The following is a 57,671-nucleotide window of genomic DNA, read 5'->3' as shown; positions in this document are numbered from 1 at the left end:
GTTTGAACCCATTCCTTGGATCAATATTCATGTTCCTGACCTTAATCATTGCGGTGCCTTCGGCAGTAAAGGTGTTCAACTATCTTACCACGCTTTGGAAAGGTAACATTGTCTTTACTCCGGCCATGTTGTTCTCTATTGGTTTGGTGTCGGTATTTATATCAGGTGGTATTACCGGTATTTTCCTTGGAAACTCGGCTATCGATATTCAGTTGCACGATACTTACTTTGTGGTGGCTCACTTCCACCTGGTAATGGGTGCGGCATCATCGTTCGGTCTGTTGGCAGGTGTTTACCACTGGTTCCCTAAAATGTTTGGTAGAATGATGGACGCCAGACTTGGTTATATTCACTTCTGGTTAACCTTCATTGGTATTTATTCGGTATTCTTCCCAATGCACTACATTGGTATTGCCGGATTCCCAAGAAGATACTATTCATTTACCAACTTCGATGCCTTTAGCGGATTCACCGATTTGAACATGTTCATTTCGATTGCGGCTATTGCTACCTTCATTGGCCAGTTTATTTTCCTTTTCAACTTCTTCTATAGCATTTTTAGAGGAAGAAAGGCTCCGGCCAACCCTTGGAAGTCGACCACGCTGGAGTGGACTACTCCCCGAGTACCTGGGCACGGCAACTGGCCTGGTGAAATTCCGAAAGTGTATCGTTGGGCTTACGATTATTCTAAGCCGGGTGCTGAAGATGACTTTATACCACAAACTGTTCCTTTCTCTCAAACCATGGAATCTAACCTTCCTCATGAGAACGATATGATTGCTTTGGAGAAGGAAATGGATGCAGAGGAGATTGTGGTTCATGAAGCCAAGCACTAACAAAGGAAGGTCATTTAGGCGGTTTTCGGCCGTCACTATCATAGCCGTTTATTTGCTGATAGCGGTAGGCGGTATTGTAAGAACTACAGGGTCGGGAATGGGATGTCCTGACTGGCCCAAATGTTTCGGGAGCTGGGTTCCACCAACCGATGAAAGCCAGCTCCCGGCTAATTATAAGGAAGTATACGTTCAGCAGAGGGTTGATAAAAACGTGAAGTTTGCCAGATACTTATCGGCTTTAGGGTTCGGTGAGTTGGCCAATCAAGTGGAAAATGACCCTTCAATACTAGAGGAGGAAGATTTCAACCCGGTTAAAACCTGGACAGAATATGTGAATCGCCTGATTGGTGCGATTATAGGACTCCTGATATTTGGTACTGCGGTGCTTTCAGTGAGGTTCTGGAAAGAAGATAAACTAATCACTGTTCTTTCATTTCTTGCATTTGTACTCGTAGGTTTCCAGGGATGGATCGGGTCGATTGTGGTGAGTACGAACCTGCTGCATTGGATGATTACCATACACATGCTCATTGCTTTGGTGATTGTTTGCCTGCTCATATATGTATATCACAGATCTAAACCGGTTCAGTCTGATTATAGCTCCAGCCGTCTTGGTACGCTAAAAAGACTTACCCTCCTTTGCCTTAGTTTAAGCCTCATTCAAGTGGTGTTAGGCACGCAGGTAAGAGAGTCTATAGACATGCTGGCCAAATCGTTGGAAAGGTCTGAGTGGGTAGCCAATCTTGGGCTTACTTTCTATATCCATAGGTCATATTCACTCTTACTATTGGGGCTGCATGCTTTTCTGCTTTGGAAATTGTGGAAAGAAGATATACGGCATACGCAGTTGGTGAAACCTACCAGATGGTTGATGGCCATAGTGGTTATTGAAATAGTAAGTGGGGTCATAATGGCCTACTTTGCCGTGCCTGCTGCTATACAACCAGTGCATTTGCTTTTAGGATCGGTGATGATTGGAGTGCAGTATTATCTGTGGCTCATGTTGAGAGAAAAAGAATTGGAGTTGGCCTGAAATGGTTAATAACACAGCAAATATCAATGTAGAACTCACAGTTTCTCAAAAGGTGAAAGCCTTTGTGGAACTAATGAAAATGAGGCTGTCGCTTTTGGTAGCGTTCTCCTCTGCCTTTGGCTATGCGTTGGCTATGGGTGGCAGAGTAGACTGGATGCAACTGGCTGCTTTATTTGTGGGTGGCTGGTTGGTGAGTGGAGCCTCGTGTACTGTGAATCAGGTGTTGGAAAAAGACTATGACCGGGTAATGAAACGTACTCAGAACCGTCCATTGCCCACCGAACGATTATCTAACTCTGAATCGCTGTGGTTTGCTCTGGTAGTGGCCTGTTTAGGAATTGGCCTCTTGTGGGTATCTACCAACTTGCTTACCGTTGGTCTTTCATTGCTCTCTATGGTGCTATATAGTTTTGTATATACACCTTTAAAGCGAGTAGGGCCAATTGCCGTTTTCGTGGGAGCTTTTCCAGGAGCCTTGCCTCCATTGTTGGGTTGGACTGCGGCAACGGGGTCTATTTCCCATGAAGCGCTTATTATTTTCGGAATTCAATTCATCTGGCAGTTTCCACACTTTTGGGCGATAGCCTGGGTGGCCGATGATGATTATAAAAAAGCAGGTTTTAAGCTACTTCCGGTAAAAGGGGAGAAGGATATGAAAACGGCTTTTCAGATTATGACTTATACCCTGTTCCTGATTCCATTGGGCCTGTTGCCCACGTATTTTGGTCTTACAGGTATAAACTCGGCAGTTGTTGCCACGGTTTGTGGAGTGCTGTTCTTAGCCTCAACCATTAAGTTAATGAGAGATCAGTCGCGTAAGTCGGCATTGAGGATCATGTTTGGTTCCTTTTTGTACTTACCGATTGTGCAGATTGCGTATTTGTTGGATATGGTAAAATGATGATGGCTGAAGATTACAAACTTGTAGATACACCGGTGGAACAACCCCTTTCAATGCATCCTAAAAAATTTGCACTGTGGTTGTTCATCGTGACGGTGGTTATGATTTTTGCCGCCTTCACCAGTGCCCACATTGTGCGCCAGGCCGATGGCGATTGGTTGATATACGACTTGCCCACTATGCTATGGTATACTTCGGCCATTATTCTGTTGAGCAGTGTGTTTATGCAATGGGCCTACATGGCGGCTAAAAAAGACAAACTGGAGCAGGTAAAACTGGCCTTGGCTATTACAACAGTACTGGGAATTCTATTTCTGGTAGGACAGGTTAAAGCCTGGGGGCAGTTGGTAGATAATAACATTTACTTTAACGGTAACCCCGCAGGAAGCTTCCTGTACGTGTTTACCTTTGTTCATGCCCTGCACTTAGTCAGCGGTGTGATATATCTGATATATATGCTAATTTCGTCTTACAAATATAAGGTGCACGCCAAGAACATGCTCAACATGGAAATGTGTTCTACCTGGTGGCACTTCTTAGGCGGACTTTGGATTTATTTGTTCATATTTTTATTGCTGAATCATTAAATAACTAACCAAATCTATGGCAACTACTGCTACAATAAGTAAAAAGAACCTCTGGGGTGGAGGGGTAGAGCCTCTGAAGGCCAGCTATGGTAAGCTGATGATGTGGTTCTTTCTACTGTCAGATGCGTTTACCTTTTCTGGTTTGCTCATTACCTATGCATTCCTGCGTTGGAGTGCTCCGGCCTATAAGGGAGATCCAGATGCATTCACCTTCTCAACTGAGTACTGGCCAATTCCGGAAAAGGTATATGAGGCCTTCCCTGGTTTTCATGGTGTTGAGCTTCCTTTGGTTTTTGTTGGTTTAATGACCTTCATCCTCATTTTGAGCTCTGTAACCATGGTATTGGCAGTAGAGGCAGGACACAGAATGGATAAAAAGGGTGTGGTAAAATGGATGCTATGGACCATTATCGGTGGTTTTGCTTTCTTGTCTTGCCAGGCTTGGGAGTGGAGTCACTTTATTGCCGGAACTGATACAGCAACCATAGGTGATGTAGTGATCAACGGAGTTTGGAAAGAAAACTATGAAATATTTGGAGCCAACCTCACATACAATCAATATGGACCTCCGGCCTTTGCCGCACTATTCTTCTTTATTACCGGATTCCACGGATTCCACGTGTTCTCCGGGGTAGTGCTTAATGTAATTATCTTCTTTAATGCAGCCAATGGCCTGTATGAAAGAAGAGGGCACTATGAAATGGTTGAAAAAGTTGGCCTCTACTGGCACTTTGTAGACCTCGTTTGGGTATTTGTGTTTACTTTCTTCTACTTGATTTAAAAGACTTTTTATAATGGAACAAGCAACAACTAACGTAGTGGCTCAACCGGCCGACAGATCGAAAATACTGGGTATTTGGAAGATAGCCGGTATACTGGCTTTCGTTACGGCAATAGAGTATGTATTTGCCTTTACTATGGATGCCGGAACTCTACGCTCAGCAATATTTATTGGTTTAACCATTGTTAAAGCTTTCTACATTGTCTCTGAGTTTATGCACCTGGGGCATGAAGTGAAAGGTTTGATTTACTCAATCATTTTACCCATGATCTTTATTGTGTGGCTTATTGTGGCCCTGGTAAACCTGGAAGGTGCAGCCATAAAAGAATCTAAGGGTGTGCAGGACTATGAACCTGCAGGAACAGAGCGCGTGGAGGAATCGCATTAGATGAAGCAAGATTTTAATTAAGTACAGAATCAGGTCAAATCCATTGGCCTGATTTTTTAGTTTATAAAGCATGGGAAAGAAGGCCGTATTTCTGTTTTTATTAATCGCTCTGCCGGTAATGATTTTTCTATTCCTGAAATTCTTTGGGAGAAACGAATTCACTATACCGGTATACTACGAGCAAGGACTTGGCGACTCGCTTTCAACTCCCTGTTTAGACAAGGCCAATAAGCAATACCTTGTTAACTCAGATTTGCTTCCAAAAGGAGGTATTAATATTGTCCATTTTGAACAAGCCGATGGCCCCGTTCTAAAGTCTCGCTTAGAAGAATTGGAGCGGGTGCAAGATGTCTTCTATGAAGACGATCATATCCGGTTAAACACGTTTCTTAACAGTCAGACCATTGCACTGGATGATATAACAGATTATAACAGGCGTATTCAGTTTCTTGATCAGTTTTGGAATATGGAGGCGCTGGATAGCGCATCTTGGGCAGAACTTAAATACTGCACCATGGCCATGACCCCTCTGGACAACCGTGTGGTGCTGGTAGATGCCGCAGGGAGAATACGGGGTTATTACAATATTTTGGAGCGGAAAGAAACAGACCGCCTTATCCTTGAGTTAAGAATTTTAAAAACCGAAGAATAGTATGGCACAAACGCTGGAAAAGAAAAAGTCGATGGTGTGGATTCGTATCCTTTCAGTAGCAATACCCCTCGCAGTGGCTGTATTGCTTGGTTTACCTACCAAACTCAACCTGGGTGAGTGGGTGTACAACCTTCCGCATGCCATAGGGGCTATAAATACCCTTACTTCGGTTTGTCTTATTGCGGCCTTTATAGCGGTAAAGCAAAAGAAGATCAAGCTTCACCAACAAATGAATACGGCCGCTTTTATTTTAGGCGCTATATTTCTTGTACTCTACGTCTTGTACCATGCCAGTGCTCAATCTACTCCTTACGGAGGCGAAGGAGCTTCAAGGTACATCTACTATTTCTTTCTTATTTCTCATATTCTGTTGTCCATTGGGGTTGTGCCGCTTGTGTTACTGGCTTTCTATTATGCCCTCAACAACATGATCGATAAGCATAAAAAGATTGTGAAGTATACTTTTCCAATCTGGCTATATGTATCTGTTACGGGTGTTATTGTTTACTTGATGATTTCTCCCTATTACATGCATTAATGGGAATTATGAGCATTAAGAATTATCTTTGCAGCATGAGTAAGCTCTGGAGAAAATCGGTATGGATTGGGTTATTTCTGATGGTTTCAGGAACTCAATTACTAGCGCAATGTGCCATGTGCCGTGGTTCCGTTGAGTCTACCGTAAGTGCCGGAGATACCTCCATGGCAGCCAATCTCAACCTTGGTATACTTTATCTGTTCTTTACACCATACGTGTTGGTAGCAGCTATCGCTATTATTTGGTACAAAACCAGTAGAAAAAATGTCAGAAAAGCCAAAGGTGCTGGCAGTATTGCAGGGTAGGTGCCCTCAATGCAGAAAGGGAAAACTTTTCCAACACACGGCCTACAATCTGAGCAAGTTCACGCAAATTAATACGCATTGCAGCCATTGCGGGGTGAAGTTTGAGAGAGAACCACGATTTTTCGATGGCGCTATGTACATCAGCTATGGGCTCTCTGTGGGGCTCTTTCTGGTGTCTGCCTTTATCATTTACCTCTTCTTTCATCCGGTTTCCGAAAACGTTTATATGATCGCAATCATATCGGAGGTTGTGCTGCTCTATCCCCTCATGTTTCGTTATTCCCGTATTTTCTACCTCTATCTCTTTGGGGGGCTAAAGTTTGGCGGTTCTATGAAGTAATTCTTTCACTACGCAAACTATTCACCGCCATTTAGGTAATATTTTTGCTTGGTGCTCCCTAATTCTTCCCATGCGGGAAATTATTGTTAGATTTCATCGTAGAAAAAAGGGTGATTAGATTGAGCCGCATTCGACAGTTATTATTCCAGCACAAAGCCTTTTTGTTGAGCGTATTATTGGTTGGGCTCACCCTGATAATTGACGAAGCTATTTTCTCTGATCAAAGGAGAAGGGTAAACCCTCAGGAAACTATAACGGAAAATCTGCACAAACAACTCAATGAGCTGGATGGGCTGTTGCAGCAATTGAGCGACATAGCCGTAGTGGATCTGAGTCGTCTTTTCAACCGTTTTGAGAGCAATGATGAAATGCCCTATTTCATCTATGAAAACGGAGAGGTAATCTATTGGAGTACCAACCGCTTTGTACCCAAATATGGCACACTGGATGGTACTTACATTTATCGGTTTCTGGAGCTTAAGAGTGGCAAGTACATAGTAAAGCGCAAAGTGATTAACAGCTCGCAAAACCGCGTAGTTGAGATTTACGCACTCCTTCCGCTTACATCGGACGTGGCTCTCAACGAAAGCTTTGAAGAACACGGGCTAAACGGAGAAATTTTTGGACGCTCATCTTTCACACTCAATGCTCAGGAACAGGAGAATGGCAAAAATATTTATGCTCCGGAGGGTATTTTCCTCTTTTCGTACGAAGGAACCCAACGCATGAAGATTGATTATCCGAAGTATGCGGTCTTTATATTGGTGCTCTACCTGGTAGCTATTTACTTTTTCCTGAAGTCGGGTTATGACTATGCCCAATACCTCACCAATAGAAACTATCTGACGCTGGGTGTGTTGGTTTTAGTCATTTTCATTGGTGTTACCCGCTACTTTATGTTGCGCTATGAGTATCCGCTAAGTGTGGTGGAGTGGTCACTTTTTGAACCTGATCAGTTTGCCGAAAGCTCATGGCAACCGTCATTGGGCGATTTTTTACTTAATCAGTTGGCCATAGTGGCCATAGTTACTTTCACCTTCCTTAGACTCAGAAAACGTCAAACCGATCGCCATAGGATTAAACCTCTGGCGGTGGTGGGAGGTACTCTTTTCTTGCTGGCCAGTCTGCTGTATTTTGTTCAGGAGATAAGCTCACTGTTTGTCAATTCGCAGTGGTCTTTCGATGTAGGAACAGACATCAACTTCTCGCCCTTCAAGCTCATGGCTTATTGGGGAATCTTTGTGCTTGGTATTATTCCCTTTATTTCTGCTCATTATCTGAGTATAGAGCTAAGCAAAACCGGCAAGAGAAAATGGGTACTAATGGTCTTGGGTGCAATTTGCTTGGTTCTGGTAATTGTATCGGTAGGTTGGCCTTCTCAATATGTAACTGTGGGCCTTGTAATGGCCATATACTTACTTGTAGTAGTGGGCTTTCATTTTGCGGAGCAGCTAAGTCAGGCCAACTATTCCACTTTCCTTTACCTCTTTACTACCGCTTTGTTGGTGGCCACCATTTGTAGTGTGGTGTTGGACAGTCACATAAAAGAAGAGCGGCTGTCCAATAAGCGCATGTTAGCCACCAGGCTTTTGTCTGAAAATGATTGGGAAGCCGAATACTTGTTGTCTCAGGCAAAAGAACGCATAGAGTCAGATGTGCTCATACAGGCTAACATTACCAATCCATTTTCTTCCAAAGAACTTATCCGTCAAAAAATACAAAGGGTGTTTCTGGGCGATTACTTCGATAAATATGAGATAAATATTCTCTTGTTTAATGGTCGGGGAGCTCCTGTTAGTTCGGCTACCACGGTGAATTACGATGGTTTTTTACAGAGCCACGCCAGGCCGGAAAAAGAAACCTCTGTTGAGGGACTCTATTTCAATAGAAGTAATTATCCGGTAGCACTCAATCAATACTATCTGTTCAATGAAATAAAGCGATACAATACCATAATTGGTTATGTAATAGTCATTCTCGATAGAAAGGAGGTGCTTAACAATAGCATATTGCCAAGGCTTTTATTAAGCGAGTCGGCTCCATCTCAAGGTCTGAGGCATTTAGACTATGCCGTGTTTGAAGGAGAGAAGCTGGTAAAGAGTGTTGGCGACTTTAACTACAGAAGAGATTTCGATGTGAGCATGCTCTCTAATCCGGCTATTTACGATGGAACAATGAGCCTGGCGGGTTATGACCATCTGGCAGTAAAAAATCAGGCCAACAACCAGGTGTATATAATCTCTAACCATCACTACCCCCTACAGTATGTAATTACCAACTTCAGCATCTTTTTCTTGTTTACTGTAGCCATGATTATTCTCATTTTCGGAATTTCCGCAGGCTACTTCAATTGGAGAAAGCAATCCGTAACGCTTTCAGCCAAAATTCAGATTCTACTCAATTTTGCCTTCTTCTTGCCACTTATTATTGTGAGTATTGTGGTACTCAGGCTGGTGAACAAAACGGTGGAGACCAATATTGAGAATCAGTACCTTTCTACTACTGAAAGTGCAGCACAAAATATAGCCAACCAGTTGCAGGCCTTTTTGGAAGGGCAGAATGAGAATAATGAGGCCCTGGAAAACCGAATTGCAGAAATAAGCCAATATGCCCGGGCCGACATGAACTTGTTCAATACCAATGGCCGACTGATCGCTACCAACCAACGGCTTATCTTCGATAATGAGTTACTAGCACCTTTCATTAACCCACAGGCCATGGCAGGAATTGTGGAATCCGGAGAGCGCGAAGAGCTGTATATTGAACGGGTGGGTAATCTCGACTTGAGTTATAAGGCTACTTATTATGGCATCCGGTCCAACGAAAATAATGCTTTATTGGGAGTATTGAGTATGCCGTTTTTCGATTCGGAAGAACAGTTGAAAGCCGAACAACGCGATATTCTCTCCAACATACTCAACTCATTCACCTTCATCTTTGTCATCTTTGTAGTGCTATCGTTTCTGGCTTCCAGAATACTCACATATCCATTTAAGTACCTCACAGAGAAGATTAAGACCACTACACTCTCTAACCTAAACGAGCCCATTTCCTGGCCAGCCGATGATGAAATTGGTCTGATGGTCAGGGAGTACAACAAAATGCTCAGCAATTTGGAGAAGAGTAAAAAGGCTCTGGCACTGAGCGAGAAGGAAAGTGCCTGGAGAGAGATGGCACAGCAGGTAGCTCATGAAATTAAGAATCCGCTTACTCCTATGAAGCTTAAGCTGCAACATCTGAAAAGAGTGCTTTCGGCAGCGCCAAATGTAGATATAGAGTTTAACAAGCCAATAGATAACCTGCTGAGTCAGGTAGAAACCCTAAGTGATATTGCCACTTCATTCTCTTCATTTGCCAAAATGCCTATGCCAAAGAGTGAAAGGCTTAATTTGGTAGAAGTGCTAAAAAAATCGGTAAGGCTCTTTAACGAAGATAAAATGGAAATACAGGCCAATATTCCAAGGCAGCCTGTGTGGATTATGGGCGATGATCAGTTGCTGGGACGAATATTCAATAACCTAATTCTCAATGCTTCGCAGGCAATTCCGAATGAAAGAGACGGAAAACTGGAGGTAGAACTGGTATTGACCCATAATAAGGCTCGAATTACCTTTTCCGATAATGGAGTGGGGATTCCGGAGGAGATCAGCGAGAAAATTTTTATCCCTAAATTCAGTACAAAGGCAGAAGGTTCCGGGATAGGCCTGGCCATAGCTAAGCGTGGGGTAGAGCATGCCGGAGGGAGTATATGGTTTGAGTCTGTTCCCGATGAGGGAACCACCTTCTTTTTGGAATTCCCATTAACCGATTGATCGTGCAACGTGGTATTTTCGGCATTCTCTTTTTATCGTTTACTGTAGCCGCCTGGGCTCAGTCGCCTTTCGAGCGGTGCCGATGGATAAAGACCCACAAGAACCCTCAGGTACTCGATTCACTAACCGTATTTCCAGAGTCTATACGAATAGTAGCCCCCGACAGCCTGCAGCAGTTTAGTTTTAATCTCTCTAGCAATTCAATAAGCTTTAAAAACGCTCTTCACGATTCTGTGCGGGTGTGTTATACCACTTTACCCTTCGACTTGCACAGCAAGCGAGCCAATAAAACCCTCGATATCTATGATTCTACGGCTCTTTTCAAAGACGCTATTTTATACAAGCAAGCGCTGGCCATTCCTAAACGCGAAGAAATTGTAAGTACAGAGAACATCTACAAAACCGGTAGTATTTCTCGCGGAATATCTTTCGGTAATCGGCAAGATGTATTTGTGAACTCTACACTCAACCTACAGATGGAAGGACAACTGACCAATGGAGTAAATCTGAGAGCCGTGATTACCGACCGGAACGTGCCCTTTCAACCCGAAGGGAACACCCAACAAATTCAGGATTTTGATAACGTATTTATAGAACTCTATTCCAATGACCAGTGGCGTTTGAAAGGTGGAGATGTAGTGTTACAGAATGGAGCTTCACACTTTTTGCGCTACTACAAAAACGTGCAAGGTGCGCAATTTTCTACCCGATACGACATGAAAGGAGGCTTTAAGGCACAAACTACTGTGGCCGGTTCTGTGGCCAAAGGTAGGTTTGCCTCGGTGAGTATAGAGCCCATAGAGGGTGTTTTGGGACCCTATCGCGTAAGAGGGCCGAACAACGAGCGGTTTGTTATTATTTTGGCCGGATCGGAGAAGGTGTTTATTGATGGAGAACAACTGACCAGGGGTTTTGACAATGACTACATTATAGACTACAACCTTGGTGAAATTACGTTTACCAACCGGGTACTCATTACTAAGTTTACCCGTATAAGGGTAGACTATGAGTTTTCCGATCAGAACTACAGTCGGTCTATTATACAGGCTAGTCATTACCAGCAGAATGAAAAGCTAAACTTTGCCTTCAACTACTACAGCGAAAAGGACAACCGAAATCAGCCATTGCTCTTTGACCTTAGCCAGGAAGAGAAGCTCATACTGGCCAATGCCGGAGACAACCTGAACCAAGCCGTGACCAGCCGCGTAGATAGCGTGGCCTATAATCCAGATCGTATTCTTTACCGCAAGACCACCGGTACTGACAATCTGGGTAATGATTATGATATATTTCAGTACTCCACCAATCCCGATAGTGCTTTTTTCGATGTCCGCTTTTCGGAAGTAGGCCAGGGTAATGGAAATTATCGGCTTAGAAATGCCACGGCCAACGGAAGAGTTTATGATTGGATTGCTCCTCTGAATGGTCAGCCGCAGGGAAACTATGAGCCGGTGGCCCTTCTCCATGCTCCCAACCAGAAATCGATGGCCACATTGGCTAGTGGCATTAAGTTAAACAAAACCGATGCTATTGAAGCAGAAATTGCTTTTTCAAAAAACGATGTAAATCTCTATTCGCAACGCGATAGCGATGATGATGACGGGTTGGCCTATAAGCTTATTCACACCTCCAAAGACCGTAAACTTAACTTCTTACCCAACTATGTGCTCAACTCCAGCCTCTCATACGAGTATAATAGCGAGTCTTTTACCTTTATTGACCGACTCAGGTACATAGAGTTCGATAGAGACTGGAGTTATAATCCCCAAGAATTTAGCACAAGCTTCACCGAAAACATTTTTCAACTCAACTTGAACCTGTCTCAAAATGTTAGCAACGCATTGGCCTATACAATGGTGAGAAGAAAGCGGGGCGAGGCTGTCGATGGTTTCCAACATAGCCTGTCGCTTAACAAGCGTTTGGGGCCATTTCAGTGGAAATCGAGCGCATACTGGATGCATAATGACCAAACTGTATTGCGTTCAGAGTGGAACCGGCTCAACCTCGATTTCTCCTACCAAAGCCAATGGTTTATTCCGGGCTATCGCTATAGACAAGACCAGAATGAGGTTCGCCAGCAAGCGACCGGTGAGGTGGTAAGAACAGCTATGCACTTTAAAGAGCATACCCTTTACCTTAAAAATGCAGATACACTTAAGACGAGCTACGGTATAGACTACCAGACTCGTGAAGACAGGCTACCGGTAAATGGTGAGTTGGTAGATAACAACCAGTCGTATACCTGGAATGCCTTTTTTCGCACTCAGTTCAACCCATCCAACAGGTTGTATTTGCTGTTTACTTACAGAGAACTTGAAAATTTGAATGCAGTGGCATCTGATAAGCTCGACCGCACCATTATGGGTAGAATGGACTGGGCTGCTTCTTTTTTTAAGGATATGGTGCAGTCAGATTTAAACTACAACCTGGCCAACAGCCGCGAACTCAGGAGGGAATTTATCTTTATTCAGGTGCCTACCGGTGAAGGAACCCATACCTGGCGAGACGACAATGGAGATGGGGTGCAAGACCTTAACGAATTTTACCTGGCAGTAAACCCCGATGAGAAGAATTATGTGAAGATATTTGTGCCCACCGATACATTTGAAGAGGCCTTTAACACCATAATCAGCTATCGGCTGAACATAAACTTTCCCAGAGAATGGCTCAGCCAAACCGGTTTACGAAAAATACTGGCCCGATTGTCTAACAGTACTGCATGGGGGCTCAATGCTAAAATTACAGAAGAAGAGCTTGCTAAAAGATTGTGGCCAACCAGTGTGGATGATGATCAAGTGCTAGGTTATAATGAAAACCTGCGATCTACCTTATTTTACAATAAGACCAACTCAAAGTTTGGAGCCGATGTTGGCTTAGCCAAACTCGAAAATAAACAGCTTTTGGCCAATGGCTTTGAGCAACGCCTCAACGAAGACCTTCGCTACCACATGAGATGGAATGTGAGTAAAGGACTGAATATAGATGTCAATTATGTAGATGGAATTCGCTTGAGCAGGTCTAACGTGCTCACACAACGAAACTACCGGGTAGAGTTCACCAGTATTAATCCATCGCTTACCATTCAGCCTTCGCGAAACTTTAGGCTCACAGGCAGCTACAACTATAAGTCTAAGCAAAATGTGCTCACAGAGGCATCAGCAGAAAGTGCCTTCCTAACAGAGTTTGGACTGAATACACGTTATTCTAAAGCTGTTAAAACCAGCATTACGGCTAGTTTTAAGTATATAGATATCGACTTTGAAGGCGTTGAAACCTCTCCCGTTGGTTATGAACTGCTGGAAGCATTAAGGCCCGGAAGCAACCTCACCTGGAACCTGAACTGGCAGCAAAGATTGAGCAATGGGTTGCAATTGTTGGTAAGGTATGATGGTCGAAAATCTGGTGATAACCAAACGGTACACTTAGGAAGAATTCAGGTAACAGCTTTGTTTTAAGACAAAGACCTGAATTTGCGCATCATTTTATTAGCAAATACAAAGTCATCGAGTTCCTGAACACCCGAATGCATAATATCATCTGAGTTACCTTCCCATAACTTTTTGGTATTGCCAATAAACACAATATACTCCCCAATTTCCATTACCGAGTTCATGTCGTGAGTCACAACCACCGTGGTTATCTGGTATTCATCGGTGATTTCGGCTAACAATTGATCTATTTTAATAGATGTTTGAGGGTCGAGGCCAGAGTTGGGCTCGTCACAGAAAAGGTATTTGGAGCTATTTACAATAGCCCGGGCAATGCCCACTCGTTTTTGCATACCTCCGCTAATTTCAGAGGGCATACGCTTGTTGGTGTTTTCCAGCTTCACCCGTTTTAGAACAGTATTTACACGGTCTAGCTTCTCATCTTCAGGCATAGTTGTAAGTACATCCAACGGGAACTTCACATTTTGCTCCACGTTCATGGAGTCAAAAAGAGCACCGCCTTGAAAAAGCATACCAATCTCGCGCCTGATTTCCGTTTTTAAATCGCGGTTAGCGTTAATAAAGTCGCGGCCATTGTAGAGAATCTCCCCCGAGTCAGGTTTGAATAGCCCCACAATGTTTTTAAGCATAACACTTTTTCCTGAGCCACTTGCACCAATAATTAGGTTGGTTTTGCCCTGCTCAAAAGTAGCGCTGATGTCGTTCAGCACCGTTTTATCTTCGAACGATTTGGTAAGGTTCTTTACTTCAATCATCGTACAAGCAGTAGTTGAGCCAAAACAAAATCACTAAGTAAAATAGCAATGCAGCTCACGGTTACCGCCCGTGTGCTCGATTGCCCTACTTCCAGCGCCCCACCTTTGGTATAATAGCCCATAAAGGCAGAGATTGATGATACCAGAAAACCAAAAACTACTGACTTTATAAGGGCAAAGGTTACACTAAACTCATTGAACTCCGTTTTTAACCCCGTAAAGTAGTTGGCCGGACTTAATACTTCAGTTAATTCGGCCACTAAATAGCCACCGGCAATGGCAAGAGAACCGGCAAGAATGACCAGAAACGGATACATGAATAGAGTAGCCACTATTTTGGGTAGAACCAGATAAGAAACTGAGTTGATACCCATCACTTCCAGAGCATCGATTTGTTCGGTAATGCGCATGGTGCCCAGGTTGCCGGCAATGCTTGAACCAACCTTGCCGGCAAATATAATGGCCGTAATAGTGGGGGCCAGCTCAAGAATGGTTAGGTCTCTCACTACCAAACCAATTACGCTGTCCGGAATAAGCGGATTGAGCAGATTATAGGCCGTTTGCAAGGTAGAAACAGCTCCCATAAAAATAGATACAATAGAAACCAGGACAATGCTGTTTATACCCACGTAAATGCACTCATCGAGAGTGAGCCTCACATAAGTGCCGAACGTTTCGCGGTTGGTGAAAAGCTTGCCAAGAAATAAAATATACCTTCCTAAGTTGCTCATAAAGCTCAAAAAACAAGGCCTGATGGTCTTGCCTTACAACGGCAAAATAACAAAACTTGTACGAATGCCTTATGGTTCATTCAATTTAAGTCTTCTTATTTCCAAGTACAAAGAAAGCATTTTGATGTGCCTCTATTCAAAAGTACCTTTAGGCCATGAGAAAACTTGCGGTAATTAGTAGTGGAACAAAAGGCATAGGTAGGGCCACAGCAGAGAAATTCTTCTTCAATGGATTCGATATAGTGACCTGCGCCAGAAGTGCAGACGATTTACTCCAGCTCAAAGAAGAACTTGAGGAAAAAGGAGAGGGAGAGGTTTTCTTTAGACCCACCGATATGGCCAGGAAAGAAGAAGTGCTCGCCTTTGCGGCCTATGTGAAGGGGCTGAACAGACCAGTTGAAGTATTGCTCAATAATACAGGCCTTTTCTTGCCCGGCTCAATTCACACAGAACCCGAGGGCAATCTGGAGAAAATGATAGAGACCAACCTCTACAGTGCCTATCACCTTACCAGAGCATTGGTAGATGATATGAAGGCCAGAAAACAAGGGCATATATTTACTACCGGGTCTATTGCCGGTATTACAGCTTACCCTAATGGAGGCAGCTACTCCATTTCCAAATATGCACTGCTCGGTTTCACCAAGTGTTTGAGAGAAGAACTTAAAGAACATGGTGTACGGGTTACCTCTATATTGCCCGGGGCTACTTACACCGCCAGTTGGGAAGGAGTAGATTTACCCAGAGAAAGATTTATGAAAGCCGAAGATATTGCCGAAGCTATATATGCAGCGCATAGCCTATCGCTACAAACGGTGGTAGAAGAGATTGTACTCAGGCCGCAGTTAGGCGATATATGAATTCATTAACAAATTCTCTCATTTCGGGTTACCTTTGCAGCAAGTAAAAAACTTATGGAGCCGACCATCTCGCTAGCTAAAAAATACTGCAACAGCCTTGTCAGCTACAGCCGGAGAAAAACTATTCCCGTTCGAGTAGGTGAGGTGATTATTGGGGGAGATAATCCCATTGTTATTCAGTCTATGACCACGGTCGATACCATGGATACGCAGGGTTCGGTAGAACAAGTGTTGAGAATGGTAGAGGCCGGTTGCGAGTTAGTAAGAATAACTGCTCCAAGCCTCAAAGAGGCGGAAAACCTGAGAAACATTAAAAACGAACTCAGAAAGAGGGGTTGCCATGTGCCTTTGGTAGCCGATATTCACTTTACCCCCAATGCTGCCGAGCTGGCGGCCCAAATAGTAGAGAAGGTTCGGATTAATCCGGGAAATTATGCCGATAAGAAGCGTTTCGAGAGTATTGAATATACCGATGAAACCTACCAGGCTGAGTTGGACCGGATCAGAGAACGCTTTACCCCACTGGTAGAACTATGTAAGAAGCACGGCACGGCCATGCGTATAGGCACCAACCATGGCTCATTGTCCGATCGTATTATGAGCCGATATGGCGATACGGCTCTGGGTATGGTTGAATCGGCTTTGGAGTTTCTTAGGATTTGCGAAGACCTGAACTTCGACCAGATTGTTCTTTCCATGAAGTCCAGCAATGCTCAGGTTATGGTAGAAGCCTATAGGCTGTTGGTTCAAAAACTGGATGAGGAAGGACTTAAGCCTTACCCGCTGCACCTTGGGGTTACTGAGGCCGGAGAAGCCGAAGACGGCCGGATTAAATCGGCTGTAGGAATTGGCACCTTGCTAGAAGATGGCCTTGGCGATACAGTGCGTGTATCCCTCACAGAAGAACCCGAGTTTGAAGCACCCGTAGCCCGAAAACTGGTAGACCGATACCGTGACAGAAAAGATCACCGGCCAATACCGGAAATAGATGAATCACCCATCGATCCCTTTCTCTACCACAAGAGATCTTCTCGAGAGGTACTGAACATAGGAGATGTAAATGTGCCAAGGGTAATTGCCGATATGAGTAGTCTAAATACCATTGAGGTAAAAGACCTTAAAAGTGTTGGTCATTTCTATTTGCCGGAGCCCGATAAATGGACCATGAACGATCAAGGTGCCGACTATATCTACTCAGGTAATAAAAGCATTCCGTTCATGCTTCCCAATGGCCTGAAAGAATTAGTAGATTACCCTGTATGGAAGCAGTTGACTGATAAAAAAGGACGTTTTCCGGTATATAATCTTCAGCAATTGGCTCAAGCTGAAGATTGTGACGACCAGTTAAATTTTATTCGCCTGAACGCCTCAGATATTGATGAGGACACCATGATGATTTTGGAAGCGGATAATCTGGTAGTGTTGTTGGAAACAGATAATACACATGCTATGCCCGCTCTGAGAAGGTTTTTCTTCGAGTTGGTAAGAAGAAAGCTCAATATTCCGGTGGTTGTGATCAGAAATTTTGAGGTAAGTGATGCCGAGGCCTTTCTTATTCATGCTTCTACCGACATTGGAGGTCTGTTGGTCGATGGTTTTGGGGATGGTGTAATGCTCACTTCAACACCCCAATCAAACAAAAAGGATCAACTTTCAGATATTAAACTAAAAAATACTACGGCTTTTGGTATCCTTCAGGCAGCCCGAACCCGTATGACAAAAACAGAGTACATTTCTTGCCCAAGCTGCGGACGAACCTTGTTTGATCTGCAAGAAACAACAGCCATGATACGCAAAAGGACGGATCATCTGAAAGGAGTTAAAATTGGGATTATGGGCTGTATAGTGAATGGCCCAGGAGAAATGGCCGATGCAGACTATGGTTATGTAGGATCGGGTAAGGGGAAAATAACCCTTTACAAAGGGCAGGAAGTAATGAAAAGAGGGGTGCCCTCCGAACAGGCTGTAGATGAGCTAATTGAGATTATCAGAGCCGATGGTAAATGGATTGAACCAAAGGCGGTGGAAGTGTAAATGTAAGACTATGTCAGTTGAAGAGCATAAAGAACAAAAACAGGAAAGGGTAAAACTCACCGCCAAAGAAGCGTTCGACTTTGGACCTGTACTAGGCTATTTCTTTCGAAAAAAAGATCCCAATCGTCCATCAAACTTTAACCTTAGAGTAATGCATGGAATTAATAAAATCTCCATCATTATGTTTTTAATTGCGCTCACAGTTATAATAGTGCGTTTTATTTCCCGTATGTAATGTATCTGGACGAATTTAGAGACTATTGCCTGAATAAACCCGGAGTGACCGAAGGGACCCCTTTTGGCCCCGATACGCTCGTGTTTAAGGTTATGGGCAAAATGTTTGCCGTAACGGGGCTCGATACCTTCGAATTTGTTAACCTAAAGTGTGATCCGGAAAGGTCCGTTGAGCTTCGTGAGCAATGGGCTGGCATTAAGCCCGGTTGGCACATGAATAAGCACCATTGGAACTCTGTGTATGTAGATGGTTCCGTACCCGATAACCTCATCAAAGAACTCACAGATCATTCGTATGAACTGGTAGCTGCCAGTCTGCCTAAAAAGGTCAGAGATGAGCTGAAGAGCCTATCGGGAGATCAGTAACTCAGGAACTGAAAAGCGGCTACGCGGCTCTTTAAATCGACCTTACCCGAACTCCAGAACCCTTAACCAATTAAGTCTGCCAATAAAGGGTTTGCTCTTTAATAGGGTTCTCAAAAGGAATTTTTTCTTCCTGGCACTTTTCATACCTGCTACGAATGGCATTATACCATTTGGCTTGCATATCGGGGTCGCCCATAAGCATAAGCGGAGGGTTGTTGTTAAGCCCCTCCTTCAGTTTTTTAAACACATCAACATCTTGTTGAATAAAGCTGTTGGCGAAGCGATAGAATATGGGCTTCAGAGGTTTGAACCACCCTATGTCCGTATAGACAAACTGTGTTAGTTCAGTTTCCTGATCATTCACTGGGGTGAGTGTGGTCATAATTACAATATCGTTTTCGCCCACTTTCAGGTGCTCAATGCGTATGCCTGGCAATTGAAAACTTATTTCCGTGGTCTGTTCCTTCTTTAGAATTTTGTAAGCAGCAGAGTTTTTAGATGGAGCATGCCTCACCATGGTAAATCCCAGATGAGAAGGAGCAAACTTTTTTTCTTTTAGTTTGAGATTGGTCTTTTTTCTAAAAAACCAAGACTGGTGCACAAAAGGCACATGAGCAGGATCTATTAACCCGATTACCGAATGATCCAGGCCACAATCCATTCTCTTGGCTGTTACCAGATCGAAGGACTTACTTTGATCTAACGGAAAATGTGGAAAGAGGCTTTTATCCATATCTTCCGGTTTGCGCATGTCTTTGGGCATATAGATAAATACAATGCCATGCAGCTCACGAACCGGATAGTAGGGGGCTCTTATTTTAGAAACATCCAGTGGTGAATGAGGTGGCAATGCCGGAATTTTAGAGCAAACTCCATCGGTGTTAAAGCGCCAACCGTGGTAGCAGCATTCAATTTCGCAACCGTCAAAGTGGCCATAGGTCAACGGAATGCCGCGGTGTGGGCACTGGTTTCTTAAAGCAAAAGGCTTGCCCTCATTGTCGCGGCCAAGGCAAATCTTTTCACCATCAATCTCTTTTTCAATTGTTTTTCCTTGTTTTAATACGCTGCCATGACAGGCGACATACCAGATGTTTCTTAGGTTTTTAGACTTTACCGCACTCATTTCCGTACAAACATACACATTCCTCAGGTACCCGAATGTACCTGAAAGGCAAACAAAATCGGAGTTTTAGTAGTGTAAAACTATATGTAAATTGTTTATCAGTCATTAGCAAGTCCTATGAAATACATTGTTTCTCTCTTAATATTTCTGAGTGCCTTTTCACTAAATGCACAAATAGAATTGAATCAGTTGAATTATGGGGGTGGCGGTAAGTACACCGACCTGATGGCCGTGATTAATCCCAGCAATATTAAGGGAAGCCCTTTGGGTTTTGATGAGTGGCGCAAAGGCCGCTTTGTAGTGGTTGGGGGCGATACTTCTACCTACTTTCTCATTAACTACCATACAGAAAAGGATCAACTCTATTTGAAAAAAATAGGTACTGAAGAAATTTTTGAAACCAATGAAGACTTGATAGAGGTGTTGTTACTGGAGAACTTTGAGGGTGAGGTAGAAACCTTTGTGAAGGTAGATTGGCATAGTTTTAAGCGTTTTCCCGATTACAGCAAGTATTGCCAGCAGCTTATAATGAAGGAAAATTTTCAGTTGATTAAATACCGCGATAAAGTATTGGAACGACCGGATATGAAGCAGGATAGCTACTCCGGGCCTAAAATTGAAGAATACGTTTTAAAGGAGCGCTACTTTTGGCGCAATAGCGACAAGCAGCCCTATGAAGAAATAAGTCTCTCGCGTAGTTCGCTAAAGCTTATTTTCTCAGAAACTCAGGAGGAGCGAATGAAGCAGTATCTCAAAAAGAACCGCGTAAAATGGAACCGCGAAACGGAAGTGCTGCAAATGTTAGAGGTTATACTCTAACGTTCGATTATACCTTTTAAAACCTCCAGTTGTCCATCTATTGCCGGTACTTTGGTAATGCCCAGGAGTTCTGCTATAAGCGGGTATACATGCACATTTTCAAATTCTTCGATCACCAAACCCTTTTTAATGTTGGGGCCATTGGCATAGAATATAGCCCCCATAGTTGGAGTGGTTTTAGGGTCGAACCCATGTTCGCCTCGGGTTATTTTATTTTCAATGTTGTGTTTAATTCTGCCTTCAGAACTTATGTAGTGGCCAGGTTTCATCACTAAAACGATATCTCCAATACGTGAATGCGTTCCGTAATGCATATGTGGTGGTAGGTTTTGCTTGTAATATACCTGATAAGCCCCTTCGTGTTGTTTTAGCCTTTTATAGGTTTGCTGCTTTATTTGTTCATCGTTTACATAAAAATGGGCGTGAGGGCCATTGTTTATCATTCGAACCTCCTCATTGTTCAGGCCTTCAAGCAGTTTACCGGCCTCGATGTATTTTTCCTTTTTGGGCTCAATAGGTTCCATGCCATGGTCAGAAACTACTATGATATTAATGGGTAGGTTGAGCGCATCGGTTTGCTTCTTAAGCATGCCCAAAAGGCGATCGGCTTCCAGTACCGCCTTCTTGGTTTCTTCATGATCAGGCCCATAGGCATGGCCGGCATTATCGACCAGCGAAAAGTAGAGCGATATAAAGTTGGGTCGTTCCGGGGCCGGCAGTTTCAGCCAGTTTACAACCTGCTCAATGCGAGGTTCGTTGGCCAGATTGTCGTCATATATCTTATAGTATGTAGGGAATTGCCCCTGAACAGGGGCTTCAGAGCCTACCCAAAAGAAGGAGGCCGATTTCATGCCATTTTGCTGGGTAAGCTGCCAAAGGGGGAGGCCACCGTAAAAGGCAGGATTTTGCACTCGTTCTCGGTTGCTTATTCGGTATATGAGGTCCAGGTCGCTATCGTAAAAAGTATTGTCCACCAGGCCATGGTTGTCTGGGTAAAGTCCTGTTACCAGGGTGTAATGATTGGGGAATGTTTTAGAAGGAAAGGAGGGAATCATGGCCTTTGCTGCCACACCATTTTTTATAAATGACTTAAAGTTGGGGGCATTATATTTTTCTACATAGTCATGCCTGAATCCATCGAACGATACCAGAATGACATAGGGCGTTTGTTCATTAAGCGATTGACCAAGGGCTGTAGAACCAATGACCACCAATAAAATGATTATCTCTAAGTACTTTTTCATAATACGGGTGCTAAACTAAAGGTAGCGCGTCTATTCGGCCAAAGCTAAAAGTTAAAATTGGGTTAAGAATTATAGAAGCGGTGCCAACAATCGGCATACCGACTCTTTAAGCTTTTGAAGAATACTTCGTTTTTTCCAGTTCTGGAGTCCTAGTTGCACACAGTCGGCCTTATCGGCTTCAAAGGCACTGGCTAGTTGCTGTACCACTTCGCCATTGTAGAAGTAGGCGTTCACTTCATGGTTTAAGTCAAAGCTTCTGTAGTCCATATTGGCACTGCCAACAGAAGCAAAATTGTCGTCTATAATTATCACCTTGGAATGTAAAAAGCCCTTTCTATAGTGGTAGACCTTCACATCGGCTTCCAGCAACTGTTTAATAAACGAACGAGAGGCTGCTTCCACAATCCACGAGTCGGACGATTCAGGAATCATCAGCTCAATAGTTATATCGCTGCGCGAAGCAGTTACTATGGCATCGAGAATGCTTTCGGTAGGAATAAAGTACGGAGTTGCAATGCGCACCCTATGGCGAGCGGAGTTAATGGCTAGAAAGAAAGAGTCCATTATGCTGGCCAACTCCCAGTCAGGGCCGCTGGCATTTATTTGAACCATATCGTGCCCGTGGGTAGTAAAGGTGGGGAAAAAGCTGCTGTCCGGCAGTAACTCTTCCTGTGTTACAAACTGCCAGCTTAGTATGAAGAGAAACTGAAGCGTTTTTACCGCTTCCCCCTCAATTTTTATGTGCGTATCTCTCCAGTAGCCATTGGAATGACCATTGTTAATATATCGGTCGCTAATGTTTATGCCTCCGGTGAAACCTATCATACCATCGATTACCAGAATTTTGCGGTGGTTTCTGTAGTTGATCTTACTGGTAAATGATGGGAAGAGTACCGGCATAAATTCTACAATTTGTACTCCGGCACTCATCAGGTCGGTAAAGAAGGGTTTGCGTAGTCCCAATGAGCCTACTCCATCTACAATTACTCTTACTTTCACCCCTTCCGAGGCTTTTTGCTTGAGTATTTGGGCTATTTCCTGACCAATGAGGCCGTCTTCATAGATGTAATACTCAAGGTGAATGTGGTGTCTTGCCTCCTTGAGTGCGGTTATTAGTTCAGGAAACTTCTGCTCTCCGTTTTGCAACACCGTCACTTTGTTGTTACGCGTAAGCGGAGAAAGGTCTTTGTTTAAAAAGCGAATTACTTTTTCGTATTGCTCCAGTCCTTCTGGAACCACATGATTTCTGGATTTTCGTTCTACGTGTTGCTTGAAATAATGGTCGCCAAAGGCCTGGTTAATGAGTTGTTTCTTGGCAAATATCTTACGCTTGCGAATGGTTTGCCCGAAAAACAGGTAAATAACTATACCCAGCAAGGGTAAAAGGAGCAATAGCAAGAGGTAAGAATGTGTTTTGAGCGGATTTCTGTTTTCCAACAGAATGTCGATCACCACAAAAAATATGGCCACATAATAAAGTGGTAAAACAAATGGTGAAATGCTCTGCCAAACCTCAAGCATAGGATCAAGATAAGGCCATTCGAATTATTTTCCAGTTTATTTTATGGAATCCACTTAATGTCTTTAAAGTTGGGCTTTCTTTTCTCTAAGAAGGCATTTCTTCCTTCTTTGGCTTCATCGGTCATATAAGCCAGTCGAGTAGCTTCTCCGGCAAAAACCTGCTGTCCAACCATGCCATCATCTGTTAAGTTAAAGGCAAATTTGAGCATCTTAATGGAGGTGGGGGACTTTTGTAAAATTTCTTGTGCCCACTCATAAGCGGTGTCTTCTAGTTCATCGTGAGGAATAACAGCGTTAACCATACCCATCTCGAAAGCTTCCTGAGCCGAATAATTTCTTCCCAGAAAGAAAATTTCACGGGCTTTCTTTTGTCCTACCATTTTGGCCAGATAGGCCGAGCCATAGCCTCCATCAAAACTGGTCACATCGGCATCGGTTTGTTTGAAAATAGCATGTTCCTTACTGGCCAGAGTGAGGTCGCAAACCACATGAAGGCTGTGGCCACCACCAACTGCCCAACCGGGCACTACGGCTATCACTACCTTGGGCATAAAGCGTATAAGCCGCTGTACTTCAAGAATATTGAGTCGTGGCATACCATCATCGTCCACATAACCCTGGTGCCCCCTGGCTCTTTGGTCGCCACCGCTGCAAAAGGCCCAGCCACCGTCTTTAGGCGATGGCCCTTCGCCAGAAAAAAGCACTACACCAATGGAGGTGTCTTCACGAGCATCTAAAAAGGCATCGAAAAGTTCTGCCACAGTTTTGGGTCTGAAGGCATTTCTTACTTCCGGACGATTGAAGGCTATTCTTGCCACGCCCGTGCCAGACTTCTGGTAGGTAATGTCTTCGTATTCTTTTACGGTTTGCCAGTTTGCTTTGCTCATGCTCGTCTTCATTTTGCCGTGAAATTAGCACTTCGTTTTTAAAGTGTGAACTATAATTCTTAGAGATGTAAGCTCTGAAGCAGGGGTAAAAGAAAAGCCTCGCTGATGGGCGAGGCTTTTCCGATAAGATTTTAATGATCCTAGTTTCTGATTGGGTCAGAAAAATCTTTGAAATAGTCTAGGTTAGTTCTGTCATAGACTGCCTTAAATTTCGGCCACTCGTTGCTAAAGAAATCATTAACAATCTGCATGGCTTCATTCATCATTTTCTGTGCGTTTTCTTTCAGACTTCTTTCGTTTGGCCCTGGGGCTGTAAGTCTGGAGCTGGCATATCTGCGAGCCTGACCCAGCCAGTTGTTGGCTGTAGTAAAGCTTTCTCTTGGCACGGCCTGTCCACGCTCTTGTCTTATGCCGGTAGTAAGCTTTTGCACAGGCTCAAATTTTTCTTTCAGAGCTTTTAGTGCTTCGCTCAACTCTTTGGTTGCGTCCTTATCGGCATTTTTCATTTCAGCTTCTACTTTTTCAATAATGTCATTGGCTTCTCTTACTCTGTTGGTAAGGTTAGCAAAGGTCTGAGACATTTTAAGTACTTCATCCATAAAGTCTTGCTTAGCTCTCAGGTCGGCCATGCTTACTGAAATCCTTGGGTCGTAGTGTACCTTTACAGGCTTGGTTACTTTGTTGTCGCCCAACTCAATTACTACCGTGTAATCGCCAGGAAGCACGTCTCCGGCTGTCTGCTCGCGGTTTTGGTTTCCTCCACCAAAGCCACCGAAACCACCAAATCCGCCACCTCTGCCTGAGAACTCAACAGGGTATGGGTTTCTTCTTTGCAGATCCCAGTAGATAGAAGTTACTTCTCCCTTTTTATAGGTGCTTGAAGCAGTTCTTACTGTATCGCCACTAGCATCCAATACACTCATTTTAATGCGTGTTGGGAGCTTTTTGGTTTCTTGTTTTTCAGCCTCTGGCTCAGCATTTCTATTTCTCCTGTTTCTTCTGTTGTTTTCTGCAGGTTCGGCCTGAGTTTTTTCGGCCTCATCGTTTTTCACATAGAAGTTGATGGCCGCACGACCGAAATATTTGTTTTGTCCTTCATAAGACCCTCCATCGGCAGGGAATCTCATGCCGGCAGGTTGTCTGTAAGTCATGTGATAGGCATCGGCTACGTCAAACACAATGAGTTCTTCGTTTTTGGCATTGTTTACACCTCTGGAAGCGAACTCTCGTAGAGGTCTGATGTCGTCCAGTATATAGAATGCCCGTCCAAAGGTGCCTATGGCCAAATCGTGCTCTCTTTCTTGTAAGGCAAGGTCCATAGTGGAGGCAGACGGATAGCCGTGGGTCCACTTGTTCCAGGTTTTGGCCTTATCGAAGCTCACGTATAAACCATTTTCTGTACCGAGGAAAACCAAGTTTGGCTCAACCGGGTCTTGCAAAATGGAAAGCGTATAACCAAACACCTTGCTGTCATCAGCTATTCGTGTCCAGGTTTGACCATAGTCTGTGGTATGGTAAGCATAGGCCGACCAATCGTTTCTTCGGTAATTGTTAGCAACCACCCAGGCCTCACCTGCATTGTAAGTAGAGGCTCTGATTTGCGGAATCCAGCTTCCGGCCGGTAAGCCTGGAAGTTTGGCAGCCACATTTTCCCAGTTTTCGCCTCTGTTGCGGGTTACTTGTACATTGCCATCGTCAGTACCTACCCATATTACATTTCTGTCTACAGGGCTTGGAGCAATAGAAAGTAGAGTCGTGTGGTTTTCGGCACCTGTGGCATCGATGGTCAGTCCGCCACTCTCATTTTGCTTTTGTTTTTCAGGGTCGTTGGTTGTAAGGTCTGGTGAAATAATAGTCCAGTCATCTCCACGATTGGAGCTATAATGCAGGAACTGAGACCCGTAATAAACACCATTAGGGTTGTGAGGATCTACAGCCACCGGAGCATTCCAGTTGAATCGCAGGTCTGTGGCGGTATCGGGTTCGGTAGGTCTTACTACCTTGGTATAACCACTTACCTTATCGTATCTCGAAACGTTTCCACCCTGAGACATGGTATATCCGTAGCGAGAGTCGCTCATAATTGGAGCCACATCAAAACCATCGCCAAAGCTTAGTTCTTGCCAGTCGCTGTTTCTAATGCCGGCATAGTTGAATACATAGGCAGGGCCTACCCACGAACCGTTGTCTTGCATACCTCCATAAAGGTTGTAAGGGAATTCGTTGTCTACATTAATGTGATAGAATTGGCCCACCGGTAGTTTTTCAGTAAACCTCCAGGTTTTCCCCATGTCTCTGGTAATGTTCAGACCTCCATCGTTTCCATCAACCATAAAAGAAGGGTCTTCCGGATGAATCCACCAGGCGTGGTGATCGGGGTGCACACCAGAGTATGGAATAATTACTTCAAACGACTTACCGCCATCCTCAGAGCGCGAAACCATTGAGTAAAGGCTATATACTCTGTTTTCATTTTTAGGGTCTACGTAAATGCTTGAGTAATAGAAGGGTCTGTTACCCATGTTGGGCTCTTTGTCAGCCGAAGCTCTCAATTCCCAGGTTTTACCTCCATCGGTCGAACGATAAAGACCATTGGCCTTTGACTCAATCATGGCATACACATATTCCGGCTTATTGCGGGCTATGGCCAAACCAATTCGACCATAAGGGCCTTCTTTGGGCAGGCCTTTTTCTCCGGTCAGGTTTTTCCAAGTATCTCCACCGTCAAGGGTCATGAACAGGCCGGAACCTTCTCCACCGGATTTGAATGTCCAGGGCCATCTTTTGTGCTCCCACATGGCCACAAATATTTTATTGGGGTTAACCGGATCGGCCACCATATCGGCTACACCGGTTAGGTTGTTGGTATAAAGAATTTTTTTCCAGGTTTTACCTCCGTCTGTGGTGCGGTAAACACCTCTTTCTTCGTGCTCTCCCCAGGGAGAACCGATGGCTCCTACATAAACAATGTTAGGATCGTCCGGGTGGATGTATATTCTGTGAATGTTTCTGGTTTTTTCCAGTCCCATAAGTTCCCAGGTATCACCACCGTCAATAGACCGGTACACACCATAGCCACTGCTCACTGAGTTTCTTGGGTTTCCTTCGCCAGTACCCACCCAAATAATGTCTGGGTTTTTCTGGTAGATGGCAATGGCGCCAATGCCTAGTATGGCTTCATCGTCAAACAGAGGTTCCCAGTTTAAACCACCACCGGTAGACCTCCAAAGTCCTCCTGAGGCTGCTCCTGCATAAATAATATCAGGGTTGCTTTCTACTACATCTATGGCAGTTATTCTACCACTCATAGCGGCAGGGCCCACACTGCGGGCTTTCATGTTCTTAAAAATGTCCATGTCCACCTTCTGGCCCCAGGCGGGGGCTATAAAAGTGAAAAGCATGAGACTGAAGAGAGAGATTCTTAGTAGAAAAGAATCTTTGAGTTTTCTATTCGTCATCAGGTTCTTAGTTATTTGATTGAATAAGGAATCAAAATATGCCAAGAAACCGAGGGCTAAAATTCAATTCTTAGGAGCGCGTAAATATGGGGTATAAGTGGTGTGGATATGCGGCTTACTAGTCAATGTAAAATTTAAGTCCAATACCAAAGCTGAACGAATCGAATCGGGATTGACGCACTTCCAGCAAGTAAGATTCGGTCTGGCGGTCATAGGTTGTGGAGCTTGGGGTTAGGTACTTGGTGCGGTTGCTCTTGAGCGTTCTGAAAAACAGATCGAGTAATACGGTCTCGTTTAAAGGGATTTCTACACCGGCCGTTAGTCCATAAGTAAACGAGAAATCTCTCCAGTCTACAAAATGATCGAAGGCTTCTCCGAGGGCAGATTCTCTGAGAATAGAGCGGGTATAAATGTAATTGACCCCGGCCATAAAGTCTGTGTAAGGGTAGAAGCCGGCATCGCAATCGGGAGAAAACCGTATCAAAGCCATGAGTCTCATCATTTCGTTGTGTCTGCGGTAGCGCACATCTCCCAATGCTTCTCCGTGCCATCCGTCACGCAGTTCCGACCCGTACCGGGTCATGTCGAACATTCCTCCTACATAAATGGGCGAGTTACTCAGGTTATATGCCGCATTGACCCCGAAGCCACCACCCCAAATAGCAGGAGAGTCTTTTTTGAGTTCGCCACTGGGTAAGAACGAATGTAGCTGAAATCCGGCAGTGTGCTGGGCATTTAGCGAAATGGCTAAACCACAACAGAAGAGGAGGCTTAAAATGATTTTCATTGATTTTGAGTTGGTTGACGGGGTTCTACAAACCAATAGCGTGCCAAAAATAGAGCTAATAATTTTGACATACAGCTAAAATAATTAGTTATTTTAGAGCAAAATTATATGTTATGAGTGTTGTTGCCGGAAATATCAAATACCTACGCAAGTTGCATCAGTGGACACAAGGAGAGTTTGCCGAGAAGATTCATATTAAACGTTCTTTGGTGGGAGCTTATGAAGAGGGTAGGGCCGACCCGAGACTGAATAATTTGCTGAATATGGCCAAGGTATTTGGAGTTTCGGTAGATCTCATGATTACCAAAGACCTGGAAGGTAAAACTCTTGAGCAGATTCAGGCTATGGATAAAAAGAGTGGAGGGGCTATGAAAGTGCTCTCCATTACGGTGAATGACAAGGACAATGAGTACATAGATTTGATTCCTCAAAAAGCTTCGGCCGGGTATCTCAATGGTTATGCCGATCCACAATATCTGGAAGAGCTACCTAAGTTTCAGATACCTAGTTTGCCAACTTCTGGCACCTATCGGGCTTTTGAAATTACCGGTGACTCCATGTTGCCTATTAAACCCGGTACCATTGTGATTGGCCAATACCTGGATAGTCTTAGCTCTATTAAAAATGGGAGGTGCTACATTATTCTTTCTAAAGAAGAGGGAGTGGTTTACAAGCGTGTTTTTGACTATACCGATGAGTTGGGACAACTCTTTTTGGTTTCAGACAATAAGGCCTACTCTCCCTATAAGATCGAGGCTTCTGACGTGATAGAAATTTGGGAGGCAAAAGCCTATTTGAGTATGGAAATACCCGAGTATTCTGAAGATGATATGAGCTTTGAAAAACTCAAGAATATTGTACTTGAGCTACAACAGGAGGTAATTAAAATGAAGGGCTAAAAAAAGTCCTTCACCATTTCATCGAGCGGGAAGTTGTAGTTGGGGAAAATATCGATTTGTAATAGCGACTTGGCTTCTAGTACAAGAATAAAGAAAAGGGCAATGAATATAAGGTTGAGCAAGTACTTGCCGAAAGTGAGCATATCGGCTATTAACAATTGTCTCGCGGTGTCTTTGTAGATACCCTCTGTGTTCACTTTGGTCTGTATTGTATTTGAAGCCATATTCAAATATAGGAGCAGCCGTCTTTTGGTCACTAGGTAATTTACTTAAATTCTTAAAAGTGGTTTTTTACTGACGCTGCCATTTACGCAGTGTCGCAGCCCGGTCTGGCTTGCCGCTGGCGGTAAGCGCCCAGTTACTAATCAGTGCCCATATTTTGGGTTTTTGGTATCTATCTATCTGATTTTCAATTTGTTTTTCTCCTGATATCACTTTTTTGAATACCTCTTCTTCTTTAAGTATGGCTACCACCTGCTCGCCCAAAGTAGGGTGAGGTAGTTTCCATATGAGTACTTCTGTTTGCAAAAGTTGAGAGAGCTGTTTTTCCAGAGGTTCAATGTGAACCTTAATTCCTCCGCTGTTCACTACCATGTCGGCTCGCCCTATCCATTTAAATGCCTGCCCATGAATCTCCACTAGATCGTTGGTTTGTATCCATTCATTGTTGGTTACCGAACCCTTTATTTTCAGTCTTCCCAAATCATCGGTGTCTATCTCATTATCTCCTATGAGGGAATAGAATTCTGATCGCTGGTGCCCATTTATTTTTCTCAGGCCAATGTGCGATACAGTTTCTGTCATGCCAAAGGTCTGATAAACCTCGCTGTTCAATTGTTGTAATGACTGTTCCAGACTATCGGGTATAGCGGCTCCACCAATAATGATACGCTTCACTTTGTTCAGAAATCTTGTTCCTTCCTTATGGTCTATGAGCGATTGAACTTGCAACGGAACCATAGCAGTAAAGTCTATGTGTTCGTTGAGCAAGGGAAGTGAAGTAGGGGGTAGAACAAAAAGTTGCCATTGCCCAATGAGTGCTCTCACGAGCATCATTCGTCCGCCAACCATGTCGGGATTCATGCAGAGTAAAGCCTTAGCCCCATTTTTTATAGAAAGGTGGGAAATGGTGGCTCGGGCACTGGCTTCCATTTGGCTTCTGTTCAGGTTGATTTGCTTGGGTTTGCCGGTAGAACCGGAGGTTTGTAGGTTAAAGCTTGGAGTTTCGTTGAGCCAGGCACGCACGAAGGCTCTTATACCATTGGCCCATGAGAGATTGGCAGGTAGCTCGGTTTCACAAAGTTCAGTGAAGGTATATGAGTTGTGCTCAAAAATAATCCGCCCTTCCATGCCCCAATGTTAGCCATTATTCATCAAATGAAATACAACTTACAGGAATGAAAACCGGGCTGTCTGGAGGATGTATGTCAGGCTGAGTGGGTTGTGGTTCATGAAAAATCATGCCACTGTGCAAAGTGATGGTAGTTGTTCAAAGCATTATAAGAACTGTCCCTCTTCGGGATATTGTTTAATACTTTCTGTAGGTAATCAAAAAAAGACTGGCTATCCACGAACTTTGTGACTATTTTAGTACAACTTACTGATATACACATGCTAAAGAATTCGTTCGTTTTTAAGCTCGCTTTTTTGATTCTATTCTTTATTCCGTTTCTGGCGTTCTCTCAATATCAGATTCAGGGGGTTGTGACCGATGCAGAAACTGGAGAGACTTTGCCTCTGGCTACTGTGTTCTTTGCCGAAACTACCTTTGGGGTAACCACTGATACAGAGGGAAGGTACACTTTATCATTTTCGGAGCCCGGTTCTTATGAAATAGTGGCCCGTTTCGTTGGATACGCTACCTATGTGGCTAAAATTCGGATCGAAGACGAACGCAATGTACGGCTAGATATTACCCTTAAACCGCAGGTACTCAATTTGGGTAGTGTTGTGGTAGTTGCACGCGAAGACAAAGACTGGAGGCGCCATATGCGACTTTTTAAGGAGTTGTTCCTTGGCTATTCTGTTAATGCAGCCAAATGCAAAATTCTCAATGAGGAGGCCATCGATTTTTATATGGATGAGGAGAAGAACGTTTTATATGCTTATGCAGAGGAAGCCATAAAGGTTCAAAATATGGGGCTGGGTTACGATTTAGAGTACTACCTGGAAGGATTTTGGGTAGATTATAACAGCATGCTGAGCAGCTATGTGGGGTTTACTGTGTATAGGGAAATGGAAGCTCGCAACTCTAGGCAGAAAGGAAGGTGGGACGAAGCCAGAGAAGTGGCCTTCCGTGGTTCTCAGCAGCATTTTTTTAGAGCCGCCTATGCCGGCAAACTTGAGGAAGAGGGGTTTAAGGTAGCGAGAGTTACAGATATGGAACGAGGTATTCCAAAGAACATGACGGAGGTGGATCTCAATGAGTTAATCACTAAAGGTCAGTTTGAGTTTTCCCGCAGGCTCCCATTTAATGATTATTTACATGTGACCTACTTGTGGGAGTCCCAATCACATGAGTATATACAAATAGTAAGCTCATTAGGAGGAGCTGTTACTCGTTTCGCAGAACAAGTATCGTGGATTAGCCTGGTAGAAGGAGAGGATCATATTGAGTTCTATAGTAACGGTTCTGTGTATAACCCGCTGAGTTTTGTCAGTAAAGGTTATTGGGGTTTTGAGAAAGTGGCCGATATGGTTCCTATTAATTACAAAGCTATGAATTAAAGGTTGTTGGCTCATTAGCTCTAAGTATTGCACCTCTAAGGATTTATCTACTAAGGTGTGGCATAATTTGGTGAATTATAAGGTTAGGCAAAATTATTGTGGCCCAACTTGTTGCCCTTCTTTGGGTAAACAGTTTTTACTTACAACCAATAACTTTTTACTTCAACCTATGCTACGCCACACGTTAAAAGCACTTGTATTTATTTTGTTCTTTCCTGTTTGCCTACAGGCTCAGTATACCATAAGAGGAGTTGTTACCGATGCCGAGACAGGCGAAACCCTGCCATTTGCCAATGTGTTCTTTGCCGAAACCACTTATGGAGTAAGCACCGACTCTGAAGGTCGATATGTATTAAACGTTACAGACCCGGGGACATACGACTTGATAGCTAGGTTTGTAGGGTATCAAACTTATGCCATAAGCATACGCATTAGTGAAGAGCGGGACCTACGCCTGGACATGGCCTTAAAGCCGGAAGAAGTAAACCTTGGCAGTGTGGTTGTTACTGCCAAGAAAGACAAGGATTGGGAGCGTTATATGGTCATTTTTAAGGAATTGTTTTTAGGCTACTCGGCCAATGCTGCCAAATGCAAAATATTGAACGAACAGGCCATAGACTTTTACTTCGATAAGAAGAGTAATACACTCTATGCTTTTGCTGAAGAGGCCATAAAAGTAGAAAATAAGGGGCTGGGTTATATGCTAGAATATTATCTGGAAGATTTTAGCATGAACTACAGCTCTATGCTAAGCTTATATTATGGTTATACGGTTTTCACAGAAATGAAACCAAGGAGTAAGCGCCAACTTAGACGTTGGGAAGAAAACAGAGAAATTGCTTACAAGGGGTCGCTTCAACACTTTTTTGCATCGGCCTTCAAAGGCAGGCTGGAGGAAGAAGGTTATATTATCCAGGAGGCCAAAGATATAAAGGGTGGAAGAGTGCTAAACCCTAACCCTATGGATTTGTCAGGGGTTCTCAGGCAAGGTCAATCGCAGCTTTCTGTGCAATTACCATTCGAAAACTACCTCTATGTGACCTATACTCGCGAGGGGCAAAGCGAAGAATTCAGACAATTCAATAATCCGAGCGGGCTCTCACTATCTGTTTCTGCAACAAGGGTTGGAGAACAGGTGTCGTGGATTTCTCTGGTAGAAGGTAAAAAAGCCATAGAGTTTGAAAGCAGCGGCTATGTGTATGACCCCATCAGCTTTATTACGCAGGGGTATTGGGGTTTTGAAAAGGTGGCCGATATGGTGCCAATCAATTATAAGCCCAGGCAATAGCTTTTATACTCCGCCAACAAACGCTCGTTTTCGAGCGGCTCGCTAAAGATTTCGAGCACTTTGGCCGTGGAGGAAGAATCGAAGAAGGTACTAAGCCCACTAGTTAATTCTGATTGATTAGTACAGGCTGTGTATTCAAAGCCAAATTGCTGGGCTGTAAGAGCCGCAGTGAGTGGTTGGTGGGTCTGAAACAACTTTTCGTAAGATTTTTGGTTTCTGGGTCCCTTTATCATTCCAAAAATACCTCCTCCGGCATTGTTCATAACAATAATGCGCAAATTGGCCAGTTTTTGGTCGTGCCAGAAAGCATTTCGGTCGTAAAGAAAGGCCATGTCTCCGGTAAGCAAAGTCACCATTTTGGAGGTTGTTAAGGAGGCCCCCACAGCAGTGGCGTTGCTGCCATCAATTCCGCTGGTACCCCTGTTGCAATAAATTTCCACATGGTGAGGCAGGCCTATGAAGTTGGCGTACCGTACGGCCATGCTATTGGCTAAATGCAATAAACTGTTGTGAGGCAGAGATTCCAGACACACCGCTGTTGCTTTTAGCTCTCCAAAACCGCAACGCTCAATAAAGGTCTTACTTCTTTGTTGGGTGTGTACTTCTTTTTGCCGCCAACTAAGACAAAAACTGCCTTCACTTTTGCTTGATTCTTGCTTGGCTAGCTGCTCCATAAAATAGTCTGGAGACAAATCGAATGTGTGGCTTAAATGCTGAAGACCATCGTTCAGACGCTCACCCTTCCGAACATGCCAGTGCATGGGGGGTGGGTTCTTGCGCAAGAACTGCTTCAGGTTTTTCGATATTAGTGAATTGCCCAAAGTGATGAGTAATTCAGGAGCCTCCGGTAGTTGATCTGATTGTAAAAAAAGGTCTTGTTTCTGAAGGCTACCGGATACCATGTGCTGGTTGGCTGTTACTTCATTTACGATGACCACATTTCCTTTTTCAGCCAGGGCTTTCAGAGCCTTGGTGAGCTTCATATCCGGTTCATGCTGGCCAATTATAACCATCCGTTTTTCGGCATCATTCCACTGAGTCAGAAGGGCAGACCATTGCTCTGGCAATAAATGAGAGTGTGAAGTCGGTCTTTGTATTATCCTTGCCTTTGGGTACTCAAATTTTTCGTTTGCCTGAGGGTAGAAAGGTTCTCGTATAGGCACATTAAGGTGGGCCGGCCCCATGGGGTATTTTAGGGTGCAAAGAATAGCTTCATTCACTAATCGATTAGCGTGCCACCGGGCATCGCTGTGGTTAAGGTCTACAGGAAGCGAAAAACTGGCTTTGGCGTGGGCTCCATAAAGATTGGTTTGCCTTATAGTTTGGCCATCGTATTGATCGATCCACTCCGGAGGACGGTCTGCGGTAATGACTAGCAGAGGTATTTCCTGATAGAAGGCTTCGGCAACGGCCGGAGCATAATTGAGACCAGCCGAACCGGATGTGCAGATGAGCGCCACCGGTTTTTTGAGCTGTTGAGCAATACCCAAGGCCATGAAAGCAGCGGAGCGTTCGTCTGCAACTACCTGCACGTCAATCTGTGGATGGTTTTCGAAAGCCAGCGATATGGCAGCCGAACGCGATCCGGGAGAAATGACAGCCCGACTGATGCCATGCGCAGCGCATATTGTAGCTATTTCGTTGATGTGTGGCAGTATCAATGCGATTGATTGAGAATGTTCAGCAAAGTATTGAATTTCATTTCAGTTTCCGCCAATTCCTTTTGCGGCCGCGAATGAGCCGTGACCCCCGCTCCGGCAAAAAGGCGTCCGTGGCTGCCAGCCAGTTCCATGCATCGTAAGTTGACATACAAATGCGTGCAATCTTCAATATTAACTGGCCCCAGAAAGCCCGAATAAAACCTTCGGTTTAGTTTTTCCTGTACTTTGAGAAATGCCAAAGTCTCTTCTTTGGGCATACCCGCTACGGCCGATGTGGGGTGAAGTAGCTCGAGCATAACGGTGGGTAATTCCTGAAAATTGGTGGCTTGCAGGTCTACTTCGAAAGTAGTTTTCAGGTGCAGTAAGTTACCTGCTTTTACAGTTTCAGGTCCCTTTTCGCTAAACTCTCTCAGTCTTATTTTTTTGAAACAGTTAATAATGTAGCGGCTTACCATTGCCTGTTCCTCAATTTCTTTTTGTGTCCAGGCTGTGTCGGTTAGTGAAGCATCGGGGTTGTAGCGCTGGGTGGCTGCCAGAGCAATGGTTCTGAAAACTTGTGTTTCTTTTTCTATGAGTACCTCTGGTGTTGCTCCCAACCACGAGCCTGCCTGCGGAATTGAGACGTAAGAGATAAAGGCGTTTTGATAGGCCTGGCATAGCCCGTTGAAAAAGGCAACCAAATCGAAATTTTCAGGTAGGGCAATGTCTTTACTCCTAGCCGGTACTATTTTCTCGAAGGTACCCGCCTGAATGGCTTCAATGCACCGTTCAACTAAATGCTCATAATCTGAAGGAGAAGAGGGTTCGGTAAGAGACATCCCGCCATTCAACGGAACTTCTGAATTGGTTCTGGAAGCTTCAAGCTGCTCAATAAGCTGAACTTTGAATTTTTGAATTTGCTCTGATCCTCGTTCTTTATTCAGTGGGGTAAATACTGTTTCATTAAAATCAAAAGACAATAGAATGTCGCCTGAGATAAACAGTCCTTTTTCTTCTCCGAAGCTAAAAGGAGCAAATGCAAAACCATTAGAGAGTTCTTGTATATCGTATTGAGTTACCTCTTTGGCCGCTTCGAACGACAGGAGTAAGTTCACTTCAGACTGAAAAGGCCTGCGCCAAAGAGCAACAGGGAGCCCTTGCTTACCGGCCCACTGCAAAGCGGCTCTAATAAGTTCTTCTTTTGTGAACGACCCCAAGTCGGGCTCTAAGGTTATTGCCTTTTCCTGATTATTCATTCTTGTTTTTTATCCAGCACAGCCATGGTAATTCTGCTTATGCAGATCAATTCTTTTTCCTCATTTTCAATGCGAATTTCCCATACCTGTGTTCGTTTTCCCACATGAATTGGAGTGGTTTTGCCATAAACAAACCCGCTGCGCACCGATTTTATATGGTTGGCGTTGATGTCTAGCCCAACACAGTATTGCCTCTGAGGATCTACCGTAAGGGTGGCAGCTATGCTACCCAGTGTTTCGGCCAATACTACCGATGCTCCTCCATGCAACATACCCAAAGGCTGATGGGTTCGGTGATCGACCGGCATTTTACCAATGAGATAGTCTTTTCCTAACTCCGTTACTTCTATACCTAAATGTTCAACCAAAGTGTTTTTACTCATTTGGTTGATTATTTCTAAGGTTGCTTTCGGATGAAACATTCAGTTTGGGATTAACTTTTTAGCTTTGCGGCTGGTAGCGGCAAAAATAGAACAAATCGATGATCAAAAAAATATACCTGACCCGACACGGTGAAACGGATTATAATAAGCAAGGAATAGTGCAGGGTAGTGGTATTGACTCTGATTTGAACGGAAAAGGCAGGGCCCAGGCTGCAGCCTTTTATGAGACTTATGGTTCGTGGCCGTTTGATAAACTATATGTTTCCGGGCTAAAGCGCACCCATCAGTCTATGGAGGGCTTTATAAACGATGGGCTACCCTATGAGGTGCTCACCGACCTGAACGAAATTAGCTGGGGCAGCAGAGAGGGACTTCCTGTAGACCAGGAGGGAACAGCCTACTATTTGCAAATGATTGAACGGTGGCAGAAAGGAGAAACCAATCTGGCCATAGATGGGGGAGAAAGCCCCGATCAGGTAGCAGCACGCATGCGCAATGCTCTTTCTTATATACTTGATCGAACAGACGAACATCATGTGCTCATTTGTATGCATGGGCGAGCTATGAGGGTAATGTTGGCTGTAATGCTCAATTATCCGCTAAAGTGCATGGATTTGTTCGAGCATTCCAATCTATGCCTGTATCAGTTGGCGTTTACGGGTACATCTTTTCAGTTAGAAAAGTACAACGATACTAATCATTTGAAGGGGAGAGTTGGCTAAGGGCTAGCGAAGCCTTGCTGTCGAGGCTCGATTTATAGGGGTGTTTTTTAAAGCTCAACACTCGTTCAAAATACATTTTGGCCATGGTGTTTTGCCCTTGTTGCTGCTGTAAATAGCCGAGCTGCAAAAAAGCATTGGGAGCATAATAGCTTTCTTCAATCATTTCGGCTTTATCTATTACTGCTCTGTACAGTTCTATGGCAGTTTTGCTTCGGTTTTGCAAATGAGCCATCCGTGCCTTACGATAAGTTAGTTCTACCTGAAGTAGCTCGGTGAGGGGTTCTCGTTCGATAGACTCTATTAAAGATTGACTGAACTCGTAAAAGCCGCCATCTATGGCAAACCGAAGCTGAAGCATGGGCCAGTGCGTTTGCCCCAGGTTTTCCAGTATCTTTTCTGCGTTTTTGTCAATTTCAGTGCCTGAACTACCTTTTTCTTTAGCCTGCCGAATGTAGTGGTTAAACTCAGACGGCCTATTCATAAATTTGGCGCTCAGCCCCATTTTAAGTAAAGCATCTTTTTGGTAGCTGGCTCCTTTAAATGACTGTATAAAACTACTAAAGTGGTCGATGGCTTCGGTGTATTTTCCCTGTTGAAAATACGTTTCGCCAAGCAAATATGCGGCAAAAGGCACTTTGCTCCTTACTTGATAAAACAGCTGACGAGCTTCTTCGGCCCGGTGAGATTTGGCCATAATAATGCCCTGGAAGTATGAGGCCAGTGGCGTGTTGCTCCATTTGTGATTGGCAATGAATGAAGGCGCCATGGAGAAGTTTTCCAGTAGGTGGGAGTAAACCATTCCCAATATTATGGCGGACTCCAAAGATTGCATGGAATGGGTGTTTGGGACTTGTTTTAGTTGATTGAGGCCGTCATTTACGGTGCCTCTCATGCCGAATAGATTAAATACCCAGCGATAGTTTTCCGGAGTAACACCAAAGAGAATTTGCAAAAGTCCGCGTGTTCTATGGTTGAGCTGAAAATCTGGATGAGCCTTGAGGTTGCGTTCAATACTTTTATTGGCTGATCTGATGGCCCAAAATGCCCCCCATTCATCGCCATATTTTAGTTTTAGGAAGCCCCATTGCAGCTTTAGCTCGGCTTCTACAAAACCTTTCCAGGCCGATTGATCGGAAGCTTTGCTTATGGCTTTTAACCGCTGATCTTCCAGGGGCTTGAGAGCCTCATAAGCAGAATCTGATTCATGAAAGATGAGATAAACAAAGTCGTGAAGATTTTGAGTATATATTTCCTGCAGGTCTGTATTAGTACGGGCTTTTTGGGGCGCCTCACCGGGTTGCAGTGCTAAGTTTAGTAAGTCAAGAGTACGGGCAGACTGTCCCTGGCTGTTCAAAACAAGGCACAAAAAAAATGGATAAGCCAGAAGGCCTATCCATTTACTATATTCTTTAAGAAACATCAGTGAATTAACTAGCTGATTTTCTGGTTCTTCTTGCTGGTTTTTTCTCTTCAGTTACAATTTCATCGGTTACCTCGGCTAAGATTCTGCCGCAATGTTCGCAAACAATGATTTTTTTACTGTCTCTGATATCGGCCTGACGCTGAGGAGGAACAATGTTGAAACAGCCTCCGCAAGCTCCACGGCTTACCGGCACAACGGCCAGACCATTTCGGGCATTATTTCTCAACTTAGTGTAAGAGTTAAGAAGTCGCTCCTCAATGTTTTTAACTGCTTTTTCGCGATCTTTCAAGAGCTTTTCTTCATCGGCTTCGCTTTCTTTAGTCAATACCTCAAGCTCCGATTTTTTGGTGTCAAGGTCTTTGTTTCTTTCGCTTAGCTCGTTTTCAGTGCGCTCAATCTCTTCTTTCTTCGCGTCTATTTTAACGAAAGCTTCTTTTATTCGCTTTTCTGAGATTTGAATCTCCAAATTCTGAAGTTCGATTTCCTTGGTAATGGCATCGTATTCACGATTATTTCGAACATTCATTTGTTGCTCTTCATATTTTCTGATCAGCGCCTCAGAGTTCTTAATCTGAGTTTTGTGATCAGCAATATTGGCTTCGAGCTCAGCAAGCTCGTTTTTAAATTTCTCTATTCTTGTTTCGTATCCAGCTATCTCATCCTCCAGATCGGCCACCTCATCGGGCAGGGCACCTCTTACTTTTTTAATTTCATCTAGCTGAGAATCAATAGATTGTAGATGCTGTAACGCCTCTAATTTCTGTGCAACTGTTTTTTCCATTAACCGTGTTTTTAGAAGTACTTTACGGGGTTCGTATTCACCTCTGACAAATAGGTTGCAATATTAGCAAAATTTTCACTGATAAACGCACCAAGCAGCTCTTTTGTAAATACCTCACTCTCATAGTGTCCGATGTCGGCAATCATTATTTTTTCTTCCGCATCAAAGAATTCATGGTACTTGAAATCAGAAGTAACAAAGGCCTGAGCACCGGCTGCCATAGCAGTGCCTAACAGAAAGCTGCCTGCACCGCCACAAACCGCCACTCGTTGAATGGGTTTGTGGCTTAGGGGGGTATATTTAATGGTATTGAGCTGCATGCTGTTTTTTAGATGAGCGAGAAAGTCTTGTTCGCTCATGGGCTGCTCAAGGTCTCCAACCATACCGGCTCCTACTTCCTGATTGGTGTTTTTAAGTGGTTGCAGATAATAGGCTACTTCTTCATAAGGGTGAGCCTTTTGGAGTGCACCTACTACCTGGGCCTGTAAATGGCTTGGAAATATGAGCTCTACCTTGTTTTCTTCTACAAATTCTTGTTGGTTTTGTTGGCCTATGGTCGGGTTAGCCTTATCGTTAGGCTTAAAAGTGCCTGTGCCTAAAATTCGGAAGCTGCAGTGGCTGTAGTTGCCAATGTGACCTGCTCCGGCCCCGTGCATGGCATTCAACACTTCATCGGTATGTTGAGTAGGGATAAAGGTTTCCAGTTTGGTGAGTGTATCTGCCTTGGGCGCAAGAACGCGAAGGTTGTTTAACCCCAGGCAGTCGGCAATTTTACGATTCACCCCAGTGTGTACATTGTCCAGATTGGTGTGAATAGCATAAATGGCAATGTCATTTTTAATGGCCTTAATAATGGTGCGCTCCACATAGTTTTTGCCATTGAGCTGTTTAAGTCCTTTGAATACAATGGGGTGATGTGCCACAATTAAATTGCATTGTTTGGTCACCGCTTCATCAACAACTAACTCGGTACAGTCCAGTGTGCAAAGTACGCCCTTTACCTCCATTTTGGGATCTCCCGTAAGTAGTCCGGCATTGTCGTAACCTTCCTGATAAGCACGTGGGGCTATTTGCTCTAGAAAATCTGTGATATCCTTTATCTTTGCCATATTTTCCGTCTTTCAATGGCTAAGATAGTCAGCCTGCTATGAAAATCATTAGGTATTTATTGTTTCCCTTTTCGGTATTGTATGCCGGTATAATGCGCTTGCGGAATATACAGTACAACAATGGCAGCCGCCCCATAACTACTTTTGACCGTGTGGTGATTTCGGTGGGTAACCTTTCTACAGGGGGGACGGGTAAAACACCAATGATCGAATACCTGATTGGTCGGTTGAAAGATCGTTATAAAGTGGCTACAGTGAGCCGTGGGTATGGACGGAAAACTACCGGTGAGCGCATAGCAACACCGGAAGATACGGCTCGCACTCTGGGTGATGAACCGTTGCAGTTTTATCGCAAGTTTGGTAAGGAAATAAAGGTGGTAGTGGGTGAAGAGCGCATTTTGGCCATTCCCCACTTGCTTATGGATTATCCGGAAACGGAGCTGATACTTCTGGATGATGCCTATCAGCACAGAAAAGTGAGCAGAGACTTCAATATTATGCTTAGCGATTTTTCTGCCCCGTTTTACAGAGACCTTGTTCTGCCGGCTGGTCGTTTGCGCGAGGGCAGAAGTGAGGCTGGGCGTGCCGATGCCATTGTCATTACCAAATGCCCAAAAACGATATCAGATTCAACAAAAGCTGAAATAGAGAAAGAAGTGAGAGCTTATAATTCTGTGGCTCCTGTCTTTTTTTCCAGCATAGAGTATGGAGAATTAAAACCTGTGTTCAATAAGGCTAAGATTGAGAAGGAAGTAGCTGTAATCTCTGCCATTGCCAGGCCTAAGCCATTTTATGAGTATCTGGAGAAGCGTTTTACGCTAATGGAACGATTCGAATTTGTAGACCATTATAACTTCAAGTCGGCCGATCTGGACCGAATTTTAAGAAAGCTTAACGGAAAGCGGCTTTCCATAGTCACTACTGAAAAGGACATGGTACGACTTTTGCCTTTTGCAGACCATCCGCTTATGCGGCAATTCAATGTTTTTTATCAACCGATTGAGGTGAGTATCGACAGGCCGGAAATTTTTGAGAAACTTTTATTAGAATGCATTGAAGGCAGAAAACGTGAACTGAATTCTTAATTTTGGCCGTGCTTAAAAAAACACTCTTTCTGTTCGTCTTATTTTTCTGCCTTGGCGTGGCAAATGGGCAAGATATTAGTTCGTTTTCCAGCCAAACCGATTCGTTATTGGAGGCCCGAATGAGAGCGAGAGATGCCGAGGCGCAGGCCAACACACAGAACTACAATGCCCGAAGTACCCGCTTTACTTACGAAAAGAATTTTAAGTTTAACAACATCGTTTTTCGGCACCCCGATACGCTGCCCGATAACATGCACAGGGTGAGTGATTTGGAGCGAAATCGCTACTTGATTCAGAACCTTGGCAACGTGGGCACAGCCCAGCGTTCTCTCTTTTACGAACCGGCCAATACTATTGGGCGTAGTTCGGGGTATCATGCCTATGATGCTTTTGCGACAACGCCAGACCAGATTCGTTATTTCGATACACGCTCACCCTATACTGATATTCAGGCTTTATTTGCCGGAGGAGGCAGATCCATTACCCGCGTGACCTTTACTTTTAATGACAGCACCCAGTTCAACATTGGCATGAACTTTAACTCCATCAGGGCTGATAAGCAGGTGGCTTTTTTGACTCGTGGTGACAGGCATGTGAACAGCAACGACTGGAATATTTTTGGGTTTCTTCGTCCTAAAGGGTTGAAAAAATACTTGTTGCTCTTTAATACAACACAGTTTAAACATACGGTGAGCGAGCAAGGTGGGGTAGTAGACCCTTCTTTACTCACCGGCAATAACCCTCAGAATAAACCACATTCTTATTTTGATGGCCGCGATGCCAACGTAAATCTGAGTGGAGCTGAGAGTTATGATAAACGAGGAGGCTTTCATATTTACCAGCAATACGATCTGGACTCGATATTTCAAGTATACCACTCGGGACAATATGCTGAGCAACTGGTGAGGTACTACGATGCCTACGATTTGAGTGGTTTTGATCAATACATATATAATGAAGCTACTCCCGGAAAAACCAGAGATACCGTGGCTGAAGGTTCTTTTTTTAGAGAGTTGCTCAACGAGGTGGGGTTAAAAGGCCGCACAAAGAAGTTTTCATATACGGCTTACTATAAGAATAGGGCTTTACGCTATCAGATTTTTAGGGAGAATTATACCGGGCGCGATCTGGAGCACTATGTGGGCGGTACGCTTCGTCAGCAAATAACCCCTGAAATATTCCTCACGGCCTCGGGTGAATTTATGTTTGAAGGAAACTACAGGATTGAAGGTGACTTTACCAGTAGTTTTTTTGAAGCCCGATTTACAAGGCTAAACAGGCAACCTTCTTATCTCGAAGACCGATACAATGGTCAGCAAAGAAGCTGGACCAATGATTTCTCGGCAGAGTCGGCCGATCACCTGACCGGAACACTGAAGCTTAATGGTGCTCGTGTTTCGTTTCGTCCGTTTGTTCGCTTTAGTCGCATTTCCAACTACATCTTTTTCAATGAAAATAAGCTACCAGAACAGGCCAATAGCGATGTTTTGCTCTTAACTCCGGGGGCTCACTTCGACTGGCAGCTAACCTCTCGTATTCGTTGGAGCAACACTGTACACTATACCTCCGTGTCAGGAGGTTCGGCTAATAATTACAGAGTTCCTCAACTTCTGGCATTGTCTCAAATTGCCTTTAAAAACGAGATCTTCGATGGTAAAATGATCGTTCATACCGGTATTGAGGCCCATTACCGGTCGGCCTATGAAGGCTTGGCTTATGACCCGGTGGTGCAGCAGTTTTATTTGCAAAATGGGTTTGAGAATAATGAATATGTTAAGGCCGATGTATTCCTCAATTTTAAGGTGGGCAATTTTCTGTTTCTCGTTAAAATGGCCCACGTAAATCAGCTTTCGCAGAAGGGGTATTTTGTAACCCCTACATATCCAGGTACGGGGCGTACGCTGGATATGGGGGTAAGGTGGTTGTTCTTCGATTAGTTGCTAAACAGCGAGAAGTTAGCGCCAAAATTAAGCACATGCTTAAACTGAATAGCTCTTTCAGGATTTCCTCCATCGCCAGTATCAATCAAAATATCATCGTCATAAATCAATTGAGTTCCAAAGGTGGCGTTGAACCATTTATTCACCTTCATAACCAATAGAGTTTCCCAGTTGGTATCTACATTGCCAAAAGTATCGTAGGCTGTAAAAAAGTTGAGCGTACTTTTAAAATTGATGTTCTCCATAATGGGCAGATCCAGCACAGCCAACATGTTAGTACCAAATTCTGCTCTGTAGTGTTTGTCGGGGGCTACACCAAAAGCACCGGCAGCAGCCAGGTCATCGTCCATTACAAAGGTGAATTTACCGGCAGCCGGAGCAAAAGAAAGGGTAAATACTTTGCTTGGGTCGTACTCAATACCCAGGTTGATGGTGAGGTAGCCGGGGGCCATAAAATTCGAAATCTTTTGAGCTATTTCTTCACCGGGAATCACCGGGTTGGGGCTGAACTTCCTGCCTTCCAGCAGTTGTGTTCTAAAGATACCCGAAACGGAAAACGACCAGGTGGGGTCGAAGGCATGGGCATACTTGGAGATAAGGATTATGTTGTCGTCTGTTTTGCGAAAGTCTTTATCGCCTACCTTGGCGCCACCCAGTGCAAAATCGAGCTGATTGGTCCATTTGTTCTGACCGTGTGTTCTTACAATTTTAGTGTTGAATACTGTGCCTAAAGCAATGGAGTTTTCGCCCCCGGCCGCCCAGTTGGAAAGCCCAACATTGGCAAAGTTAAGGCCCCATGATCCTGTTTTTTTTACCACAACGGAATCGGTTTGTGCAGAAAGCACAACACTCAGGCAGCAGAGTACTACAGTAGAAAGTAGGAGTTTTTTCATGTTGTTATTTATCGTTGAAAGGGACAAAAATGGCCTAATCATAGAAATTAACCAAGTTGAAATAGCAATATGGATTAATTCAAAACTGTGGTTTTTGAATATGAATAGCTGGCTTTACCTTTGCGGCATGTCCGAAAAATTCACCAACCATATGTTAGGGCTTCAGTTGCCCACCGACCCGCGTTGGGTCAATATTGCTCAAATGAATATTGAAGATATTTTGGTAGACCATGCCTATTGCGAACAAAAGGCAGCATCTTCCTGTATTTCGCTTATTGTGCAATACCCAGACAAAAAGGACTTGGTGGATATGATGACCCCGGTGGTGGCTGAGGAGTGGAGCCACTTTGAGCGTGTAATTGAGCAGCTCAACAAGCGCGGCATGAAGTTGGGCAAACAGCGAAAGGACGAATATGTAATCAGGCTCCAGGGTATTCTTAAGAAAGGTGGAGGCCGGGAAGAGCAACTGGTAGAAAAACTGCTCATGAACGCCCTTATTGAGGCCAGAAGTTGCGAGCGGTTTAAGATGCTACACTTGCATATTGAGGACGGAGAACTCAAAAAATTCTACTATGAGCTAATGGTATCGGAAGCAGGGCACTACAAAAACTTTTTGAGCTTGGCTAAGTCGTATATGGGTGAAGAGTATGTATCGAAACGCTGGAAAGAGTTTCTTGTTGAGGAGGCCAAAATTATTGAGTCTCTGGAAGTGAGAGGGGATAGGATGCATTGAGAAATATGTACTTAAGACTGTGGCCTCCGGCTCATTTGACTCTTTGACAAGCTTTCATTTTTATCAGGTACCCGATGAGTAAGGCGGGTTTTGCAACCCACGGTTATTTAAGCATAAATGTTTTGCGGTAAGCCAGGCTTTTAGACCTTTAACTATCCTTTTTTATTTTAAAGCTGCTTTGGCCATTCGCTTGGCTTCTTTTCGGTCAACCCCACTGGCTATTAGCTCCATCTGCTTTTCGTTTTCATCCTGATATTCAGGGCGAATGTGATGCTTTACTCCTCCCTTTTGATCTTTGGCTCTCTTTATAGCGTTCTTTTTCTTGCCCAATTGAATCACTCCTCCGGGAATACTTTTGGTTTGAATGGGTTGGCTGTTTGTTGAGCCCCGGTTAGCCGCAGACCTGCTTTCGGTAGCTTTTTCTTTATTGAGGTGTTGTTTCATAGGTTCTTTTGGAGATATACCAAAAAGAAGAAAAGGTTACCCTTGCCAAAGGCTTTCAATGCCTTACGGCAGGTAAAATAAGGTTTTGCATCAGGGCAAATGGTGCCTTGTCTGCCTCACTATTGTATGCCCCACCGGTAAAAACGGCAATAAGCTCCAGGCTGGGGAAAATCATAATGTACTGTCCGCCATTGCCCGTGGCCATAATAGAATGGATGGTTTGGTTATTTACCTTGAAAGGAATGGACCACCAGAAGTAGCCATAGTCCATGCCGGTAATTTTGACGTTGGGTTTAGTGGCTTCGGTAAGCCATTGTTTCGAAACCAATTGTTTACCATTCCATTGCCCATTATTAAGTACCAGTTGACCGATTTTTGCCATATCGCGAGAGGTCATGTATAGGCGTTTTGCAGATGGTATGACCTGCTTTTTGCTGGTGTGTCCCCAAAAGTAATGGTCTATTCCCAACTCATCGAAAAGATATTTCTTGGCAAATGAATCGATAGACATGCCTGAAGCCTGGCTTATGATTTCGGCTGTTAGTATTGACCCCATTGAACAGTAAGCGGCTTTTTCGCCAGGAGTAGTAATTAACGGAAGGTCTAAAGTGTATTGAATAATGTCTTTTTTTCGGTACACTTTATCTTCTTGCCCGAGGGAGTTTTTGTCCCAATCGTTGCAATCGAGTCCGCTCGACATGGTGAGCAAATGCCTGATGCTGATATGCTGTTTTTGAGCAATCGAATTTTTCTCCGGTGCATGGCTTTTCAGGTAGTCGAATATGGAATCGTCTATACTTTTTATGAACCCTTTTTCTACAGCAATGCCCATGAGAATGGCTCTTATGCTTTTGGTAGTTGAGCGAAGGTCATGTGGATTTTGGCGCGCACCTTCGCCAAAGTATTCTTCTAGTACAAGGCGGTTGTTTCTAACCAGAATGATGCTGTGTATCTGATGCTCCTGAGCTCTGAGGCTATATAACATTTTATAGATGGAAGCCGTGTCTATACGCTGTTCGCTTAAACCGGAGGTTAGCCAACCATCATGGTTTAAGGTTTGGGGTGGTGTATACAGGTGAGTGTTTTGTGCAAAACCAACCTGCGCTAAAAGCAGGCAAAAGATTATTAGTGTGCGGTTAAGTAGGTCCATGAGTGCTGTTTTGGCTAGCAAGTAACTCCTTGTGATTCAAATGCCCGTCATTGTTGGCGTTAATGTTTTCAAAAAGCCCAATTGAGGCCTGTATATTATGCTCTTTTAGTCTTGTGAGTGAAAGGCAGGTTACACCGTATTAATCCGGGGCGGTCTATTTTAGGCTACTCAAAAAACTGCATATTTCGTTAAAGTAAGTTTCAGGTTGCTCCAACCAACCGTAGTGGCCGCAATTGTTCAGCAATACCAGTTTTGAGTGGGGCAGGAGTGCGTGAGTTTTTTCAGCAATAGACTTTGGTATAATATCGTTGGTGCCCTGTAAAATGAGCACAGGTTGACTGAAGTTTTGTAAGCCCGGTTTACAATCAAAACCCATGGATTGCATATTGCGATGGATAATGCCATTCACTTCCATATTGCCCTGAGTCAAACGGAGGCCAATGGCATCTATGTCTTCCTTTCTGTCATGGTATAGATAGGCGGGTGCCAGGTTTTTGGCTCTCTCCAGTCGGGCATGGAATGAGGTGTCACCGTTGCTGATTTGCCTGCTCCAGTAATTGAATCGCTGCCTTTGCTCATCATTCAAATGGCCAGGAATATCTAAATCATCGAAGGCCTCCAAGTCTATGCCACCAGATGAGGAGAGGATTAAACCCTTTACCCGACTTGGATGTTTGCTGGTATAATAGGAAGCCAACATGCCACCAAAAGATTGCCCAAAAACTACCCATGATTTTACACCGAGGTGTGTACGTAATGTTTCAATATCTTCGACCAGTAAGTCCATACTCATACTTCGTTCACTAACTATGTCGATTTTAGATTTCCCCGTGCCTCGTTGATCGTATATAATGGCCAGGCAGTTTTTACCCAGCTCAGCAGCCAGATCAGCGAATCCTTCACTGCTCATTCCCGGACCACCGTTTATGATCAATAAAGTGTCCGGACCGCCACCAAATGTTCGGTAATACATGTGGCCATTGGGTAAAGAGATAGTTCCTTCTACCTGAGAAAATAGGTTGAAGCTTAGAAGTAGTAAAGGTAGGATCAGACATCTTTGCATATTCATCACCACTTATGGAGCGTTTCTGGCTAAATGAATTTGATAACAAAGCAATCTTAATTCTAAATCCTTGATATTTAAAGTAATAATTATTTAGTTTAATAACTAAAGATTTAATTCAACTAGACATGAGAATAAGAATTTACCTTCTATTGCTTCTTTTATCTTTTGGTTTTTCCAAAGTACAGTCTCAGAGTATTCAAGAAGTAACGGGGCGATGGTACTCAAGCAATGGAACAAATGAACTCCAATTGTTGCTTTCAGAAAAGTATGCACTTTACAAGGCCGACTTCTGGGACGTAGTGGAGTTTAGTAACGGTAAGTTGCGCTTAAGGAATCAGGAAGGGGAGACTGAATTGAGCCTGAGAAAGAACGGGAACAGAGGTGTTTTAACCGCGAATGGAGTGTCATTACCTGTACAAAATTATAAGTCTGCTAACATTTCGAGCAGAGAGGTGGGGAAGACAGATGTGAGTAAAGATTTTTTCAAGAAAGACCAGGTAGTGTTGCAGGGTATAGTGATACCTAAAGATACAATGCCTCTGACCATATCTATTATTTATAATCATGCCTTTAGTGAGGGGCAGAAGAAGTTTGTAGAAGAAGTGGATAGCGGGGGGAAATTTAAGATTATATACCCACTTGAATATCCGCAATCAGTAATGGTGAGCGTTGGTGATGCCTTTTTTTACTATTTCTCAACACCGGGAGCTAAACAGGCTATGGTAATTGATGAAGCTTCATTTAAGGGAAGCTGGACTACCGCTAAAAAGTTAGATTTTATGGGCGATTTGGCCGCTGAGAATGAAGAGTTTCGCTTGCTGCACCCTGAATATATGAAGATCAGGAACTATGAGGAGAATGATAGTCTTCAGAAAACCCTGGATTCTGATGCTTATCTGGAGTATAGACTACAGCTTTGGCAGTCGCATCATCGGTTCTATGAGAGCTACTTCGACTCAGTTCCTACAAGTTCGTTCATAAAAGATTATAGTTTACGTGATGTAAGAACCTACGCAGCCGATGATCTAAGAAGATATATATGGATGCACAATCTTGGTAAAAATGGAGGAAGGATTGAGGCGGTAGATGTGTCTGATGAATACTTGGATAAAGTGGTGAGCTTGATGCCTGATGAGATTGGTGACCTGATGACCGATAACTATGCCAATCTTACGCGGGAATTTACCATGGCCGCAATGCCAAAGGAATACAAAGCTATCCATGATCGCAGTTTGAAGTACGTGTATGAGTTTCTATCAAACCAAAGCATAAGTGAAGAAAGCCGTGGCATCATAAACGAATGGAAAGAGAAGGAAAGGAGCAGGAAAAATACTTTCGGAAACCTGTCTTTTAAAGGAGATATAAAGCCCATATTCGAGTCTTATAAGGAAGATATTCTTGATATTCAGAGAAAGGTGAGATGGGATCACTTGATATCGAAGATTGCAGGGTTGAGTACGGTTCAAAGGTCTAGTATTGTGGCTACCTACGTTAACATGAATTTTACTACCAAGGGGTTGCAGGTGCCCGACTACATCCAGGCAAAGTTGGGTGGTTTAAACCTGGTGCCCTCGGTTCTTGAAAGTATTGAGCAGAGCATTGCGGATTTTGAAATTTTGAAGAATGCCAGGTTTGTAGAAGGGGTAGAGATTGCTGAGTCTTCTGACAACATCTTAAGAGAGCTTAAGGAGAAGTACAAAGGCAAAGTCGTTTATATTGATGTGTGGGCCACCTGGTGTGGGCCATGTATAGGAGAGTTCTCTAACATGAAGCGGATTAAAGAGAGCAAGATTAAAGATGTAGTTTATGTTTACCTCTGTGCTCAGTCTACCAAAAAGTCTTTTGATATAATGGTGAAAAAGCATGAGCTCGTTGGTGATAATTATTTCCTCAATGAGGAACAGTATCAAAAGTTGGATAAGGAAGTAGGGATCACGGGCTTTCCTACTTACTTAGTAATTACCAAAGACGGAAAGCTGGTTAGAGAAGGCATTAAGCGCCCCAGTGCCGGAGAGGGTTTGGTAAGGCAGCTTCAGGAATTTTCATCGAGAAAATGAAATTGAAAAAATAGTGATGACATTATGCTGTTAGCGGCATGGGCAATGGCTCATTAGGAGTAGGCGCAGGCCGGTTACCGATCAAAGAATCCTTTGCCGTCCATAATTTTGGGTATGAGCTTTTCGATTCGGGCTAAGCGTGTTTTTGATTGCTTGGGTTGAGAAAAATGAATGATGTAACCTCTTTGTCTGCCCGGAGTGAGTGCTTCAAAAGCTGTTTTCAGTTCGGGCATATCCTTAAACTTGGCCTGCAATTCGTCAGGATAGTCTAACTGGTCTTTGGCTTGCATGTCTACTTTGAGTCCTTTCTTTTCTACCTCAATGGCTTCAAACAAATAGAGCCTGATAGAGTCTTCTGCCTGTAGTATCTGTTCAAGGTTAGTAAACTTAAACAAGCGGGCTGCTTGAGAATTGGGGCCGGGCTTCTCAAGTATTTGATACTTGTCTTTCAAGAGAGCGCCTTTGAAAAAGCTCAGAGAGCAGTAATCTTTAAATGCGCTGATCATGGCCACGTTGGCACCGTGGTAGGTGTAGCAGGGTACGCCCCATTTGCTTTCTTCAGTCAGACCACATTCTAACGCAATGGATCGTAGTTTTTGCAGTTCTTGGCTCCACTGGTGCACCTTACAGTCGGGGGTTCCTCCCAGCGAACATCGACCACAGCCTTCTGCAAGGTATTGGTCAACATTTGTGGTCATTCGCATCATTATTCATTCTTAATTTTACCGGGTGACCTAAAGTACCAAGATGCTGTGGTCAAAGCAAGAGCAATTGCATACGTCTATTTGGGTGAATGTTCAGGTGGCATAGGTATTTGACAGGCCCTTCGCTTTGCTCAGGGTGAAAAGAGGGCGAGTAGCAGAGGCTTGGTCTTTGAGATACCCGTTTTCATAGAACCTAACCACCATCAGAATCTCTCGCCAGAAGACTCTGATGTGCTATAGGTTGGTGCTCAGTGTCCCTTGCAGGAGACACTGAGGGTGTTGTGATGATGTGGTTAAAGCAAGAGCAATTGCATACGCCTATTTGGGTGAATGTTCAGGTAGAATTAGGTATTTGATAGGCCCTTCGCTTTGCTCAGGGTAAAAAAAATGATGAGTAGTAGAGGCTTGGTCTTTGAGATACCCGTTTTCATAGAACCTAACCACCATCAGAATCTCTCGCTAGAGGACTCTGATGTGCTATAGGTTGGTGCTCAGTGTCCCTTGCAGGAGACACTGAGGGTGCTGCAATGCTGTGGTCAAAGCAAGAGCATTGGGCCTATTTAGGGAATGTTCAGATGGCATAGGTATTTGACAGGCCCTTCGCTTTGCTCAGGGTAAAAAAGAGGGCCAGTAGTAGAGGCTTGGTCTTTGAGATACCCGTTTTCATAAAACCTAACCACCATCAGAGTCTCTCGCCAGAGGACTCTGATGACTTCATTTCTCAACATCCCCTTTATGATATACTGAAAGGTGTGGGTTATTTATCCAGATGAAGCCTGTTTTTCCATCCCGACCGCAGCGGAGGGATCTGCCTGGTAATCTATAGTGAAGTCTCTCATAGGTGTGCTGAAAAGATCATTCAACGAGTGTCCTCCCCCGCCCGAAGGGCACCCCCTCCAAGAAGTGATTTACTAGAAAAAGGCATTTAACGGAATGTTCAATTGAAAAACACTAGATATGTTGCTCTTCAATCTAGCAGAGGCCATTCCCCCTTTTTCGAAAAGAGGGAATGGCCTGCCTGCCGGTAGGCAGGGGGGATTAGAACAACAATATTTCATTATTTGAAAGGCCAATCCTCCCAACCTCCTTCGCCAAGGAGGAGTGTCCTTGCAAACATCGTTAGTCAGAATTCCATAAAGGTGCCACTTACTGGGAAATTACTTCCAAGACGGGGATAGTATCCCTGCTAACCATGAGCCTGTACCAAAAGAAAACCCTGAGCTGCTTTACAATTCAGGGTTTTAATTTTTAGTTATCAGACCACCAAGTCAGGTGCAAGACCGTTGGAGATTCTTTCGGTCGTCCCGATACTTCGGGACTTCCTCAGAATGAAGCGCTAAAACAGGCTTCCGCAGTACCCTAACTTTGAACTTCAAACATTGAACCTAAAACCGACCGATTTACCATAAACTCCCAAAGGGAAGCCACCGATAGACGAATAACGATTAACCGACAACTACACGACCAGGTTCACAATCTTCTTCGGTACGACAATCACTTTTTTGGGAGACTTGCCTTCTAACCATTTTTGCACGTTGGCATCGGCCAGAGCAGCGGCCTCTATTTCGGCTTTGTCAAGGTCGGCCGAGAGTTGCAGTTTGGTTCGCATTTTACCATTCACCATTACAGGGTACTCAATGTCATCTTCCTTCAGGTATTCTTCTTTGTACTGAGGGTAAGGAGCATCGATTATACTAGTTGTATGGCCTAGAAGAGACCAAAGTTCTTCGGTGATATGCGGGGCGTATGGAGAAATAACCACCAGCAGATCTTCCAGAATCGCTCTTTTGTTGCATTTCAAAGCAGAAAGCTCATTCACGCAGATCATGAAAGTAGACACTGAGGTGTTGAAGGAGTAGCGTTCAATATCTTCTTCGGCCTTCTTAATGGTTTTGTGCAGTGACTTCAGCTCATCTTTGCCTGGTGCAGCATCTGATACTTCAAACTCACCACGGTCATTGTGAAACAATCTCCAAAGCTTGCCGAGGAACTTCTTTACACCGTCAATGCCGTTGGTGTTCCATGGTTTGAATTGTTCCAAAGGCCCAAGGAACATCTCATACAAACGAAGGGTGTCCGCACCGTATCGTTCAATGATATCGTCCGGATTCACCACATTGTATTTCGACTTAGACATTTTTTCAATTTCCCAGCCGCAGATGTATTTGCTGTCTTCCAAAATAAATTCGGCATCGGCTAGGTCTGGCCTCCAGCTTTTGAAAGCTTCAATATCGAGCTCATCATTGCGAACAATGTTCACGTCAACGTGCATTTCTGCCACATCGTAGTCTTTCTTCAAACCCTTAGAAACGAATTTATTTTCGCCTTTCAATCGGTAAACAAAATTCGATCTTCCCTGAATCATCCCTTGGTTGATGAGCTTTTTGAAGGGCTCTTCCTGATTGACATGTCCCAGGTCGAACAAGATCTTATTCCAGAAGCGGGAGTAGAGCAGGTGACCTGTAGCATGCTCTGAGCCGCCAATATAGAGGTCTACATTTTCCCAATATTCCTGAGCTTCTTTGCTTACAAATACTTCTTCATTATGCGCATCCATGTAACGGTACCAATACCAGCTGGAACCGGCCCAACCCGGCATTGTGCTTAGTTCAAGCGGATAAGCTTCAGATTCTCCAGCCGGAGTGTAGGTAAAGTTTTCGGCTCTGCCCAGTGGTGGGTCGCCATCTTCTGTAGGGAGGTATTTGTCAATTTCCGGAAGAATGATCGGCAAATCTTTTTCGTCTACCAGATAAGGAATATCGTTTTTGAAGTACACCGGAACCGGCTCTCCCCAATAACGCTGACGAGCAAAAATAGCATCTCTGATGCGATAGTTAATCTTGCCTTTCCCAACGCCTTTTTCTTCCGCAAATTCAATGGCTTTGTCTATGGCTTCTTTACAAGTAAGGCCATTTAGGAAGCCGGAATTAATCATAATGCCATCTTTGGTTGGGTCGGCCTGTTCGCTAATGTCAGCATCTTTAATTACCGGAACTATCGGTAAGTCGAAGTGCTTCGCGAAGTCATAATCTCTTTGGTCGCCACAAGGTACGGCCATAACAGCGCCTGTTCCATAACCGGCCAATACATAGTCGGCCACCCAAACGGGTACTTTTTCACCGTTGAATGGGTTAATGGCATAGCTTCCCGTAAAAACTCCCGAAATGGTTTTCACATCGGCCATTCTGTCTCGCTCAGAACGAGTGGCTGCCTGGGCCACATAGGCTTCAACAGCTTCTTTTTGCTCGGGTGTAGTGAGCTGGGCGGTTAGCTCGCTTTCAGGCGCCAACGATAGGAAAGTTACTCCAAAAATAGTGTCGATACGGGTGGTAAATACCTCAATCTCAATGTCGGAGTTTTCTACCTGAAACCTAACCTCAGCCCCTTTGGATTTGCCAATCCAGTTGCGCTGCATTTCTTTCAGTGGTTCGGGCCAATCAACAGAGTCCAAACCTTCCAGCAGGCGTTCGGCATAGGCTGTAATACGCATGCTCCACTGCTTCATTTTCTTTCGGATCACCGGGTGGCCTCCTCTTTCTGAAAATCCGTCTTTAACCTCATCGTTGGAGAGTACGGTGCCTAGTTCAGGACACCAGTTAACGGCTGTTTCCGAAAGGTAAGTGAGGCGATATTTGAGCAACATGCGCTGCTGCTCTTCTTCGGTCCAGCTATTCCATTCCCCGGCTGTAAAGAGAGGGGTGTCATCATCGCAGGCTGCATTTACCTGAGCATTGCCCGACTCTCTAAAAATAGCTGTGAGTTCATCGATACTTCTTGCTTTGGCCAGGTCATGGTCGTACCAACTGTTGAATATTTGCATGAATATCCATTGCGTCCACTTATAGTATTTAGGGTCGCAGGTTTGTACTTCTTTGTCCCAATCGAAAGCAAAGCCTATGTTTTCCAGCTGTTCTTTGTATCGCTCAATGTTTTGGCGGGTAGTTACGGCAGGGTGTTGCCCGGTTTGAATGGCGTATTGTTCGGCCGGAAGCCCAAAGGCATCGAAGCCCATTGGGTGCAATACGTTAAAGCCTTTGTTTCGCTTGTGGCGTGTAACAATATCGGTGGCTATGTAGCCCAGTGGGTGTCCCACATGAAGCCCGGCTCCGGAAGGATAGGGGAACATGTCCAGAGTATAAAACTTGGGTTTGCTCTTATCTACCGAAGCTTTGAACGTTTGGTTTTCTCTCCAGTACTTTTGCCATTTAGGCTCAATTTGCTTGTGATTATAGTCAGCCATTGCCGTTTAACCGATTGTTCTTAATTAAGCCTGCAAAATTAGTGTTTTTCAAGCCTTAGAAAACGGTTTTTGGGAATATTACACGTTACCGGGATGGTCATTCCTAAGAAGACAGTAATCTCCTGAACAAACGGCCCGCAGAGGGAGGTCTCGGGCAAGGAGGAGATGCTATGAATACGTATTATTTCAAAACACCTTTTATATTTAGCGTTTAAACACAAGCTATGTTCGGACTATTCAAGAAAAAACCAAAAGAGCCAACAGCTCCCAAGCTGCTCGATCTTAATAACAACCCTATTGTAGAAGGTTCTGTGGTGAAGTCGTTGAGGTACGATTTGGGCGAGTGTACTGTGGAATTAGATGGTCTTGAATATTTTTATGTTTCGAAGAAAAACGGAGAGCGTGTGAGCTATACTAAAATGGTTGATGCCATTACCGAAAACCAAAAAGTACTATTACTTACTGAAGAAAAGGAATAATTGGCTTTAGGCCTAAGAAATAGAAGAGGTGTCCCGGGTAATTTCAGGACACCTCTTTTTGGTTGTTGTTTTGATTGTTGATGTATTAATAGTAAGTGTAGTTCACGGTTTCCATGGCTTGTCCCGATCTGGCCAGGCGTTTAGTGGCTTTGCCTTCGTTGTCAAACTCATAGCTTATGGAATAGCTTAAATCATGTCCATTTTCTACCATGCGGAAAGAAGAAGGAAGGTTTCTTTGGGCATTGATGGTAGGAATTACCTCTACCGCGCTAAACTTGTTGCTCACATTGAGGTAGTGCTCATAGTATCGTTCCGAAATTAGGGTTGGGTCTTCACTGCCCTGTCCGGGTGAATAGGTTAAGTGAGCATACAGGTTACCGTTTTCATGGTATAAGTACAACATAATGATAGACTGAAGATAGGTGCCGTTAGATTGTAAGGTGTACTCGGCAAAACCGGCTACATTTCCGGCCTGATCGTAGTCGTAAACTCTGTATGATTTTACTACTCCATGATTGATAACTTCTGAGCGGGTAATTCGGCCGTTGGTCTGATAAAATATCTCATCGATGCCTGGATATTGGTTAATCTTCTCAATTAACCCGTTGGCGGCATAGGTGTAAGTGTCAACTCCTCTCAGCGGTTGGTGGCTGCCTCTTTCCCAGTATACCTTGCTCACACGGCCTTGCTGATCGTATTCATAGGTTTTTGTGCTACTGAAGTTGCCAGCCGAGGAGGTGAAAGATTTGGCCATTCCTTTCAATTCATTGTCTATTAGCTCCAGTTTGGTGCTTCTTTTTTCACCAATAGCGAAGTTGCCTTCTACCTGGGTAATGGTGAACATAACCTGGTCGTGACGGTTAAAAAGGGCATCATCAGCTACGCTTACTTCAAAAGAGACTTCTGTTTGACCTTGGGCAATGATTAGCTCCAAAGTACCGGTGCCGCTCATGGCCGGAGTAGTGCTAAACTGTTGGGTAGCCAATAGCTGTTCCAATTCCAGAGTTAGTTTTCCGTTTTGTGTAGCTCTTTCAGAGAATAGAATTTTTACGATGGCCGACTGGCTTTCTTCTACCTTGGCCACAGATACCTCAAAATTGAGTACTGTAGGCTGCGTGTTGGCCTGGTCGTCATCGGAAATACTCACCTGAATACTTGACTTACTGCCTAACTGTAGCCCGTTAGTTGCACTCAACAAGGTGAAACCAATGGTTCGGTCGGCATTAACCAACTCATCGTTGGTTGGCTTAAACACTATTTGTGTTTCCGTAGCGCCTTTGTCAATGTTCAGTTCAATCTGATTATTGATTGTTGCGGGCACTGTGGTAAAAGCGGCTTCCTGACTGTTGGTAACCTGCACTTTTACGGTAGATGCCTCACCGGCAGGTTTGTCTAGTTTTAAACTGATGATGTTTTCTCCAGAACCTTCGCTTACCGACAGGTTTTGTACAAAAGAAATGCTCGCTGGAGTTTTCTGGGGTGCTAGTTCCGAATCATCATTGGCACAAGCGTACAGGCTAGCCATCACTATGATAGCCATACCTTTTTTCAAATACGTTCTCATTGAAAATAAAAAAGTGTATTTGAGGTGTTCTGCGACAGTTGTCTATTTTGAGTTTTTGACCTGGCTCAGTTCGACCTCGGTGCTGCTTTTACAAATCCGGTGCCAAAAAATTCACAAACTTTAACAGTTCAGAAAAAAAATAAAATAGCCGGGAGTTTATTACCAGGTGTGAGGGGTTAAGTCATAGTAATTCAGTGTGTTAAAGTTTTTTTAAGAGATGGGGGCTTTGGTAATTAGTAACTACGATAACTTCCGAAGCGGATAAACATAAAAATGAATCGGTACTACTTAATTTGGGGAGGTAAAAATGGATTATCGCAAGCGACTTATTGAAGTACATCAAGAATATGAGAAGAAAGAGCAGGACTTGGTAGAACAGTCTTTAAATGAGCACTTACTGCAAAACCGTGTGAGGGCAGGTTTTTTTTATTTAAACGAAGATGAGGCATTGTATCAATATAGGGTGGAAGGCAATATAGCGGCTGCTAAGCAACACTTTTATACCTGTGGTCGATGCGATGAATATATGATTAAGACCTATGGTTATCAACGACTAAGTGCAGGGATTAGGCACATTGGCTACGCCTTTCTGAGCGATTGCAAGCCACTGATTGAGCGGTATACATTGCTTAGTGATAGTGCCTTTG

The 57,671-nt window shown here is 44.0% G+C and carries 50 protein-coding genes (1 of these 50 running past the window's edge); 27 read left to right on the top strand and 23 right to left on the bottom strand.

All coding sequences use genetic code 11. From position 1 onward, the window contains the following. The 12 genes from B3O12_RS17275 to B3O12_RS17220 all read left to right on the top strand — a co-directional run. Positions 1–836: the 3' end of a cytochrome c oxidase subunit I gene (locus tag B3O12_RS17275; protein ID WP_189630528.1), read on the top strand. 1,045 nt of this gene lie to the left of the window's left edge; 836 of the gene's 1,881 nt are visible here — the last part of the coding sequence; the start codon falls outside the window, past its left edge; its stop codon occupies positions 834–836. Next, positions 820–1,869, top strand: coding sequence for a COX15/CtaA family protein (locus B3O12_RS17270; protein WP_286757215.1), 1,050 nt, complete (start codon positions 820–822; stop codon positions 1,867–1,869). Before B3O12_RS17275 ends, B3O12_RS17270 begins: the two co-directional genes overlap by 17 nt. A 1-nt stretch (position 1,870) precedes the next feature. Next, positions 1,871–2,770 carry a heme o synthase gene (gene cyoE / locus B3O12_RS17265; protein WP_189630530.1) on the top strand — a complete coding sequence of 300 codons (900 nt, stop codon included), beginning with the start codon at positions 1,871–1,873 and terminating at the stop codon, positions 2,768–2,770. A gap of 2 nt (positions 2,771–2,772) precedes the next feature. Next, positions 2,773–3,357: a cytochrome c oxidase subunit 3 gene (locus B3O12_RS17260; RefSeq protein WP_189630531.1), complete on the top strand. Its 585-nt coding sequence runs from the start codon at positions 2,773–2,775 to the stop codon at positions 3,355–3,357. 16 nt (positions 3,358–3,373) lie between these two features. After that, positions 3,374–4,138, top strand: coding sequence for a cytochrome c oxidase subunit 3 (locus tag B3O12_RS17255; RefSeq protein WP_189630532.1), 765 nt, complete (start codon positions 3,374–3,376; stop codon positions 4,136–4,138). 13 nt (positions 4,139–4,151) lie between these two features. Continuing rightward, positions 4,152–4,526 (top strand): cytochrome C oxidase subunit IV family protein, encoded by a 375-nt coding sequence (locus B3O12_RS17250; protein ID WP_286757214.1) that lies wholly within the window; start codon positions 4,152–4,154, stop codon positions 4,524–4,526. A gap of 70 nt (positions 4,527–4,596) precedes the next feature. Continuing rightward, on the top strand, positions 4,597–5,178 hold the full coding sequence (locus B3O12_RS17245; protein ID WP_286757213.1) for a hypothetical protein: 582 nt from the start codon (positions 4,597–4,599) through the stop codon (positions 5,176–5,178). Between the two features lies 1 nt (position 5,179). Next, complete coding sequence (locus B3O12_RS17240) at positions 5,180–5,716, top strand: DUF420 domain-containing protein (RefSeq protein ID WP_189630535.1); 537 nt, start codon at positions 5,180–5,182, stop codon at positions 5,714–5,716. Between the two features lie 35 nt (positions 5,717–5,751). Continuing rightward, complete coding sequence (locus B3O12_RS17235; protein WP_229838662.1) at positions 5,752–6,021, top strand: hypothetical protein; 270 nt, start codon at positions 5,752–5,754, stop codon at positions 6,019–6,021. Continuing rightward, positions 5,981–6,361, top strand: coding sequence for a DUF983 domain-containing protein (locus B3O12_RS17230; RefSeq protein WP_189630536.1), 381 nt, complete (start codon positions 5,981–5,983; stop codon positions 6,359–6,361). Before B3O12_RS17235 ends, B3O12_RS17230 begins: the two co-directional genes overlap by 41 nt. Positions 6,362–6,525: 164 nt before the next feature. Then, positions 6,526–10,173, top strand: coding sequence for an ATP-binding protein (locus B3O12_RS17225; protein ID WP_286757211.1), 3,648 nt, complete (start codon positions 6,526–6,528; stop codon positions 10,171–10,173). Between the two features lie 2 nt (positions 10,174–10,175). Then, the gene (locus B3O12_RS17220) at positions 10,176–13,628 is read left to right on the top strand and encodes a hypothetical protein (RefSeq protein WP_286757210.1); all 3,453 of its coding nucleotides are present in this window, start codon (positions 10,176–10,178) and stop codon (positions 13,626–13,628) included. Here the strand turns inward: B3O12_RS17220 and B3O12_RS17215 are convergent. Together B3O12_RS17215 and B3O12_RS17210 are read right to left on the bottom strand one after the other, a co-directional pair. Next, entirely contained in the window at positions 13,625–14,377 is a 753-nt protein-coding gene (locus tag B3O12_RS17215) for an ABC transporter ATP-binding protein (protein WP_189630539.1), read from the bottom strand. The genes B3O12_RS17220 and B3O12_RS17215 overlap by 4 nt on opposite strands. After that, a complete protein-coding gene (locus B3O12_RS17210) occupies positions 14,374–15,108 on the bottom strand; it encodes an MlaE family ABC transporter permease (RefSeq protein WP_189630540.1) in 735 nt (244 codons plus the stop codon). The genes B3O12_RS17215 and B3O12_RS17210 overlap by 4 nt, the downstream gene beginning before the upstream one ends. A 155-nt stretch (positions 15,109–15,263) precedes the next feature. On the opposite strand from B3O12_RS17210, the gene B3O12_RS17205 reads away from it, so the two are divergent. From B3O12_RS17205 to B3O12_RS17190, 4 genes are read left to right on the top strand one after another with little or no spacing between them, the layout of a single operon-like run. After that, complete coding sequence (locus B3O12_RS17205) at positions 15,264–15,968, top strand: SDR family oxidoreductase (RefSeq protein WP_286757209.1); 705 nt, start codon at positions 15,264–15,266, stop codon at positions 15,966–15,968. Positions 15,969–16,022: 54 nt separating this feature from the next. Continuing rightward, the gene (ispG, locus tag B3O12_RS17200; protein WP_286757208.1) at positions 16,023–18,002 is read left to right on the top strand and encodes a (E)-4-hydroxy-3-methylbut-2-enyl-diphosphate synthase; all 1,980 of its coding nucleotides are present in this window, start codon (positions 16,023–16,025) and stop codon (positions 18,000–18,002) included. A 10-nt stretch (positions 18,003–18,012) separates the two neighbouring features. Then, positions 18,013–18,237, top strand: coding sequence for a DUF6728 family protein (locus tag B3O12_RS17195; protein WP_286757207.1), 225 nt, complete (start codon positions 18,013–18,015; stop codon positions 18,235–18,237). After that, on the top strand, positions 18,237–18,602 hold the full coding sequence (locus tag B3O12_RS17190; RefSeq protein WP_189630544.1) for an MmcQ/YjbR family DNA-binding protein: 366 nt from the start codon (positions 18,237–18,239) through the stop codon (positions 18,600–18,602). The genes B3O12_RS17195 and B3O12_RS17190 overlap by 1 nt, the downstream gene beginning before the upstream one ends. 70 nt (positions 18,603–18,672) lie before the next feature. On the opposite strand, the gene B3O12_RS17185 is transcribed toward B3O12_RS17190, so the two are convergent. Next, entirely contained in the window at positions 18,673–19,725 is a 1,053-nt protein-coding gene (locus B3O12_RS17185) for an aromatic ring-hydroxylating oxygenase subunit alpha (RefSeq protein WP_286757206.1), read from the bottom strand. Positions 19,726–19,842: 117 nt separating this feature from the next. On the opposite strand from B3O12_RS17185, the gene B3O12_RS17180 reads away from it, so the two are divergent. Further along, on the top strand, positions 19,843–20,544 hold the full coding sequence (locus B3O12_RS17180; RefSeq protein ID WP_286757205.1) for a hypothetical protein: 702 nt from the start codon (positions 19,843–19,845) through the stop codon (positions 20,542–20,544). Here B3O12_RS17180 and B3O12_RS17175 read toward each other — a convergent pair. From B3O12_RS17175 to B3O12_RS17155, 5 genes are all read right to left on the bottom strand, one after another. Beyond that, positions 20,541–21,788: an ectonucleotide pyrophosphatase/phosphodiesterase gene (locus B3O12_RS17175; protein ID WP_286757204.1), complete on the bottom strand. Its 1,248-nt coding sequence runs from the start codon at positions 21,786–21,788 to the stop codon at positions 20,541–20,543. The genes B3O12_RS17180 and B3O12_RS17175 overlap by 4 nt on opposite strands. A gap of 69 nt (positions 21,789–21,857) precedes the next feature. Continuing rightward, positions 21,858–23,309, bottom strand: coding sequence for a cardiolipin synthase (cls, locus tag B3O12_RS17170; protein ID WP_286757203.1), 1,452 nt, complete (start codon positions 23,307–23,309; stop codon positions 21,858–21,860). A 41-nt stretch (positions 23,310–23,350) separates the two neighbouring features. Further along, positions 23,351–24,196, bottom strand: coding sequence for a 1,4-dihydroxy-2-naphthoyl-CoA synthase (locus B3O12_RS17165; RefSeq protein WP_286757201.1), 846 nt, complete (start codon positions 24,194–24,196; stop codon positions 23,351–23,353). Positions 24,197–24,336: 140 nt separating this feature from the next. Then, positions 24,337–27,654, bottom strand: coding sequence for a VPS10 domain-containing protein (locus tag B3O12_RS17160; RefSeq protein ID WP_286757200.1), 3,318 nt, complete (start codon positions 27,652–27,654; stop codon positions 24,337–24,339). Between the two features lie 118 nt (positions 27,655–27,772). After that, a complete protein-coding gene (locus B3O12_RS17155) occupies positions 27,773–28,441 on the bottom strand; it encodes a hypothetical protein (RefSeq protein ID WP_189630550.1) in 669 nt (222 codons plus the stop codon). 113 nt (positions 28,442–28,554) lie between these two features. Here B3O12_RS17155 and B3O12_RS17150 point away from each other — a divergent pair, with 113 nt between their 5' ends. Beyond that, on the top strand, positions 28,555–29,340 hold the full coding sequence (locus B3O12_RS17150; RefSeq protein ID WP_286757199.1) for a LexA family transcriptional regulator: 786 nt from the start codon (positions 28,555–28,557) through the stop codon (positions 29,338–29,340). Here the strand turns inward: B3O12_RS17150 and B3O12_RS17145 are convergent. Both B3O12_RS17145 and B3O12_RS17140 read right to left on the bottom strand, forming a co-directional pair. Then, entirely contained in the window at positions 29,337–29,564 is a 228-nt protein-coding gene (locus tag B3O12_RS17145; protein WP_189630552.1) for a hypothetical protein, read from the bottom strand. The genes B3O12_RS17150 and B3O12_RS17145 overlap by 4 nt on opposite strands. Before the next feature lie 67 nt (positions 29,565–29,631). Then, the gene (locus B3O12_RS17140) at positions 29,632–30,690 is read right to left on the bottom strand and encodes an AMP-binding protein (RefSeq protein WP_286757198.1); all 1,059 of its coding nucleotides are present in this window, start codon (positions 30,688–30,690) and stop codon (positions 29,632–29,634) included. A 261-nt stretch (positions 30,691–30,951) separates the two neighbouring features. Between B3O12_RS17140 and B3O12_RS17135 the strand changes: the two genes are divergently transcribed. Next, on the top strand, positions 30,952–32,067 hold the full coding sequence (locus tag B3O12_RS17135) for a carboxypeptidase-like regulatory domain-containing protein (protein WP_286757197.1): 1,116 nt from the start codon (positions 30,952–30,954) through the stop codon (positions 32,065–32,067). Positions 32,068–32,236: 169 nt separating this feature from the next. Further along, positions 32,237–33,355 (top strand): carboxypeptidase-like regulatory domain-containing protein, encoded by a 1,119-nt coding sequence (locus tag B3O12_RS17130; protein ID WP_286746844.1) that lies wholly within the window; start codon positions 32,237–32,239, stop codon positions 33,353–33,355. Here B3O12_RS17130 and menD read toward each other — a convergent pair. From menD to B3O12_RS17115, 3 genes are read right to left on the bottom strand one after another with little or no spacing between them, the layout of a single operon-like run. Further along, positions 33,337–35,016 carry a 2-succinyl-5-enolpyruvyl-6-hydroxy-3-cyclohexene-1-carboxylic-acid synthase gene (gene menD, locus B3O12_RS17125; protein WP_286757196.1) on the bottom strand — a complete coding sequence of 560 codons (1,680 nt, stop codon included), beginning with the start codon at positions 35,014–35,016 and terminating at the stop codon, positions 33,337–33,339. The two genes, B3O12_RS17130 and menD, sit on opposite strands and share 19 nt — an antisense overlap. Then, the gene (locus B3O12_RS17120) at positions 35,013–36,251 is read right to left on the bottom strand and encodes a chorismate-binding protein (RefSeq protein ID WP_286757195.1); all 1,239 of its coding nucleotides are present in this window, start codon (positions 36,249–36,251) and stop codon (positions 35,013–35,015) included. Before B3O12_RS17120 ends, menD begins: the two co-directional genes overlap by 4 nt. Beyond that, positions 36,248–36,634, bottom strand: a complete 387-nt coding sequence (locus B3O12_RS17115) for a hotdog fold thioesterase (RefSeq protein ID WP_286746838.1) — start codon at positions 36,632–36,634, stop codon at positions 36,248–36,250. Before B3O12_RS17115 ends, B3O12_RS17120 begins: the two co-directional genes overlap by 4 nt. 98 nt (positions 36,635–36,732) lie before the next feature. On the opposite strand from B3O12_RS17115, the gene B3O12_RS17110 reads away from it, so the two are divergent. Next, positions 36,733–37,356, top strand: a complete 624-nt coding sequence (locus B3O12_RS17110; protein WP_286746836.1) for a histidine phosphatase family protein — start codon at positions 36,733–36,735, stop codon at positions 37,354–37,356. Here the strand turns inward: B3O12_RS17110 and B3O12_RS17105 are convergent. Genes B3O12_RS17105 through B3O12_RS17095 form a run of 3 tightly spaced genes read right to left on the bottom strand, consistent with a single transcriptional unit; the run spans position 37,328 to position 40,669 of the window. Continuing rightward, positions 37,328–38,776, bottom strand: a complete 1,449-nt coding sequence (locus B3O12_RS17105) for a tetratricopeptide repeat protein (protein WP_286746834.1) — start codon at positions 38,774–38,776, stop codon at positions 37,328–37,330. The two genes, B3O12_RS17110 and B3O12_RS17105, sit on opposite strands and share 29 nt — an antisense overlap. Positions 38,777–38,783: 7 nt before the next feature. After that, a complete protein-coding gene (locus B3O12_RS17100) occupies positions 38,784–39,560 on the bottom strand; it encodes a zinc ribbon domain-containing protein (RefSeq protein ID WP_189630561.1) in 777 nt (258 codons plus the stop codon). Positions 39,561–39,571: 11 nt separating this feature from the next. Further along, entirely contained in the window at positions 39,572–40,669 is a 1,098-nt protein-coding gene (locus B3O12_RS17095; RefSeq protein WP_286746831.1) for a Nif3-like dinuclear metal center hexameric protein, read from the bottom strand. Positions 40,670–40,707: 38 nt separating this feature from the next. Between B3O12_RS17095 and lpxK the strand changes: the two genes are divergently transcribed. After that, the gene (gene lpxK, locus B3O12_RS17090; protein WP_286757194.1) at positions 40,708–41,754 is read left to right on the top strand and encodes a tetraacyldisaccharide 4'-kinase; all 1,047 of its coding nucleotides are present in this window, start codon (positions 40,708–40,710) and stop codon (positions 41,752–41,754) included. Positions 41,755–41,762: 8 nt separating this feature from the next. After that, entirely contained in the window at positions 41,763–43,691 is a 1,929-nt protein-coding gene (locus B3O12_RS17085) for a putative porin (protein WP_286757232.1), read from the top strand. Here the strand turns inward: B3O12_RS17085 and B3O12_RS17080 are convergent. Further along, positions 43,688–44,587 (bottom strand): DUF3078 domain-containing protein, encoded by a 900-nt coding sequence (locus B3O12_RS17080; RefSeq protein WP_286746827.1) that lies wholly within the window; start codon positions 44,585–44,587, stop codon positions 43,688–43,690. The two genes, B3O12_RS17085 and B3O12_RS17080, sit on opposite strands and share 4 nt — an antisense overlap. Positions 44,588–44,687: 100 nt before the next feature. Between B3O12_RS17080 and B3O12_RS17075 the strand changes: the two genes are divergently transcribed. Continuing rightward, the gene (locus B3O12_RS17075; protein ID WP_286757193.1) at positions 44,688–45,320 is read left to right on the top strand and encodes a tRNA-(ms[2]io[6]A)-hydroxylase; all 633 of its coding nucleotides are present in this window, start codon (positions 44,688–44,690) and stop codon (positions 45,318–45,320) included. A gap of 162 nt (positions 45,321–45,482) precedes the next feature. On the opposite strand, the gene B3O12_RS17070 is transcribed toward B3O12_RS17075, so the two are convergent. The 3 genes from B3O12_RS17070 to B3O12_RS17060 all read right to left on the bottom strand — a co-directional run bounded on the left by B3O12_RS17070 (position 45,483) and on the right by B3O12_RS17060 (position 47,887). After that, entirely contained in the window at positions 45,483–45,764 is a 282-nt protein-coding gene (locus B3O12_RS17070) for a hypothetical protein (RefSeq protein ID WP_286757192.1), read from the bottom strand. A gap of 55 nt (positions 45,765–45,819) precedes the next feature. Beyond that, positions 45,820–46,914, bottom strand: coding sequence for a serine hydrolase domain-containing protein (locus tag B3O12_RS17065; protein ID WP_286757191.1), 1,095 nt, complete (start codon positions 46,912–46,914; stop codon positions 45,820–45,822). A 154-nt stretch (positions 46,915–47,068) separates the two neighbouring features. After that, positions 47,069–47,887, bottom strand: coding sequence for an alpha/beta fold hydrolase (locus tag B3O12_RS17060; protein ID WP_286757190.1), 819 nt, complete (start codon positions 47,885–47,887; stop codon positions 47,069–47,071). 218 nt (positions 47,888–48,105) lie between these two features. Here B3O12_RS17060 and B3O12_RS17055 point away from each other — a divergent pair, with 218 nt between their 5' ends. Beyond that, positions 48,106–50,037 carry a TlpA family protein disulfide reductase gene (locus B3O12_RS17055; RefSeq protein ID WP_286757189.1) on the top strand — a complete coding sequence of 644 codons (1,932 nt, stop codon included), beginning with the start codon at positions 48,106–48,108 and terminating at the stop codon, positions 50,035–50,037. 74 nt (positions 50,038–50,111) lie between these two features. Here B3O12_RS17055 and B3O12_RS17050 read toward each other — a convergent pair whose 3' ends face one another. Together B3O12_RS17050 and leuS are read right to left on the bottom strand one after the other, a co-directional pair. Continuing rightward, positions 50,112–50,735: a YdeI/OmpD-associated family protein gene (locus B3O12_RS17050; RefSeq protein ID WP_286757188.1), complete on the bottom strand. Its 624-nt coding sequence runs from the start codon at positions 50,733–50,735 to the stop codon at positions 50,112–50,114. A 1,462-nt stretch (positions 50,736–52,197) separates the two neighbouring features. Beyond that, positions 52,198–54,981 (bottom strand): leucine--tRNA ligase, encoded by a 2,784-nt coding sequence (leuS, locus tag B3O12_RS17045; protein WP_286757187.1) that lies wholly within the window; start codon positions 54,979–54,981, stop codon positions 52,198–52,200. Between the two features lie 224 nt (positions 54,982–55,205). On the opposite strand from leuS, the gene B3O12_RS17040 reads away from it, so the two are divergent. Next, entirely contained in the window at positions 55,206–55,460 is a 255-nt protein-coding gene (locus tag B3O12_RS17040) for a hypothetical protein (RefSeq protein WP_189630572.1), read from the top strand. A gap of 85 nt (positions 55,461–55,545) precedes the next feature. Here the strand turns inward: B3O12_RS17040 and B3O12_RS17035 are convergent, their stop codons facing one another. Continuing rightward, complete coding sequence (locus tag B3O12_RS17035; RefSeq protein WP_286757186.1) at positions 55,546–57,000, bottom strand: hypothetical protein; 1,455 nt, start codon at positions 56,998–57,000, stop codon at positions 55,546–55,548. Positions 57,001–57,331: 331 nt separating this feature from the next. Between B3O12_RS17035 and B3O12_RS17030 the strand changes: the two genes are divergently transcribed. Continuing rightward, the coding region (locus tag B3O12_RS17030; RefSeq protein ID WP_286757185.1) for a hypothetical protein at positions 57,332–57,671 on the top strand (340 nt) is incomplete at its 3' end.

This window comes from Roseivirga sp. UBA838 (assembly GCF_002296035.1).
Classification (GTDB): Bacteria; Bacteroidota; Bacteroidia; order Cytophagales; family Cyclobacteriaceae; genus Roseivirga; species Roseivirga thermotolerans.
The sequence above is the reverse complement of the archived record's forward strand: the minus strand, read 5'-3'. Positions and strand labels throughout refer to the sequence as shown.

Bases quoted from the DNA above. Each gene is read 5' to 3' on its own strand.
- B3O12_RS17270 (WP_286757215.1), top strand. From the start codon at position 820: ATGAAGCCAAGCACTAACAAAGGAAGGTCATTTAGGCGGTTTTCGGCC.
- cyoE (WP_189630530.1), top strand. From the start codon at position 1,871: ATGGTTAATAACACAGCAAATATCAATGTAGAACTCACAGTTTCTCAA.
- B3O12_RS17260 (WP_189630531.1), top strand. From the start codon at position 2,773: ATGGCTGAAGATTACAAACTTGTAGATACACCGGTGGAACAACCCCTT.
- B3O12_RS17255 (WP_189630532.1), top strand. From the start codon at position 3,374: ATGGCAACTACTGCTACAATAAGTAAAAAGAACCTCTGGGGTGGAGGG.
- B3O12_RS17250 (WP_286757214.1), top strand. From the start codon at position 4,152: ATGGAACAAGCAACAACTAACGTAGTGGCTCAACCGGCCGACAGATCG.
- B3O12_RS17245 (WP_286757213.1), top strand. From the start codon at position 4,597: ATGGGAAAGAAGGCCGTATTTCTGTTTTTATTAATCGCTCTGCCGGTA.
- B3O12_RS17240 (WP_189630535.1), top strand. From the start codon at position 5,180: ATGGCACAAACGCTGGAAAAGAAAAAGTCGATGGTGTGGATTCGTATC.
- B3O12_RS17235 (WP_229838662.1), top strand. From the start codon at position 5,752: ATGAGTAAGCTCTGGAGAAAATCGGTATGGATTGGGTTATTTCTGATG.
- B3O12_RS17230 (WP_189630536.1), top strand. From the start codon at position 5,981: ATGTCAGAAAAGCCAAAGGTGCTGGCAGTATTGCAGGGTAGGTGCCCT.
- B3O12_RS17215 (WP_189630539.1), bottom strand. From the start codon at position 14,377: ATGATTGAAGTAAAGAACCTTACCAAATCGTTCGAAGATAAAACGGTG.
- B3O12_RS17210 (WP_189630540.1), bottom strand. From the start codon at position 15,108: ATGAGCAACTTAGGAAGGTATATTTTATTTCTTGGCAAGCTTTTCACC.
- B3O12_RS17205 (WP_286757209.1), top strand. From the start codon at position 15,264: ATGAGAAAACTTGCGGTAATTAGTAGTGGAACAAAAGGCATAGGTAGG.
- ispG (WP_286757208.1), top strand. From the start codon at position 16,023: ATGGAGCCGACCATCTCGCTAGCTAAAAAATACTGCAACAGCCTTGTC.
- B3O12_RS17195 (WP_286757207.1), top strand. From the start codon at position 18,013: ATGTCAGTTGAAGAGCATAAAGAACAAAAACAGGAAAGGGTAAAACTC.
- B3O12_RS17190 (WP_189630544.1), top strand. From the start codon at position 18,237: ATGTATCTGGACGAATTTAGAGACTATTGCCTGAATAAACCCGGAGTG.
- B3O12_RS17185 (WP_286757206.1), bottom strand. From the start codon at position 19,725: ATGAGTGCGGTAAAGTCTAAAAACCTAAGAAACATCTGGTATGTCGCC.
- B3O12_RS17180 (WP_286757205.1), top strand. From the start codon at position 19,843: ATGAAATACATTGTTTCTCTCTTAATATTTCTGAGTGCCTTTTCACTA.
- B3O12_RS17175 (WP_286757204.1), bottom strand. From the start codon at position 21,788: ATGAAAAAGTACTTAGAGATAATCATTTTATTGGTGGTCATTGGTTCT.
- cls (WP_286757203.1), bottom strand. From the start codon at position 23,309: ATGCTTGAGGTTTGGCAGAGCATTTCACCATTTGTTTTACCACTTTAT.
- B3O12_RS17165 (WP_286757201.1), bottom strand. From the start codon at position 24,196: ATGAGCAAAGCAAACTGGCAAACCGTAAAAGAATACGAAGACATTACC.
- B3O12_RS17160 (WP_286757200.1), bottom strand. From the start codon at position 27,654: ATGACGAATAGAAAACTCAAAGATTCTTTTCTACTAAGAATCTCTCTC.
- B3O12_RS17155 (WP_189630550.1), bottom strand. From the start codon at position 28,441: ATGAAAATCATTTTAAGCCTCCTCTTCTGTTGTGGTTTAGCCATTTCG.
- B3O12_RS17150 (WP_286757199.1), top strand. From the start codon at position 28,555: ATGAGTGTTGTTGCCGGAAATATCAAATACCTACGCAAGTTGCATCAG.
- B3O12_RS17145 (WP_189630552.1), bottom strand. From the start codon at position 29,564: ATGGCTTCAAATACAATACAGACCAAAGTGAACACAGAGGGTATCTAC.
- B3O12_RS17140 (WP_286757198.1), bottom strand. From the start codon at position 30,690: ATGGAAGGGCGGATTATTTTTGAGCACAACTCATATACCTTCACTGAA.
- B3O12_RS17135 (WP_286757197.1), top strand. From the start codon at position 30,952: ATGCTAAAGAATTCGTTCGTTTTTAAGCTCGCTTTTTTGATTCTATTC.
- B3O12_RS17130 (WP_286746844.1), top strand. From the start codon at position 32,237: ATGCTACGCCACACGTTAAAAGCACTTGTATTTATTTTGTTCTTTCCT.
- B3O12_RS17120 (WP_286757195.1), bottom strand. From the start codon at position 36,251: ATGAATAATCAGGAAAAGGCAATAACCTTAGAGCCCGACTTGGGGTCG.
- B3O12_RS17115 (WP_286746838.1), bottom strand. From the start codon at position 36,634: ATGAGTAAAAACACTTTGGTTGAACATTTAGGTATAGAAGTAACGGAG.
- B3O12_RS17110 (WP_286746836.1), top strand. From the start codon at position 36,733: ATGATCAAAAAAATATACCTGACCCGACACGGTGAAACGGATTATAAT.
- B3O12_RS17105 (WP_286746834.1), bottom strand. From the start codon at position 38,776: ATGTTTCTTAAAGAATATAGTAAATGGATAGGCCTTCTGGCTTATCCA.
- B3O12_RS17100 (WP_189630561.1), bottom strand. From the start codon at position 39,560: ATGGAAAAAACAGTTGCACAGAAATTAGAGGCGTTACAGCATCTACAA.
- B3O12_RS17095 (WP_286746831.1), bottom strand. From the start codon at position 40,669: ATGGCAAAGATAAAGGATATCACAGATTTTCTAGAGCAAATAGCCCCA.
- lpxK (WP_286757194.1), top strand. From the start codon at position 40,708: ATGAAAATCATTAGGTATTTATTGTTTCCCTTTTCGGTATTGTATGCC.
- B3O12_RS17080 (WP_286746827.1), bottom strand. From the start codon at position 44,587: ATGAAAAAACTCCTACTTTCTACTGTAGTACTCTGCTGCCTGAGTGTT.
- B3O12_RS17075 (WP_286757193.1), top strand. From the start codon at position 44,688: ATGAATAGCTGGCTTTACCTTTGCGGCATGTCCGAAAAATTCACCAAC.
- B3O12_RS17070 (WP_286757192.1), bottom strand. From the start codon at position 45,764: ATGAAACAACACCTCAATAAAGAAAAAGCTACCGAAAGCAGGTCTGCG.
- B3O12_RS17065 (WP_286757191.1), bottom strand. From the start codon at position 46,914: ATGGACCTACTTAACCGCACACTAATAATCTTTTGCCTGCTTTTAGCG.
- B3O12_RS17060 (WP_286757190.1), bottom strand. From the start codon at position 47,887: ATGTATTACCGAACATTTGGTGGCGGTCCGGACACTTTATTGATCATA.
- B3O12_RS17055 (WP_286757189.1), top strand. From the start codon at position 48,106: ATGAGAATAAGAATTTACCTTCTATTGCTTCTTTTATCTTTTGGTTTT.
- B3O12_RS17050 (WP_286757188.1), bottom strand. From the start codon at position 50,735: ATGACCACAAATGTTGACCAATACCTTGCAGAAGGCTGTGGTCGATGT.
- leuS (WP_286757187.1), bottom strand. From the start codon at position 54,981: ATGGCTGACTATAATCACAAGCAAATTGAGCCTAAATGGCAAAAGTAC.
- B3O12_RS17040 (WP_189630572.1), top strand. From the start codon at position 55,206: ATGTTCGGACTATTCAAGAAAAAACCAAAAGAGCCAACAGCTCCCAAG.
- B3O12_RS17035 (WP_286757186.1), bottom strand. From the start codon at position 57,000: ATGGCTATCATAGTGATGGCTAGCCTGTACGCTTGTGCCAATGATGAT.